Origin of the sequence: Staphylococcus hominis subsp. hominis, from assembly GCF_002901845.1 — a bacterium.
Taxonomy (GTDB): Bacteria; Bacillota; Bacilli; order Staphylococcales; family Staphylococcaceae; genus Staphylococcus; species Staphylococcus hominis.
The window spans coordinates 245,658-303,328 of sequence record NZ_PPQE01000025.1 but is presented as its reverse complement, the minus strand read 5'-3'; the positions used below and the strand labels follow the sequence as shown (position 1 = coordinate 303,328).

The 57,671-nt window shown below is 31.4% G+C and carries 49 protein-coding genes (1 of these 49 only partly in view); 14 read left to right on the top strand and 35 right to left on the bottom strand.

Annotated features, from left to right (window positions below):
* Positions 1 to 472, top strand: the final stretch of a protein-coding gene (locus CD034_RS03070) for a diglucosyl diacylglycerol synthase (RefSeq protein ID WP_002455524.1). It extends 707 nt beyond the left edge of the window; only the last 472 of its 1,179 coding nucleotides appear in the window; its start codon lies beyond the left edge, outside the window; the stop codon is at positions 470 to 472.
* Positions 447 to 1,643, top strand: coding sequence for a lipoteichoic acid biosynthesis MFS flippase LtaA (gene ltaA / locus CD034_RS03065; RefSeq protein WP_002455525.1), 1,197 nt, complete (start codon positions 447 to 449; stop codon positions 1,641 to 1,643). Before CD034_RS03070 ends, ltaA begins: the two co-directional genes overlap by 26 nt.
* 48 nt (positions 1,644 to 1,691) lie before the next feature.
* On the opposite strand, the gene CD034_RS03060 is transcribed toward ltaA, so the two are convergent.
* Together CD034_RS03060 and CD034_RS03055 are read right to left on the bottom strand one after the other, a co-directional pair.
* Positions 1,692 to 2,201: a 2'-5' RNA ligase family protein gene (locus CD034_RS03060; RefSeq protein ID WP_002448232.1), complete on the bottom strand. Its 510-nt coding sequence runs from the start codon at positions 2,199 to 2,201 to the stop codon at positions 1,692 to 1,694.
* Positions 2,202 to 2,306: 105 nt separating this feature from the next.
* The gene (locus CD034_RS03055; protein ID WP_077700406.1) at positions 2,307 to 3,062 is read right to left on the bottom strand and encodes an esterase family protein; all 756 of its coding nucleotides are present in this window, start codon (positions 3,060 to 3,062) and stop codon (positions 2,307 to 2,309) included.
* Positions 3,063 to 3,332: 270 nt separating this feature from the next.
* On the opposite strand from CD034_RS03055, the gene cozEa reads away from it, so the two are divergent.
* The gene (cozEa, locus tag CD034_RS03050) at positions 3,333 to 4,418 is read left to right on the top strand and encodes a lipoteichoic acid biosynthesis protein CozEa (protein ID WP_049437434.1); all 1,086 of its coding nucleotides are present in this window, start codon (positions 3,333 to 3,335) and stop codon (positions 4,416 to 4,418) included.
* 346 nt (positions 4,419 to 4,764) lie between these two features.
* Here the strand turns inward: cozEa and fabI are convergent, their stop codons facing one another.
* The 7 genes from fabI to CD034_RS03015 all read right to left on the bottom strand — a co-directional run bounded on the left by fabI (position 4,765) and on the right by CD034_RS03015 (position 11,679).
* Positions 4,765 to 5,535 (bottom strand): enoyl-ACP reductase FabI, encoded by a 771-nt coding sequence (gene fabI, locus CD034_RS03045; protein ID WP_064207289.1) that lies wholly within the window; start codon positions 5,533 to 5,535, stop codon positions 4,765 to 4,767.
* Positions 5,536 to 5,740: 205 nt separating this feature from the next.
* Positions 5,741 to 7,585, bottom strand: coding sequence for a monovalent cation:proton antiporter family protein (locus tag CD034_RS03040; protein ID WP_064207290.1), 1,845 nt, complete (start codon positions 7,583 to 7,585; stop codon positions 5,741 to 5,743).
* 9 nt (positions 7,586 to 7,594) lie between these two features.
* Positions 7,595 to 8,980 (bottom strand): magnesium transporter, encoded by a 1,386-nt coding sequence (mgtE, locus tag CD034_RS03035; RefSeq protein WP_064207291.1) that lies wholly within the window; start codon positions 8,978 to 8,980, stop codon positions 7,595 to 7,597.
* An 18-nt stretch (positions 8,981 to 8,998) separates the two neighbouring features.
* Positions 8,999 to 9,865 carry an RluA family pseudouridine synthase gene (locus CD034_RS03030; protein ID WP_049432147.1) on the bottom strand — a complete coding sequence of 289 codons (867 nt, stop codon included), beginning with the start codon at positions 9,863 to 9,865 and terminating at the stop codon, positions 8,999 to 9,001.
* Positions 9,865 to 10,671, bottom strand: a complete 807-nt coding sequence (locus tag CD034_RS03025) for an NAD kinase (protein WP_049432149.1) — start codon at positions 10,669 to 10,671, stop codon at positions 9,865 to 9,867. Before CD034_RS03025 ends, CD034_RS03030 begins: the two co-directional genes overlap by 1 nt.
* Before the next feature lie 14 nt (positions 10,672 to 10,685).
* Complete coding sequence (gene yjbM / locus CD034_RS03020) at positions 10,686 to 11,315, bottom strand: GTP diphosphokinase (RefSeq protein WP_002448222.1); 630 nt, start codon at positions 11,313 to 11,315, stop codon at positions 10,686 to 10,688.
* A gap of 16 nt (positions 11,316 to 11,331) precedes the next feature.
* On the bottom strand, positions 11,332 to 11,679 hold the full coding sequence (locus CD034_RS03015) for a UPF0738 family protein (RefSeq protein WP_002448177.1): 348 nt from the start codon (positions 11,677 to 11,679) through the stop codon (positions 11,332 to 11,334).
* Positions 11,680 to 11,888: 209 nt separating this feature from the next.
* On the opposite strand from CD034_RS03015, the gene CD034_RS03010 reads away from it, so the two are divergent.
* The 3 genes from CD034_RS03010 (at position 11,889) to yjbH (ending at position 13,744) form a co-directional block, all read left to right on the top strand.
* Complete coding sequence (locus tag CD034_RS03010; RefSeq protein WP_065581210.1) at positions 11,889 to 12,464, top strand: CYTH domain-containing protein; 576 nt, start codon at positions 11,889 to 11,891, stop codon at positions 12,462 to 12,464.
* A gap of 93 nt (positions 12,465 to 12,557) precedes the next feature.
* On the top strand, positions 12,558 to 12,923 hold the full coding sequence (locus CD034_RS03005; protein ID WP_064207295.1) for a truncated hemoglobin YjbI: 366 nt from the start codon (positions 12,558 to 12,560) through the stop codon (positions 12,921 to 12,923).
* Positions 12,924 to 12,946: 23 nt separating this feature from the next.
* Complete coding sequence (yjbH, locus tag CD034_RS03000; RefSeq protein ID WP_002448109.1) at positions 12,947 to 13,744, top strand: protease adaptor protein YjbH; 798 nt, start codon at positions 12,947 to 12,949, stop codon at positions 13,742 to 13,744.
* 267 nt (positions 13,745 to 14,011) lie between these two features.
* Here the strand turns inward: yjbH and pepF are convergent, their stop codons facing one another.
* From pepF to spxA, 4 genes are all read right to left on the bottom strand, one after another.
* Positions 14,012 to 15,820, bottom strand: a complete 1,809-nt coding sequence (gene pepF, locus CD034_RS02995) for an oligoendopeptidase F (RefSeq protein WP_077700405.1) — start codon at positions 15,818 to 15,820, stop codon at positions 14,012 to 14,014.
* A gap of 45 nt (positions 15,821 to 15,865) precedes the next feature.
* Positions 15,866 to 16,843 (bottom strand): competence protein CoiA, encoded by a 978-nt coding sequence (locus tag CD034_RS02990; protein ID WP_002488365.1) that lies wholly within the window; start codon positions 16,841 to 16,843, stop codon positions 15,866 to 15,868.
* A gap of 112 nt (positions 16,844 to 16,955) precedes the next feature.
* Positions 16,956 to 17,675 carry an adaptor protein MecA gene (gene mecA, locus CD034_RS02985; RefSeq protein ID WP_002455531.1) on the bottom strand — a complete coding sequence of 240 codons (720 nt, stop codon included), beginning with the start codon at positions 17,673 to 17,675 and terminating at the stop codon, positions 16,956 to 16,958.
* Between the two features lie 198 nt (positions 17,676 to 17,873).
* Positions 17,874 to 18,269, bottom strand: a complete 396-nt coding sequence (gene spxA / locus CD034_RS02980) for a transcriptional regulator SpxA (RefSeq protein ID WP_077699547.1) — start codon at positions 18,267 to 18,269, stop codon at positions 17,874 to 17,876.
* Positions 18,270 to 18,537: 268 nt separating this feature from the next.
* Here spxA and trpS point away from each other — a divergent pair, with 268 nt between their 5' ends.
* On the top strand, positions 18,538 to 19,527 hold the full coding sequence (gene trpS / locus CD034_RS02975; RefSeq protein ID WP_002448051.1) for a tryptophan--tRNA ligase: 990 nt from the start codon (positions 18,538 to 18,540) through the stop codon (positions 19,525 to 19,527).
* A gap of 50 nt (positions 19,528 to 19,577) precedes the next feature.
* Here the strand turns inward: trpS and CD034_RS02970 are convergent, their stop codons facing one another.
* Genes CD034_RS02970 through opp3b form a run of 5 tightly spaced genes read right to left on the bottom strand, consistent with a single transcriptional unit; the run spans position 19,578 to position 25,303 of the window.
* Positions 19,578 to 21,245: a peptide ABC transporter substrate-binding protein gene (locus CD034_RS02970; protein ID WP_002448256.1), complete on the bottom strand. Its 1,668-nt coding sequence runs from the start codon at positions 21,243 to 21,245 to the stop codon at positions 19,578 to 19,580.
* Positions 21,246 to 21,272: 27 nt separating this feature from the next.
* Positions 21,273 to 22,223, bottom strand: a complete 951-nt coding sequence (locus CD034_RS02965) for an ABC transporter ATP-binding protein (RefSeq protein WP_002448126.1) — start codon at positions 22,221 to 22,223, stop codon at positions 21,273 to 21,275.
* The gene (locus CD034_RS02960) at positions 22,210 to 23,295 is read right to left on the bottom strand and encodes an ABC transporter ATP-binding protein (RefSeq protein ID WP_002448182.1); all 1,086 of its coding nucleotides are present in this window, start codon (positions 23,293 to 23,295) and stop codon (positions 22,210 to 22,212) included. The genes CD034_RS02965 and CD034_RS02960 overlap by 14 nt, the downstream gene beginning before the upstream one ends.
* A gap of 17 nt (positions 23,296 to 23,312) precedes the next feature.
* Positions 23,313 to 24,377, bottom strand: a complete 1,065-nt coding sequence (gene opp3C / locus CD034_RS02955) for an oligopeptide ABC transporter permease (RefSeq protein WP_002448155.1) — start codon at positions 24,375 to 24,377, stop codon at positions 23,313 to 23,315.
* Entirely contained in the window at positions 24,377 to 25,303 is a 927-nt protein-coding gene (opp3b, locus tag CD034_RS02950) for an oligopeptide ABC transporter permease (protein ID WP_037554449.1), read from the bottom strand. Before opp3b ends, opp3C begins: the two co-directional genes overlap by 1 nt.
* A 231-nt stretch (positions 25,304 to 25,534) precedes the next feature.
* On the opposite strand from opp3b, the gene CD034_RS02945 reads away from it, so the two are divergent.
* On the top strand, positions 25,535 to 25,912 hold the full coding sequence (locus tag CD034_RS02945) for a DUF3899 domain-containing protein (RefSeq protein WP_103288107.1): 378 nt from the start codon (positions 25,535 to 25,537) through the stop codon (positions 25,910 to 25,912).
* 53 nt (positions 25,913 to 25,965) lie between these two features.
* Here CD034_RS02945 and fabF read toward each other — a convergent pair whose 3' ends face one another.
* Together fabF and CD034_RS02935 are read right to left on the bottom strand one after the other, a co-directional pair.
* Positions 25,966 to 27,210, bottom strand: coding sequence for a beta-ketoacyl-ACP synthase II (gene fabF / locus CD034_RS02940; protein WP_002488382.1), 1,245 nt, complete (start codon positions 27,208 to 27,210; stop codon positions 25,966 to 25,968).
* A 13-nt stretch (positions 27,211 to 27,223) separates the two neighbouring features.
* The gene (locus CD034_RS02935; protein WP_002455533.1) at positions 27,224 to 28,165 is read right to left on the bottom strand and encodes a beta-ketoacyl-ACP synthase III; all 942 of its coding nucleotides are present in this window, start codon (positions 28,163 to 28,165) and stop codon (positions 27,224 to 27,226) included.
* Positions 28,166 to 28,389: 224 nt separating this feature from the next.
* Between CD034_RS02935 and CD034_RS02930 the strand changes: the two genes are divergently transcribed.
* Entirely contained in the window at positions 28,390 to 28,590 is a 201-nt protein-coding gene (locus CD034_RS02930; RefSeq protein WP_002448243.1) for a DUF2929 family protein, read from the top strand.
* 101 nt (positions 28,591 to 28,691) lie between these two features.
* On the opposite strand, the gene clpB is transcribed toward CD034_RS02930, so the two are convergent.
* The 3 genes from clpB to CD034_RS02915 form a co-directional block, all read right to left on the bottom strand.
* Positions 28,692 to 31,301 (bottom strand): ATP-dependent chaperone ClpB, encoded by a 2,610-nt coding sequence (clpB, locus tag CD034_RS02925; protein ID WP_002448161.1) that lies wholly within the window; start codon positions 31,299 to 31,301, stop codon positions 28,692 to 28,694.
* A 292-nt stretch (positions 31,302 to 31,593) separates the two neighbouring features.
* Positions 31,594 to 33,408 carry an acyltransferase family protein gene (locus tag CD034_RS02920; protein WP_103288106.1) on the bottom strand — a complete coding sequence of 605 codons (1,815 nt, stop codon included), beginning with the start codon at positions 33,406 to 33,408 and terminating at the stop codon, positions 31,594 to 31,596.
* A gap of 484 nt (positions 33,409 to 33,892) precedes the next feature.
* Entirely contained in the window at positions 33,893 to 34,201 is a 309-nt protein-coding gene (locus CD034_RS02915) for a metal-sulfur cluster assembly factor (protein WP_002448080.1), read from the bottom strand.
* 119 nt (positions 34,202 to 34,320) lie between these two features.
* On the opposite strand from CD034_RS02915, the gene CD034_RS02910 reads away from it, so the two are divergent.
* Together CD034_RS02910 and CD034_RS02905 are read left to right on the top strand one after the other, a co-directional pair.
* Complete coding sequence (locus CD034_RS02910) at positions 34,321 to 35,142, top strand: Cof-type HAD-IIB family hydrolase (RefSeq protein ID WP_002455535.1); 822 nt, start codon at positions 34,321 to 34,323, stop codon at positions 35,140 to 35,142.
* 82 nt (positions 35,143 to 35,224) lie between these two features.
* Complete coding sequence (locus CD034_RS02905) at positions 35,225 to 36,547, top strand: CoA-disulfide reductase (protein WP_002448071.1); 1,323 nt, start codon at positions 35,225 to 35,227, stop codon at positions 36,545 to 36,547.
* Between the two features lie 41 nt (positions 36,548 to 36,588).
* Here CD034_RS02905 and CD034_RS02900 read toward each other — a convergent pair whose 3' ends face one another.
* From CD034_RS02900 to CD034_RS02865, 8 genes are all read right to left on the bottom strand, one after another.
* Positions 36,589 to 36,990 (bottom strand): YisL family protein, encoded by a 402-nt coding sequence (locus tag CD034_RS02900; RefSeq protein ID WP_002448252.1) that lies wholly within the window; start codon positions 36,988 to 36,990, stop codon positions 36,589 to 36,591.
* A gap of 126 nt (positions 36,991 to 37,116) precedes the next feature.
* The gene (locus tag CD034_RS02895; RefSeq protein WP_002448089.1) at positions 37,117 to 38,022 is read right to left on the bottom strand and encodes a fumarylacetoacetate hydrolase family protein; all 906 of its coding nucleotides are present in this window, start codon (positions 38,020 to 38,022) and stop codon (positions 37,117 to 37,119) included.
* Positions 38,023 to 38,148: 126 nt separating this feature from the next.
* Entirely contained in the window at positions 38,149 to 41,814 is a 3,666-nt protein-coding gene (gene addA / locus CD034_RS02890) for a helicase-exonuclease AddAB subunit AddA (RefSeq protein ID WP_103288105.1), read from the bottom strand.
* Positions 41,807 to 45,295: a helicase-exonuclease AddAB subunit AddB gene (gene addB / locus CD034_RS02885; protein ID WP_103288104.1), complete on the bottom strand. Its 3,489-nt coding sequence runs from the start codon at positions 45,293 to 45,295 to the stop codon at positions 41,807 to 41,809. The genes addA and addB overlap by 8 nt, the downstream gene beginning before the upstream one ends.
* Before the next feature lie 127 nt (positions 45,296 to 45,422).
* Positions 45,423 to 45,989, bottom strand: a complete 567-nt coding sequence (gene lepB / locus CD034_RS02880) for a signal peptidase I (protein ID WP_002448121.1) — start codon at positions 45,987 to 45,989, stop codon at positions 45,423 to 45,425.
* Between the two features lie 14 nt (positions 45,990 to 46,003).
* Complete coding sequence (gene lepB / locus CD034_RS02875) at positions 46,004 to 46,528, bottom strand: signal peptidase I (RefSeq protein WP_103288103.1); 525 nt, start codon at positions 46,526 to 46,528, stop codon at positions 46,004 to 46,006.
* Between the two features lie 4 nt (positions 46,529 to 46,532).
* A complete protein-coding gene (locus CD034_RS02870) occupies positions 46,533 to 47,108 on the bottom strand; it encodes a TVP38/TMEM64 family protein (RefSeq protein ID WP_037555865.1) in 576 nt (191 codons plus the stop codon).
* A 367-nt stretch (positions 47,109 to 47,475) separates the two neighbouring features.
* Positions 47,476 to 48,807, bottom strand: coding sequence for a glucose-6-phosphate isomerase (locus CD034_RS02865; RefSeq protein WP_049335137.1), 1,332 nt, complete (start codon positions 48,805 to 48,807; stop codon positions 47,476 to 47,478).
* Positions 48,808 to 49,132: 325 nt separating this feature from the next.
* On the opposite strand from CD034_RS02865, the gene CD034_RS02860 reads away from it, so the two are divergent.
* The 3 genes from CD034_RS02860 (at position 49,133) to CD034_RS02850 (ending at position 53,191) form a co-directional block, all read left to right on the top strand.
* Positions 49,133 to 50,335 (top strand): argininosuccinate synthase, encoded by a 1,203-nt coding sequence (locus CD034_RS02860; protein ID WP_002448038.1) that lies wholly within the window; start codon positions 49,133 to 49,135, stop codon positions 50,333 to 50,335.
* Positions 50,328 to 51,707 carry an argininosuccinate lyase gene (gene argH / locus CD034_RS02855; protein WP_064207494.1) on the top strand — a complete coding sequence of 460 codons (1,380 nt, stop codon included), beginning with the start codon at positions 50,328 to 50,330 and terminating at the stop codon, positions 51,705 to 51,707. Before CD034_RS02860 ends, argH begins: the two co-directional genes overlap by 8 nt.
* Positions 51,708 to 52,198: 491 nt before the next feature.
* A complete protein-coding gene (locus CD034_RS02850) occupies positions 52,199 to 53,191 on the top strand; it encodes a glycerophosphodiester phosphodiesterase (RefSeq protein ID WP_373364493.1) in 993 nt (330 codons plus the stop codon).
* 75 nt (positions 53,192 to 53,266) lie between these two features.
* Here the strand turns inward: CD034_RS02850 and CD034_RS02845 are convergent, their stop codons facing one another.
* The 4 genes from CD034_RS02845 to ygs all read right to left on the bottom strand — a co-directional run.
* Positions 53,267 to 54,511, bottom strand: a complete 1,245-nt coding sequence (locus CD034_RS02845) for a Glu/Leu/Phe/Val family dehydrogenase (protein WP_103288102.1) — start codon at positions 54,509 to 54,511, stop codon at positions 53,267 to 53,269.
* A 107-nt stretch (positions 54,512 to 54,618) separates the two neighbouring features.
* Positions 54,619 to 55,809 carry an ornithine--oxo-acid transaminase gene (locus CD034_RS02840; RefSeq protein ID WP_002455543.1) on the bottom strand — a complete coding sequence of 397 codons (1,191 nt, stop codon included), beginning with the start codon at positions 55,807 to 55,809 and terminating at the stop codon, positions 54,619 to 54,621.
* A 268-nt stretch (positions 55,810 to 56,077) separates the two neighbouring features.
* On the bottom strand, positions 56,078 to 57,205 hold the full coding sequence (locus tag CD034_RS02835) for an NADH-dependent flavin oxidoreductase (protein ID WP_002455544.1): 1,128 nt from the start codon (positions 57,203 to 57,205) through the stop codon (positions 56,078 to 56,080).
* A 174-nt stretch (positions 57,206 to 57,379) separates the two neighbouring features.
* On the bottom strand, positions 57,380 to 57,671 hold a 292-nt coding region (gene ygs / locus CD034_RS02830; protein ID WP_258026812.1), incomplete at its 5' end, for a S1 domain-containing post-transcriptional regulator Ygs.

The following is a 57,671-nucleotide window of genomic DNA, read 5'->3' as shown; positions in this document are numbered from 1 at the left end:
GATTTGTGGTAGAAGTAAAGGACTTAAACGTAATTTGGAAGCCAGATTTAAATCTTACGACAACGTTCTCATTTTAGGATATACAAAACATATGAATGAATGGATGGCTTCAAGTCAATTAATGATTACTAAACCAGGTGGGATTACGATATCCGAAGGTTTGACAAGAAGTATCCCAATGATTTTCTTAAATCCTGCTCCAGGACAAGAACTAGAAAATGCGTATTATTTCCAAGAAAAAGGGTATGGTAGAATTGCTAATACTCCTGAAGATGCAATTGATATTGTCTCTGAATTAACACATGATTCGAACAAATTAACTTTAATGATAAATACAATGCGTCAGGATAGAGTAGATTATTCAACTCATCGACTTTGTATCGATTTATTGAATATGCTCAATCATTCATCTCAACAGCAAGAAATTTATGGAAAGGTGCCATTATATGCTAAGTTCTTTGTCAAACAATAAAAGCATAAGTAAAAACTTTAAAATAATGCTCGTTATTTTATTTTTAATGGAATTTGCTAGGGGAATGTATGTATTAAGTTATGTTAACTATTTACCTACTGTAACCTCTATCGCTGTAGCTGTGACTTCAGCAGCGTTATCTATTCATTTTATTTCAGATGCAGCTACAAACTTTGTGATTGGTTTTTTATTAAAGAAATTTGGAACTAAAATTGTCCTTAATTTAGGTTTTTTATTAGCTTTTTTAAGCTTGTTTCTAATTATTTTCTTTCCAGCTAATCCTATCATTATCATTATTAGTGCAATTATGCTAGGAATTGCAGTCAGTCCAATATGGGTAATCATGTTATCTAGTGTGGAAGAAAGTCAACGTGGCAAACAAATGGGTTATGTATATTTTGCATGGTTATTAGGTTTGCTTGTAGGCTGGGCGTTTATGAATGTTCTAGTCAAAATACATCCAACGCGTTTTGCATTCACGATGTCTCTTGTCGTCATTATTGCATGGATACTTTATTATTTTGTAGATGTAAAACTCACAAATTACGATACTAAACCTGTAAAAGAACAATTAGGTCAAATCGTAGAAGTAATGAAGCGTCATATGATTTTATTCCCAGGTATTTTGTTGCAAGGTGCTTCAATATCAGCTTTGCTTCCAATATTGCCGACGTATGCTACAAAAGTTGTGGGGGTAACAACTATTGAATATACTGTTGCTATCGCTATTGGTGGTATTGGTTGTGCAATATCAATGTTATTTTTATCTAAAATAATCGATAAAAATAGCACTGGCTTTATGTATGCCGTTATTTTTGTAGGATTCATATTGTTTACGCTATTTATTTTTGGTCTCTCACTAGTTAACAATATTATTGTTGTATGGATAGTTGCCGCCTTTATAGGTTTAATGTATGGCATTTTATTACCTGCTTGGAATACTTTTATGGCTGGACATATCGATCCGTCTGAACAAGAAGAAACTTGGGGTGTATTTAATAGTGTCCAAGGCTTTGGTTCAATGATTGGTCCTCTTTTCGGAGGCCTTATCGCTCAATTCTCAAATGGATTAAATAATACATTCTATGTCTCAGCTTTCATTTTTCTATTACTCGCTATTTTTTATGGCATTTATTTTATCAAAAGTAAAAAGCATCAAAAATATTCTTAAAAAAAGAAGTCAAAACATTTTAGTTTTGACTTCTTTTTTATATACATATCATGCTAGTTTAAAACTATCAACAATGTTCCATCTATCTTCATCTTCATTGTAATGTAACAATGAAAGTTCATCGATGGTTTCTCTATGATCTACTCCTGCAAGCTTCACTTGACCAAATATATCTTCAAATTCTTGACTCGTTAAACCTTGAGCAATCGTAAAATGAGGAACGAATGGATGTTCAGCTTTACCATAAAATGATTCAGTATTAAATGTATTAAATAAATTTTCTAATTCTTCTGTTTTTTCAACTTTAAAATAAATAACATTATTTGTCGGTTTAAAGCTTGAAGCTTTTGTCACGTGGACCTCTACAGGTTTAAATCCATCTAATTTTTGTTTAACTTCGTCTTTAAATGAATCTAATTCTGTTTCTTTAAGTTCAAAGTGAGGTTTAATCGTAATATGTGGCATAATACGTGCATACTCCGTATCATAACGCTTACGATAGCCATCTACTTCATTTTGAAATGATTGTGCCGGAATAAGTGCTAATCCTATCTTCATTGAAATTCCTCCTTTGTTTAACATACTTCTATTATATCAAAATTCTATTTAATACGTTATTAGATACAACGTTTTTTGAAAAGGCTTTCAAAAAAGATATGTAGACTATTCATATGTACTATGATTATTATTTAAAAAATAATAGAGAATATCTCCGATCATAGGTTTCCATGATTTCCAATTATGACTACCATTAAATTCATTGTAGACGTAAGTGACACACTCATCTTGTTCAATAAGGTTTGATAGCTTTCTATTTGGAGTTAAAAAATCAGCTTGCTCACCAGTCGTTGGTAATTTAAAATCGACTTCATCTCTACCAATCGCATGCCAAATTGTTAATCGATTACGTTGCTTACATGTCTCAAATTTTTCAAGAACAGTATGATCTGAGTGCGGACTAAACATAGCTATTTGACTAAATATTGAAGGATAAGTCAATGAAGTAAGAAAGGCAATACTTCCAGCTAAACTATCTCCTATTAATAATCTAGAATTTCCCACTTTATATGTAGGAAACGTTTGATCAATGAAAGGTAAAAGTTCTTTAACTACTGACTGAATCGTCTTTTCACTACGACTACCTTGAGGATGAAACTCTTCTCTACGTTTCTCAACATCTTCATAATGAAATCCAACAATAATAGCACGTTCAATACGTTCTTCTTTTTTTAGACGTTCATATTCACGCTGAATCCTTCCAAATCGGAAAAAGTCCAATCCATCAAAACAAATAATCACCTGAGACTTAAATAATTCAGTAAAATCTTCTGGAAGATAAATCGACAATGTGATATCTCTTTCTAGAATTTTACTATTTAAAATATATTTATTAATTTTTCCAGCTTTAAATTCTTCCATATTATCCTCTCTCCTTCATATATATTCATATTGTATCAATTTTATTTATTAGTGACAGTGATATAAACGTTTATAATAAGCTTTTTTATTTTAGATTCTATATACTTTTTTAAGAGAATTAGGAATTGTTTAATTAAGCTCATATATTTTTATACAATTAAATATTATAATATAATTATTTTTTAGTTAATAAATTTTTCCTTTTTAACATCTCTTATTTAAGATATACTTATTACTAATGAATTGATTACTTTAGGAGGAAGTAAGTCTATGCTTAATAAAGTATGGTTTCGAACTGGAATTTTCTTAATCATCCTGTTCGTACTTATAAAGTTATTTATGGAAGTGCATAGTGTATTTACACCTATAGCAACTATTATAGGTTCAGTGTTTCTTCCATTCTTATTAAGTGGATTTTTATTTTATATCTGCTTACCTTTTCAAACACTTTTGGAAAAATGGGGTTTCCCACGTTGGGCAAGTATTTTAACTATCTTTATCGTATTAATCGCTATTATCGCTATCGTAGTAGCTTTCATTGCTCCTATTATTATTTCTAATGTTAATAATTTAATCAAAGCAACACCAACTTTACAACGTGATGCAGAACAAGTGGTTAATTTCTCATTAAATCAAATGGATAAATTACCAAGTGATGTAACAGCGAAAATTAATTCAGCAATGAAATCAATCAGTGATAGTTTAACTGGTATATTAGCAAATTCAATCACTTATATCACATCTCTTATTTCAACCATTTTCTTATTGATTATGGTACCGTTCTTCTTGATTTATATGTTAAAAGATCATGAAAAATTTATTCCAGCAATTGGTAAATTTTTCAAAGGAGAACGTAAAGTTTTTGTTGTTGATTTACTTAAAGATTTAAATTATACCTTAAAATCGTATATTCAAGGTCAAGTTACTGTTAGTTTCATCTTAGGTGTTATTCTTTATATTGGTTATAGCCTTATTGGGTTACCTTATACACCATTGCTTGTATTATTCGCTGGTGTAGCAAACTTAATCCCATTTTTAGGACCTTGGTTATCATTTGCGCCTGCTGCAATATTAGGGATTATCGATGGTCCATCAACATTTATTTGGGTCTGTGTTGTTACATTAATTGCACAACAACTTGAAGGTAATGTCATCACACCTAACGTCATGGGTAAATCACTAAGTATTCATCCACTTACAATCATTGTTGTTATCTTAGCAGCGGGTGATTTAGGAGGATTCACACTTATTTTAATTGCTGTTCCACTTTATGCAGTATTAAAAACAATAGCAAGAAATGTATTTAAGTATCGTCAACGTATCATTGATAAAGCAAATAGCGATGTTAAAGATTAAATTAATTATTAATGCTTTTTAATTACTTATTGCGGATAGAACATATTCTATTCGCAGTTTTTTTTATGTCATATCACATTGAATAATATAAAGCTAGAAGAGGGATAAAATTCATTTTTAAGTCGCTGTTCCACATCATCAATGCCTCCCCAATTTGCGTTGAACGTAGATGTTCTTATTGAAAGTTTCTATGTTCTAGCCTTGGAACTGAAATTGAATAAAGCTTGATACAAATGCATTTTCAATTCAGTCATCAACTGTCGATTTATAAAAAAAGTCTAAGACAACTCATTGTCTCAGACTCTTAGATTTATCATATATCTTATAACTATTTTTCAATTTAAACTTATTTAATTGCGTGGAAACCACTATCTACGTGGATATTTTCTCCAGTTACACCACTTGAAAAATCACTTAATAAATAAGCAGCAGTTTTACCCACTTCTTCTTGATCTACATTACGTCTTAACGGTGCACGTTCTTCAACTTCTTTAAGAATTAAATTCAATCCACCTACACCTTTAGCACTTAATGTACGAATTGGTCCAGCAGAAATTGCATTGACTCGAATATTATCTGGGCCTAAATCATATGCTAAATATTTAACATTTGCTTCAAGACTTGCTTTTGCTACACCCATCACATTATAGTTTTGAATTGCAAATTCTCCGCCTAAATAAGTTGTAGCTACAATACTACCACCATTCGGCATAATTTTTTTCGCTTCATGAGCTACAATTGTTAATGAATATGAACTAATATCTTGTGCAAGTAGGAATCCTTCACGAGATGTTTCAGAAAAACGACCACGTAAATCTTCCATATTAGCAAATGCAATTGAATGATAGACGCCATCAATATTTCCAACTTCTTCACCGATTTTCGCAAAGCCATTAATGACATCTTCATCTTTTTGAACATCTATTTGATAAAGATGATGCTCTTTTTGATTTAATTGATCTAATAATTTTTCTAATTCTTTTTTACTACGTTCTTTACGATATGTAAATACGAGATGCGCGCCTAATTCGTCTAATACTTTAGCTACGCCAAAACCAATACTACGTTTGTTAGCGATACCCATAATGACAAAGGTTTTATTTTCTAAATTAATCATATAAATTATCTCCTTATATTACTTTATATTAATCCGTTCATTATAAACGTTTTTAACATACATATTTTACCATTGTTAATAATATTTAATAAAGTAATAATAAATTTTCAAATCATCTCAATAAAAAGAGAGGTACACAAAGTAATGTATCTTTTTATGTTATTTTTCAAAGATACCCTTTATTTTGTCCTCTCTTTTAAATGGATTAATAATAAAATTCTAATTCAGATTTGAGTTCATCTACATATTCTTTAGAACCTGTTACAATTAAACGGTCTTTATATCTAAGTTGCGTATCTCCATGTGGTACAATGGATTCATTATTTCTAACAATACGTACAAATATGATATCCCCACCAAATGGGAAATGACGTAATAGAATATTTTCATATTTATAATTCAACATTTCAATTTCATATAGTGACGTTTCAACGTTACTTAAAATATTTAGCATATTTGGTGTTTCAATTAAACCTTTTAAGAAAATTTTATTACTAATAAAGTTACTAAATACTTCAATACCATCTGTTTTTAATTCTTCATCATCACCACTATTTTCTAGTCGACAAATAACTCTGTTTACACCATGAGATTTAGCTAATTTTGCTATCCTTTTATTTAAACCATCATCATTAGCAGAACACACGACAATATCTTGATTAAACAAGCCAAGTCTCTCTAATAAACTTTCTTCATATTCACTAATTTCAATGACAGTCACGTTGTCAGGTAAATTTCGCTTATCACTTAAATCTTTACGGTAAAACAACGTTATATTATATAACTGTGAAGTCAGATTTTGAACAATTGGAATAGTCAATTGATTTTTACCAATTAACGCAATATCAATTTTTCGGTTCACTTCATCTGGAATTGGGAATAATTTTTTAAATACAACAGGTACAAATACACATGTAATAATTGCACTTAATATTAATATCCCTGACATTTCAGAAGTAATTGCTTTTAATTCTTCAGCAATTTTTGCTGCAGCAATAACAAGCGAAAGTGTAGATGTTAATAAAAATGCTGATGCAATGGTTGTTTTAGTATCAAACCATCTTCGAATAAATAAGACAGGAATCAACTTAGAAACGATAAAGGACAATATAAGTATCGGAATTATAATAAGTAAAGAAGGTTCTTTAATTAAAGATGGTATATCTAAATCTACACCGACCATAATAAAGAATATCGGTATAAAGAATCCGTATCCAAATGAATCTAAAGTATGAATGATTTCTTCATCAGGTTTTAACAGTGATACAACTACACCAGCTAAAAAAGCACCTAATATATATTCAGCACCAACCCCCTCAGCAAGAGCAACGAGTAAAATGATTAATGCAAAAATGGCCCGTATGCCAATTTGTGTTGTACCACCCATTAAGCGTTGCATAAAATTTAACCGTTTAAATACAGAACCTAATAAATAAAATATTGCAGTAAACACGATTAAAATTGCAGATAGCCAAATTGACCCTCCGCCTTCACCATTGATTCCACCATAAATAGTTAATAAAACCATCGTAAATAAATCTGCTAATACTGCTACTAATAATATAAATTGTCCTATTGTTGTACGCATGATATTCATTTCTTTAAGTGTTGGCACGACTACACCCAATGAAATGGTTGAAATAATAATGACCATTAATAATACATCATCTACAAAGCCTAACCATTTAAATGCAAATGCTAAAATGATTGAAAGCACCATTATTAACGAAAAAACTGTAAGTGCTAATTGTAAATGACTGGGTAAATTCTTTTCATTTTTATTAATACCCTGTCTCTTTCTTGTGTCTTTTTTAAATGCGCTAAAATCAATTTCCAGTCCACTTAAAAACATTAAAAAGATAAAACCTAATGTTGAAAGAATGTTTAACATTTCATCTTTGTGGACAAGTCCTAAAAATGAGTTTCCTATAATAATTCCCATTAATATTTCAGCTACGACAACAGGTAAAAAAGTGACGTTTAATCGATTAACAATAATCGGTGTAAGAAATGCTGCGACGACGACTATGACCAAAGAAAAAAATCCCATTTCATCCCCCTATGTTAGATATGACATAAATGTTGTTGCAAGGCCAAAATAAATTAACATACTTACAATATCATTGATAGTTGTAATAAATGGTCCGCTTGCGACAGCAGGATCGATATGAATTTTATTCATTAAGATTGGAATCATTGAGCCTACTAACGTACCTACTGTCATGGCAATAGTTAAACTTGCACCTACAATCAGTGCCAAGAAGGGTTGACGATAAATAATGACAATAATTAAGAATAAAATCACTGCACACACAAAACCAGTGATTAACCCACTGCCTGCTTCTTTTAAAGCTATTTTAAGTTTACTTTTTTCTTTAATATCACCATTAGAAATATTACGAACAGACACTGCTAATGATTGCGTTCCTGAATTTCCTGACATCCCACTTATAATAGGGATAAATGCTGCTAATAATGCAACTTGCGACAATGTATCTTCAAAACCACCCAGAATCGTTGCTGTTATCATACCTAAAAATGTTAAAATAATCAGCCACGGTAATCTCTTCAATGCTTTCTTAAATACTGATTGATCAGTAGATTTAGTATCAGAAACCCCTGCTAAACGTGAATAATCTTCATCTGCTTCTTCATTTACGACATCTAAAATATCATCTATTGTGATAATCCCTACTAAATGATGTTGATAGTCGATAACAGGCATGGCAATAAAGTCATAATCTTTCATTTTTTGAGCAACACGTTCTTGATCCTCTTCTACATTTACACTTACAACACGTTGAATCATTACTTCTTCAACATGAGCATCAATATTTGCTACAATTAAATCTTTCAAAGATAGAACACCTACGAGTTGACCGGCAGTATCAACGACATAAATCACATATATCGTTTCTGCGTCAGGTGCTTGACTTTTAACTAGCATGAGTGCCTCTTTTACAGATGTACCAATGTCCAATGAAATATATTCAGTAGTCATGATACCGCCAGCAGTATCTTCTTCATAATGTAATAACTTTTTGATTTTATCTGTGACTCTGTTGTCCATCAAAGCTAATAAACTGGCAACTTTTGAGTTAGATAATTCATTTAGAATATCAACTGCGTTATCTGTAGACATATTTTCTAATACTTCACTTGCATAATGTGCATGCATTGAATCAAATAATATTTCATATTCTTTCCCTTCAATATCTAATTGATTAAAAAATCTACTCACTTCTTGAGGCGATAAAAATTCGAATATTCTTTGTCTATTCTGATTCGTTGTATTTTCAAAATATTCACTTTGTTCATATTGATGTAAAGTTAGAAATTCTTTTCTGAATTGATCTATATCATTGCGGTTTAAACTGTCATCTAACAGTTTTTGATTGTATACTTTATTATGTTGTATGTCAGTTGTTTCTGTATTTAATGACATCAAGTGTACCTCCTAATTTTAATTTACACTTTGATATATTTTTTCTAAGTTTTTATAATCTATAATAATCTCGATTTCTTTATTATATATTGGATGTATAAATTTTACTTTATAACACTGTAAAGATTGTGTTTGAATCCGAGGATGAAAACCATCATATAAGTCATCCCCAATAAGTGGATGACCAATGTGCTTAAAATGAACTCTAATTTGGTGTGTTCGTCCAGTATGTAATTTAACTTCACATAAACTTGCACTGTGATGACTACTCAACGTTTTATATTCAGTTTTTGCATATTTACCGGATGGCGTAATACACCGAGTAATAATACTATCTTTATTTCTACCAATAGGTGCCTCTATCATAGATTGTTCTTTAGTTTTACCGTAACACACACATATATATCGTTTATCTATTTCAAATGTCGACATAAGATGATGAATATGACCATGTTTAGTAAAGATAACGATGCCCGTCGTATTACGATCTAATCTTGTAACAATATGAGGTACTACATATTGTACTTTATTTGTAGAATGATTTAAATAATACATCACGCGCTCAATTAAACTATCATGAGGATGTTCTCTTGAAGGTGTACAATTTAAATGGACCGGTTTTGAAACGATAATTAAATATGTATCTTCATATAATATTTCAATATGTTTGTTTGAAGGACGAAGATATGTACTCGGAACTTCTTCCGGCAGTTTAACAATAAGGTGATCATCTTTTTTCAATATATATCTAACTGTCACAGGTTGCCTATTAATAATTAAAGCGCCATCACGTTTAATGGCGCTAATTGTTTTCTTTGAATAATTATGACGTTGTAAAAATGTCTTAAGCATTTCTTCGCTATGAATATGGTATACAAATTTCATCAATCATCTTCACTTTCAATAAACGAATCATGAACTCTTTTCCAAAAAGGAAATGGTCTAAATCTAGCAAAACGAACTTTTTCATTTGCGACTCTAAATTGAATGTCGCTCACATTTTTATGTTTTAGACTGACATGATCAATTGTTGTTCTAATTGTATTATGATTTACAGGTGTAATCAAACATGTATGATGCTTAGGTAATACTAAGGGTGAACCTACCGTTCTAAATACTCTATTATTAATAGATGCAATTTCAGTAATTTGTATGGCTTCAAGAGAAGGGTGAATCAGTGCACCGCCTAGCGCTTTATTATAAGCCGTCGACCCAGAAGGTGTGGAAATACATAGACCATCTCCTCTAAATCGTTCAAAATGTTTACCTCTAATTGCGACATCTGCTACTAATGTTGATCCATTTTCAGTTTTCATAGTTGCTTCATTGAGTGCTAGATAGTGTGTTTCATTCTTAGTGTTGTTATATTTAACAATAATTTCAAGTAATGGATATTCAATCACTTGAAATTCAGAATGATGAATTTCATCAATCAATTTTTCAACTTCATGAGGTAACCAGTCTGCGTAAAAACCTAAATGACCAGTATGTACTCCAACGAATGCCACATTTGATAACATATGACTATACTGATGAAATGCTTGCAAAAGTGTTCCATCTCCACCGACAGATATCACTATTTCTGGATTTTCTGTATCCTCTATCATATGAAAAGAATTCATTTGATTCATCATTTTATGTTTAAGCGTGTTTGATTTAGAGTCACCTTTAGATAAAATCGTATAACGCATGTATTGACACCTCATCAGTCATGTTTTTTTGCACGTTTTTGAGTATAATATTTTTGAGCTTCTTGTATTTCCTCTTTAATTTCAGACATCTCTTCATCTAATAAGTAAGCCGCTTCAGCTGCTCTTTCTAGACGATGTTGTATCTCAGCAGGATAATCTCCATCATATTTGTATCTTAATGTATGTTCGATTGTAGCCCAAAAATTCATTGCTAATGTGCGAATTTGAATTTCAGCTAATATCATTTTTTGACCACTTAATGTTTCAATTGGATACTCGATAATTACATGATATGAACGATAACCACTTTGTTTTGTATTGTTAATATAATCTCTTTCTTCGACAACTTTAAAATCTTGACGTTGTCTAAGCATATTAACAACTACATCAATATCATCAACGAATTGACACATCATCCTTAAACCAGCTATGTCGTACATTTCTTCACGTAATCGATCAAAAGGAATTCCCCTTTTATTCGCTTTATCAATGATACTTGTAATAGGCTTTACACGACCAGTTACAAATTCAATGGGTGAGGCGTTTTCTCCAACTTCATATTGCTTACGTAAGCCTTTTAATTTCACCTTTAATTCATCGACAGCTTGTTTATATGGTGTTAAAAATTGCTCCCATTGATTCATATGGTTCCACTCCGTTTCACTTTAGTTCGAAAGTTTCTTCAACTGCTGAAACAAACTCCTTACCATAGTTATTATTTCCTTCAACATTTTCTAGGATATAACTTAACTCATCTTGAAAATGTTCTAATTCTAATTCATCATTAATAATTACTTTTTTATCTCTATTATTATGTAACATTGACCACGTCTCTTGTACAAAAATCAAATATGAATACGACGAGCCATCATCTAATAAATAAGCAAAACTAAAATTATCACTATCTACAAGCATTTGTCCTACTTCATCTAATCCATCAGTTGGATCTTCTGAGTAGCAATAAATGCTATCATCTTTGATTTTAATTTCATTTACATATATACGCATGCTTGTTCCTCCTTATTATTCCTTATTAGTTTAACATAATTTAACTTTCAAACACACATTAGAGTACCATAGTTCAAGTATGCTCTAAACGATTAAATATTTAGCTCTATATATTTTATTTTTAGTATTGTTATTACTTTAATTTTTTACAAATGTCCGTCATAATGAACTACAATAATATACTAAAGATTTTCTAATGAGGTGTAATTATGAGTACTAATAATGAAATTGAATTTAAGCAATTAATTGATTTCAATACATATAACGCGATTAAAGCTTCTTATTTTAAACAACTCACACCATTCACTCAAATCAATTATTATATTGAAACACCTAGTTTTAAACTACGTGATCATCGTTCTGCTTTAAGAATACGTGTTAAACAAAACAGATTTGAAATCACACTAAAAGTACCAGCTAAAGTTGGCTTGATAGAATATAATCATCTAATCGATATGAAGCCTCATATTGGACAAACAATTGTCAAATCAACATTACCTAATGATATTCAAAACATTCTTACTGAATTTGATATTGGAGAAAACGAATTAAGTGTTTTAGGTGCATTGACAACTGAAAGACTAGAAGTTGAATTTCAAAATGAACTATTAGTATTAGATAAAAGTCAATACTTTGATAAAACAGACTATGAATTAGAATTTGAAGTCAATGATTATCAAATAGGCTTTGAAAAATTTCAAAATTTATTAAAACAATTTAACTTAGTTCACGAGCCACCTAAAAATAAAGTTCAACGATTTTTTGAATATCAAGCTCAATTATAATAGATGTGAGATAAACTTGTGAAAAGTCAAATTACTTTTAAATGTAAAAATTCATGTTATATTAGAAATATATTAATAGAAATGGGTGATACTATGACTACAACACCTTATGATGTAATAGGAGAAAAAGCTTTGTATGATATGATTGATTATTTCTACTTTCTTGTAGAGAATGATCAAAGAATCAACCATTTATTTCCTGGAGATTTTAAAGAAACAAGTAGAAAGCAAAAGCAATTTTTAACACAATTTCTAGGAGGTCCTGATTTATACACTCAAGAACATGGTCACCCAATGTTAAAAAAGAGACATATGGCATTTAGAATTACTACTTATGAAAGAGATGCATGGTTAGAAAATATGTATAAAGCAATCAATAAAGCTCAATTTCCAACAGGAGTTGGCGAATACTTGTATGAAAGATTGTGTTTAACTGCTAACCATATGGTGAATTCCTAAATATAATTGAAGGTGAGTTTAACATGGCTGAAGAACTTAAAATTGTAGATAATGCGAGTCGTGAAAGCACTAATCTGTCACCTGTAAATAAAATAGAAATTTATTCATTCTTTGATCCCTTTAATAAAGATTGTTTTAAATTATCCGCAATTATTTCTAAATTAAGAATTGAGTATAATCAATATATTCGAATCAGACATATTTTGAATCCTTCATTAAAGGTTTTGACTAAATGTCAAGCTCAAAGTACTTCAGATTTTGATAATATTGCTTTAGCATATAAAGCTGCTGAATTACAAGGTAGATTAAGAGCGGAACGTTTTATTCATTTAATGCAGAACGAAATTATACCAAAAAACGATATTATCACTGAAGAAATGATTTGTAATTGTATTAAAAATGCTGGTTTAGATTATGATGTTTTCAAAGAAGACTTACAAAAAAATAAACTTACCGAAAGTTTAAAAATAGATTTGCATATTGCAAGAGAAATGGAAATTGAACAAGCGCCTTCACTTGTATTTTTTAGTGAAGATGTGCATGAAGAAGGTTTGAAAGTCGAAGGTCTTTATCCTTACCATATTTATACTTATATTATTAATGAATTAATGGGATGCCCTATCGAAAAAGAATTACCTCCAAATCTCGAAACTTATATTCAATCCAAACAATTAGTAACGATGGAAGAACTGCTTACTATTTATGAGTGGCCGGAAAAGTTACTCGTAAAAGAATTAAAAAAATTAGCTTTACAACAAAAAGTTGAAAAACTAAATTATCCTGACGGCGAATTTTGGCAATCTAAAATGCCTAAGAAATAACAAAGAGCGATCACTTATATGAAGTGTATCGCTCTTTTTATATTAAATTGATTTAATAATTAAGCATAAAAAAAACGCCGTGTCTGATTACACGACGCTAAACAAAGGGGATGGGAGAAATTTTTCACTTCAAACAAAGGGGTATGTTTGTTATGTGATTAATTTCATGTATATAATATAACACGCTCAAAACGCCGTTTCAATATTAAACTACATTTCCATCCAAAATGTCACAAATTAGACACATTGAGAACGAATACACTATTTTTAGTGCTTCATTAATTTTTCAAATGCTTCTAATTTTTGTTCAAAAACTTCACACGCTTGCTCTATAGGTTCTGGTGTAGTCATATCTACACCTGCATTCTTAAGAATCTCAATTGGGTAATTAGAACTACCTTTTTTCAAGAATTCATTTATATATCTTTCAACAGCAGGTTGTCCTTCTGTTAAAATTTGATGACTTAAACTTTGAGCTGCACTGTATCCAGTTGCATATTGGTACACATAATAATTCATATAGAAGTGTGGAATACGAGACCACTCTTTACTAATATGATCATCTGTTTCTACCACATCACCAAAGTATTGTCTATTTAATTTAGCGTACTCTTCATTCATACGAGTTGATGTTAATGGCTCTCCCGCTTCCTCAATTTGATGAATTTTATGTTCAAATTCAGCAAACATAGTTTGACGGAATAATGTTGCTCTGAAACGCTCAAGTTCTTGGTTTAGTAATAATAGACGTCGATCATCATCTAAATGTTTATCCATATAATCACTTAGTAGAGCTTCATTACATGTTGAAGCAACTTCAGCTACAAAGATAGAATAATCACTAGAGTTTGATGGTTGATTTTTACGACTAAAGTAACTATGTGCAGAATGTCCAAATTCATGCACAAGTGTATATAAATCAGAGATTGTATCAGACCAATTTAATAAAATAAATGGATTAGTTAAATGTGCGCCTGAAGAATAACCACCTGAGCGTTTTCCTTTATTCTCATAAACATCTACCCAACGATGATTTAAACCTTCTTTAACTACATCTAAATATTCTTTTCCCATTGGTTCTAGCGCTTTTAGCATCCATTCTTTAGCTTTGTCATATGGCATTTCAAATTTAACATCTTTAACTAATGGAGTATAAATGTCATACATTTTCAAATCATCAATACCTAAAAGTTCTTTTCTCAATTGAGTGTATTTATGCAACAATGGAAGATATTTATGAACTGTTGCAACTAAATTATCATATACTTCTTCAGGAATATGGTTATTACTTAAAGCGCGTTCACGTGCCGTTTTATAGTTATGCGCACGAGCATTGAAAATATTTTTCTTAACTTCACCAGCTAAAGTTGAGCCTAATGTATTGTTATATGCACCATACGCTTCATATAAGTTGTTATAAGCTGACTGACGTAATTCACGATCATCTGATTCTAAATATTTAATAAATGTACCTTGTGTTAAAGGATGTTTTTTTCCATCTTTATCTACTGCATCTTTAAATTCTAAATCAGCATTACTAAACATGCCATAGACATTTTCTGGAGTTGATAATGCATCTTGCGCTTGGGTTAATAATTTTTCTTTATCAGCATCTAAAATATGTGGACGTTTTTCATTAATTAATTTCAAGTCAAATGCATAACGTTTTAAATCATCGTTACTCTTAATAAAAGATTCTAATTTCTCTTCATCAATTTGCAAAATCTCTGGAACTAAGAAACTCCATGCTGAGCTAATTTTTATGATGAGTTGATGCGCACGAGATTCAAAACCAGTATATTTATCGTTAGATGTATCTTGGTCTTGTTTTAAATGTGCATAAACATACACCTTTTCTAATTGTGTTCCAATCTCATCTTCTAAAGCTAAAGCATTATATAAAGTTTTAGCACTATCTCCTAGATGTCCTTTAAATTGTTCTTCTTTACCTAGGTAACTTTCTACCTCTTTTAATGCTTTTTCAAAAGCTTCATCGCTTTCAAAAATAGTTGTTAAATCCCAAGTTTCATTTGGATATTTTCGTTCTTGCTCTTCTCTAGTAAGTTGTTGACTCATACATGTACCTCCTAAATGAATTAATGTTATAATTTTCTCATTATTTTATTTATTTTGCACGTTTAAACTCCCACTTACTTGTTGAATATAATCATCTATTAACTTTAAAGTAATTTCTTCTTTATTAATATCCTGTAGATAAAATTGTCTGAATTTCAAATACGACATTAAATAATGCTTGGGAAGGTTATGTTTTAACAACAACTTAAGCTTGAGTTGCCATTGTACTGGATGATTTTCAATAAAAATTTGATACGAAAAAATATAACCTGTATCTCTACATACCTCATCGTCAGTTATTTGTAATTGATACATAGCACTTAAAGACGGTTCTAGCACCGAACGTTTTTTTCTACAATTAAAAATATAACGACTGATATGTCTATTTGACAATTTATAACAATATGACTCATTCTTTTTTTCATTGAATGATAATAATTCAGAAATTTGAATAATTCGTCTATGCGCAATAAATTTTCGGCCACCAATATGTTGTATATTGACATACTTTACTATCAGTTGTTTTTCATGCTCCCAACTATATAACGTTCTATCAATCGGATTAATGAAATAAGCTTGAAACGTGTTCAAGTATAAATAACCCTTACGATATTGTAATTGTTCGATAAGCCAAATAACTGCAACTCCAATTTGTTCAAATCCTCTTGATCGAGATTTAACCTCTTTTATACTTATTCTTGAAAATTGAACTTCTATAGCTACTTTAGCATCCACAAGAATATCAGGATACTGCATAATTTTAGAAAAATAAGGTTCTATTTCAACATTAAAGTGATATTGTTTTAAACGTTGAGCAATAAAAAATTTAACGTAGTAATGTTTTTCTGTTTCATTTTTCATGCATCTTTTTTTAATTTGAGAGACATGGGCAAAATGCGGAATCTTTTTTAACCCTTTTTTTAAAAGAAGTTTTTCTTTGCAATATGGACATCGGTATTCTTCAGTAATGATGGCTTGATGAGCATATACGGTTTCATTATTACGATTAATCGCTACTAACATGCATTCACCTCATACTATTAAACGTTTAAGATGATCCATTTACTTTTAAAAAAGAGAGTAGAAAAGAAATTTATTTTAAATTTCTTCTCTACTCTCGATTAATCGTTATATATTATTCTACTGAATCAGTAAAATAACGACGTACTTGTGAAGTAACATTATGACTCATAATAATTTTAGCGTAATCATTTAAATACACTTCTGTTTTATCACTAGGATAAGCGAATTCAAGTAATTGACTATAGCTATCATTAATTGTCTCTTGGCTAACAGTACTATCGAAGTGAATTGCATAGTAGTAATGTGAATCACTCATATACAATAAATCTTCAAACTCATCTGTAGATAGATTATGATGATAAGCGTAATGAATGACTTCTTCTAAGTCTTCGAATTTCACAATAATTGTTCTTAAACTAGAACGTTGTTGTGATGGTTTACGTTTAGATTTATGTGCTTGTTTTTGTTGTGCACGTTGTTCAAATAAATCTTCAATACTTTCTTCTTGTTCTAATGTGTTAGCTAGCAATTCATTCACTTGTTCCTCAAATTGCTCATTTGCATGATCATCTGACATGTTCATTGCTTCTTCATTTTTAGATTTAGAGATTGTGACTTCCACACCTTTTTCAAATGCATGTACTTGAATCCAAAGAGGTCCTTCAACCACAAAATCTTCTTCTTCATTAATCTCGTCCATCATTGACCAAAAGAATTCTTCACCACGCTTACGATTTGTCCATAAATCTTCACGACTAAATCCTCTTGCTTCAATATCACCATAAGTGATAAATAATTTCACAGTTGTGTCGTCAACGCGTTCTATTCTCATATCATCTCACTCCTTACAGTCGATGAATAGTAACCATATTGTATTAGAACGTAAGTTAAATTACAATTTATTTGTTTGATTAAATTTCACTATTTTAAATAGGACACTATATCATATTATATTCCCTTTTTTTATTATAAAAAACAGCACTATAGCTAAGCCAGTGCTGTTAAATAATAGGTTTTTAAATTTTAAATATTAGTCGACTAAACGTTGCGCTTCTTGTAATTGGAAAGTACGAACCTTTCTAGGTAAGAAACGTCTGATTTCATCTTCGTTATATCCAACTTGCAAGCGTTTTTCGTCTAAAATAATTGGACGACGTAATAGTCCAGGATTATCTTGAATAATCATATATAAATCTTGTAGTGGTAAAGAATCAATATCTACGTTTAATTTTTGATAAGTTTTAGAACGAGTTGAAATAATTTCATCTGTTCCATCTTCAGTCATTTTTAAAATTTGTTTAATTTCATCAATTGTTAAATGTTCAGAAAAAATGTTACGCTCCGTATACGGAATATCATGTTCTTGTAACCATGCTTTCGCTTTACGGCAAGATGTGCAACTTGGTGATGTAAATAATGTTACCATACATCTCACTCTCCTATTGAATAAATATTATTCATTATATTAATAATTATACTAATTTGTCTTAAGCTTATATTATAAGTATAATATGTTAACATTAAAATTAAATGAGAAAATCCTAATTTTTCTGAGAAATTTCAAATTTTCTAAAAATTCCTATACAAAATCTAATCTCTCATATATACCTCTATTATAACATAACTTACAATTTAAAAAAATACTGTTATAATCTAGTTAAAATGAATTATTTTTAAAGAAAGTAGGCATCTATATGGAGACATTATTTTCAGGAATACAGCCAAGTGGGATACCTACATTAGGTAACTATATTGGTGCATTAAAACAATTTGCAGAAGTACAAAACGATTACAACTGTTACTTTTGTATTGTAGACCAACATGCGATTACCGTCCCACAAGATAAAATCAAATTACGTAAACAAATTCGTCAGTTAGCAGCAATTTATTTAGCTTCAGGTATTGATCCAGATAAATCAACATTATTTATTCAATCAGAAGTTCCAGCACATGTTCAAGCCGGTTGGATGTTAACGACTATTTCAAGTGTTGGTGAGCTTGAACGTATGACGCAATATAAAGATAAAGCACAAAAACGTACAGATGGTATTCCAGCTGGTTTATTAACTTATCCACCTTTAATGGCAGCTGATATTGTTATTTATAATACAAATATTGTGCCCGTAGGTGAAGACCAAAAACAACATATGGAACTTACTAGAAATTTAGTAGAACGTTTTAATAGTCGTTATAACGATATATTAGTTAAACCAGAAATTCGCATGCCAAAAGTTGGTGGACGTGTAATGAGTTTACAGGACCCAACAAAGAAAATGAGTAAAAGTGATGATAATCAAAAAAACTTTATCTCATTACTAGACGAACCAAATGTTGCAGCGAAAAAAATTAAAAGTGCTGTAACTGATTCAGATGGTATTATCAAATTTGATAAAGACAATAAACCAGGAATTTCTAATTTATTGACTATTTATTCAAGTTTAACTGATAAATCAATTAAAGATCTTGAAACACAGTATGAGAATGAAGGATATGGAAAGTTCAAAACGGATTTATCAGAAGTTGTTAAAGACTTTTTAGTACATTTCCAAGAAAAATATAGCGAATTTTATAATTCAGATAAATTAGATGACATCTTAGATCAGGGACGTGACAAAGCTCAAAAAGCTTCTTTTAAAACATTGAAAAAAATGGAACGTGCAATGGGCTTAGGACGTAAGAGATAAATCATTATAAAAAAGACCACGAGTATAAGTAAATTACTCGTGGTCTTATTTTAGTTATCTTTCTTTTTTCCTGTTTCACGATCAATTGATTTATCGATATATACATGTTTAAGTGAATAATCTCCACCTATTTGATGATATTCTATACCTTTTACTTGTGGATTTCTTAATGTAGCTGTTCCTTTTTGATAAATTGGAGCTACGGGTGCATCGTTTAAAAATAGCTCTTCAGCTTGTCTCATCGTCGCAAAACGTTCTTTAGGTTTTTGCAATAATTCTCCATTCGCTTTTTCTAATAAATTATCGTACTCTTTACTTCCCCATCCAGTATTATTTTGAGCATTGCCAGTAGTCATTGTATCTAAAAATGTAGTTGGATCTGGATAGTCAGGACCCCAACCTGATAATGACATTGAATAATTCATTGATAATTCTGCTTCTACTCTTTGTTTGAATGGTAATTGTTTAATTTTAACTGTTACACCTGGTAAATTAGATTCAATTTGAGATTTAATAAATTCTGCAGAAATTTTTGAATCTGGTGTATCTTCAGTATTTAAAGTAAAAGTGAATTTATCTTTTCCTAAAGCTTTTTTCGCCTTATTCAGATGTTGTTTGGCTTCTTTAGGATTAAATTTTAAAGGTGATTTAACAGTACTTGCATAATCTTTTCCTTCAGGTGTTTTAACAGTATCTCGTGCAGTGAAACCATCAAAAGGTTTAGCACCTGTTCCTAGAACTTCATTAACATAATCTTTTTTATTTACAGATTGTGCGATTGCTAAACGCATATCTTTATTTTTGAACTCTGGTTGCTGTTTTTCATTCATTTTCAAGAAGAAAGTAGATGCTATTAAACGTTTGAATAGACCTGGATTATCTTTATATTTATCGACTTGTTCAGACGTGATACCTGCACTATCTACCGAATTAGTATCATATAGTGATGCCCCAGCCTGAGTATCTTTCAAAATTTTATAATTTACTCTATCTAATTTAACAGACTTTTTATCCCAATAGTTATCATTTTTGGTCAGCACAATTTTATCTTCTACTGCCCATTTACTCACTTTAAACGGACCATTATATACTACTTTTTCAGCAGTTGTTCCATATTTATCACCGTATTTTTTAACTGCTTTTTCATTTTGTGGCATAAATGTACCAAATGCTAGCATTTGTTTAAAATATGGAATAGGTTTAGTAAGATCAATTTTTAATGTGTAATCATCTAAGGCTTTAATACCTAAATCCTTTGGTTTTTTTCCATGTTTACCTAAATTAATATCTTCTGCATTTTTAATATCATACATTATGTATGCATATTCTGAAGCCGTTTTTGGATCTACAGCTTTTCTCCAAGCAAATACAAAATCATGTGCCGTAACTGGATCTCCATTTGACCATTTTGCATTTTTACGTAATTTAATCGTTAATGTTTTTCCATTATTAGATTCTTTTGGATCACCTTTAGCTATTCCTGGAATTGCTTCATCTTTTCCATTTAATGTATATAATCCTTCGAAAACTTGATTATAAATTGTAAAAGAAACGGTATCAGTTGCCAAAACGGTATCCAGAGTATTCATATCTGATGACGTTGCTACTCGATAAGTCTGACCGCTATCATCATATAATCCGCCACTTTTCCCACATGCACTAAGTAGCAAAGTTGTCACGATTAATCCTAAAATCACTTTAAAATTTATCTTTTTCATCTTAATGTTGTCCTCCCTTCCTCAGACTTAATTATGTTGAAGATGAGTTTGATCTTGTTCTTTTAAACGTACTGCTTCTTCATCTGTTACAAAAACGTAATGATTAGGTCTAATTTCTTGCAGTCTACGTTCTGCATTTTTAGATTCATCTTCTTCATACACAATTCGTTTTCTTGTTCTTTCACTATCAGGATCAGGTTGAGGGATAGCAGATAACAGTGATTTAGTATAATCATGTAAAGGATGATAATAAATTTCGTCAGACGTTCCTAATTCTACAATTTTTCCAAAATGCATTACTGCTATACGATCAGAAATATATTTAACCATTGATAAATCATGGGCAATAAATAGGAAAGTAATACCTCGTTCTTTTTGCAATTTCAGCATTAAATTCACTACTTGAGCTTGAATAGACACATCCAATGCAGAAATAGGCTCATCTGCAATAATAAACTCAGGCTCTACAGCTAACGCACGAGCAATTCCTATACGTTGACGTTGTCCACCAGAGAACTCGTGAGGATAACGATTCGCATGTTCCTTACTTAAACCTACTGTTTCTAGCAAATCATATACACGACGTTTACGATCTTTTTTATTACTTGCTAACTTATGAATATCAATACCTTCTGCTACAATATCCATGACCTTTAGACGTGGGTTTAAAGATGCATATGGATCTTGAAAAATCATTTGAATTTTCTTATTGAAATTTAATAACTCTTTTCTTTTAGTAATCTTCTGGATGTCCTGTCCTTCGTAAAGAATTTCACCATCTGTAATATCATTTAGTTTAATAATTGCTTTTCCAGTTGTAGATTTCCCACATCCAGATTCTCCTACTAATCCCAATGTTTCTCCCTTATAAATATTAAATGAAATATTTTCTATTGCTCTAACTTCATTACGTTTGCCTTCATTAAAATACTGCTTCAAATTTTTTATTTCTAATAATACTTTTTTACTCTTCTCCATTGAACGACACCCTTTCTACTCGACGTGGTTTGTCGTAATTATTAGGCATTTGACGTTGTCTCTTTTTCACCATTTCCAGTGGTTCAACTTTTGGGGCGCGTTCGTCTAACAACCATGATTTCACATAATGAGTAGGCGATACTTTAAACCATGGTGGTGCTTCCTTAAAGTCAATGTCTAGTGCATATTGACTACGTCTTGCAAATGCATCACCTTTTGGTGGATGTAATAAATCAGGCGGGGTACCTGGAATTGCAATTAACTCTGTCTCGTTACTTGTCGTTAAATCAGGCATTGAAGATAATAATCCCCATGTATATGGATGTTTTGGATCATAGAAGATTTCATCGACATGTCCAGTCTCAATCATTTGCCCACCATACATAACAGCCACTCTATCAGCCACATTTGCTACTACCCCTAAGTCATGTGTAATAAAAATAATAGATGTTTCAATTTTTTGTTGTAATTCTTTCATTAAATCTAAAATCTGTGCTTGCATTGTTACATCAAGTGCTGTCGTTGGTTCATCTGCAATTAAAATTTTAGGTTCGCATGCCAAGGCAGTTGCAATAACAATTCTTTGACGTTGTCCCCCAGAGAATTGATGGGGATATGCTTTAAATCTTTTTTCTGCATTAGGCAGTCCTACTAAATTTAAAATTTCAAGTGCACGTTTCTTTGCTTCAGATTTACTATAATGACGATGTTTTATTAAAGGTTCCATGACTTGCTTACCAATTTGCATCGTAGGATTTAATGACGTCATAGGGTCTTGAAATATCATAGAAATATCTTTACCACGAAGTTTGTTTAATTCTTTTTCAGATTTAATTGCTAAATCTTCCCCTAAAAAATTAATTGTTCCTTTTTTAATTCTCCCTGTATCACCCTGGAACAATTTTGTAATTGCTTTTGTTGTTACAGATTTGCCAGAACCTGATTCTCCGACAATCGCTAATGTTTCCCCTTTATTTAAAAAGAAATCTACTCCTCTAACCGCTTGCACTTCCCCGGCAGTAATATCAAAGGAAACATGCAAGTTGTTCACTTCTAACACTCTTTCTGACATAGATTTTGCCTCCTTTGTTATTTACGCATTTTTGGATCAAATGCATCGCGTAATCCGTCACTAAATAAGTAAAAGAATAAGATTAATAAACTTAATACTGTAGCTGGAATAAATAATTCATGTGGGTGTATTAACAACATTGCTCGTCCATCATTTACGAGTGAACCAAGTGATGTTTTCGGTGCAGGTACCCCTATACCAATAAAGCTTAAAAATGCTTCGAAGAAAATTGCACTTGGTACAGTAAACATAGATGTTACTACAATGGCACCTAGTGTATTTGGTAAAATATGTTTAAAAATTAATTTAAATTTTGAAGCTCCCAATGTTCTTGAAGCCATTACAAATTCTTGACTTTTTAGTTTTAAAAATTCACCACGCACTACTCTACTCATACCTAACCATCCGGTGATAGACATAGCTAAAATAATCGTCCAAATAGATGGTTCAAATATCAATACAAATAAAATAACAATAATAAGATTAGGAATAGATGCTATAATTTCTAAAATACGTTGCATCACATTGTCAACACGTCCCCCAAAAAAACCTGAAATAGCGCCATAAACGACCCCTATAAAGATATCTAGTGCAGCAGCTACAATGCCAATAAATAATGAAATTTGAGCACCTTTCCATGTTCTAGTCCAAAGATCACGACCTAATTGATCTGTACCAAACCAAAAGTTTTCTTTCACGCCCGCTTCTTTATAAGCGCTCTTACCATCTGCTCCTGTTCCATCAAAAGGTAAAAAGTGTACTTGATCTAGTACTGGAATTTTAGCAGGTAAATTTCGTCTAGTAACATCTTGTTCGGCATAATCATGTTTACTAAATGCTGGTCCTACAAATGCAAGAATGACAATTAAAATGAGTCCAATCAAACCGACAATAGCTAGTTTATTTCTTTTCAACTGTGTCCAAGCATCTTGCCAGAAGTTTTTACTTTCACGTTGTATTTCTGGTTCTTTATTTAAATCGAGTTCTCTAATAACAAAATCCGTCCCAACCGCTCCCTCAGAGGTATGTGACATCGCTGCATTTGAATGGTCATCAAATGGTTTATTAAAATTTTCAGGCATTATTTTTTACCTCCTTGTACACGGATTCTTGGATCAATTACACCATAAAGAATATCTACGATAAAAATTGAAACGATAAATAATGTACTAAATAAAATTGTAGTAGCCATAATAACTGAGAAATCATTTGTTGTAATCGATCTAACGAATTGGTCCCCTAAACCGGGTACACCAAAGATATTTTCAATAGTCAAAGTCCCTGTTAAAATACCGGCTAACATTGGAACAATAATTGTAATAATAGGAATTAATGCATTTCTTAATGCATGCCCAAAAAGGACTCTTATCGGCGAGTTACCTTTAGCTCTTGCTAATAATATGTAATCAGAACTTAGTACCTCTATCATTTCAGCTCGAATGTAACGAGCTACTGTGGCCATTACACTTGCTGATAATGCTAAGGAAGGCAACACTGCAGTTGAAAATCCTTCCCATCCTGCCACTGGAAACCATCTTAAACGTACTGCAAAAACGTATTGTAATAGTACTGCTAAGACGAATGAAGGTACTGATACTGCTATAACTGAAATAACAGTAGTTGTATAGTCTACCCAAGTGTTTTGTTTCGTAGCAGCTGCTACGCCTAAAATTAAACCTAAAATCACTCCAATAATCATTGCAGTAATACCCATTTCCATAGAAGGAATCAATCTCGGTCTAATTAATGACCAAACTGGTTGATTATGATATTGGAACGAATAGCCAAAATCCCCAGTTACTACATTTTTTAAATAATGAAGATATTGCACTGCTACTGGATCGTTTAATCCATATTTTTCGTTTAAAATTGCTTTTTGCTCAGCGCTTAATTTAGCATCATTAAATGGTGATCCAGGCATCATTTTCATTAAGAAAAATGTAATTGTGATGATAATAAATAACGATAAAACCATATATCCCAAACGTTTTAATATATATCGCGTCATCATATAGTCCCCCTTTACTAAATATTCAAAATTAACATTCCCTTCAAAATTTTCAGAAATATTTATACACATTATATATACTTTTTACATAAAATTGCAATATAATTTTACATTTTCTTAATATAAGTGTAATTTTTATATATATTATTTAAAAGAATATATATTTTAGATTTTATTTATAGTAAGTTTACAGTAAATTAGACTATATAGATAAGAAGGTTGGAGGTATACATGAACAATATTAAAACTTGGTTTATATGGCTCTTTTTGCCACTCATATCTACTTTTTTACTTTGGATGTTCGTAACTCAACATTCCTTTATCTCATTTGTTGATATCTTATTTTATATATCACTTGTATTATTTATATTGCTATTTTTACTTCTCCTTGTACAAGAAGGTATATTTGATGCTACAAGTTTTGGTTTTAGACGCATGCGTTATCAACTCGCTTCTCGCTCTAAGAAAAAAACTTTAGAGAACGATGACTTTTTCAATCCAAAACAAGTAAAAAAAGAGCATTATACCATTTCAATATGGTTACTACCTGCTCTAATACTATGTGCATTTTACTTCATTTTGACTATTCTTATTTCAATTTTTCTATAAACATAAAAAAACCATGCATATTATTGCATGGTTTTCTACTCTTAACTTAATTTTTAATCTTTAAACTTTTTAAATACTAATACTGCGTTATGTCCACCGAAACCTAGACTATTACTCATTGCATATTCAATTTCTAAATCTTGTGCTTCATTAGGAACAATATCTAAGTCACATTCTGGATCTGGTGAATCTGCATGAATCGTCGGTGCAACTTTAGAGTCACGAATAGATAATGCAGAGAAAATTGCTTCAATTCCCCCAGTAGCACCTAATAAATGTCCTGTCATCGATTTAGTTGAACTAATTTTTAAGTTTTTAGCTGCATCTCCAAATGTATTTTTAATCGCTTTAATTTCATACAAGTCACCTACTGGCGTACTTGTACCATGTGCATTTAAGTATTGAATATCTTTAGCTTCAATACCTGCATCATCTAAAGCCGCTTGCATTGCACGAGAACCACCTTCGCCTTCAGGTGCTGGTGCAGTAATGTGATAAGCATCTCCAGTTGAACCATATCCTACAATTTCAGCGTAAATTTGTGCGCCACGTGTTTGTGCTGATTCTAATGATTCAATGACTAAGATACCAGCGCCTTCACCCATGATAAATCCATCACGTCCTTCTTGGAAAGGACGACAAGCTGTTTCTTTATCATCGTTTGTTGATAATGCACGACTTGCACTGAATCCTGCAAGTGCCATATGCGTAATAGGTGCTTCAGTACCCCCAGTAATCATAGCATCAGCAGCACCTCTTTGAATGATTTTAAATGCTTCACCGATAGAATTTGTACCTGTGGCGCAAGCAGTAACAGTTGAACCATTAGGTCCTTTTGCACCTAAATCAATTGAAACTTGGCCAGTAGCCATGTCAGGAATAAGCATTGGAACAAAGAAAGGACTAACTCTTCTTGGTCCCTTATTCTTCAGTATTGTATGTGCAACTTCAAATGTTTCCATTCCACCAATACCTGAACCAATCCATACACCGATACGATTAGCATTATCGTCATTGATAGTTAAATTAGCATCTTCTACAGCTTGTCTTGCCGCTACTACTGCATATTGTGTAAAACGATCCATGCGACGCGCATCTTTTTTCGAAATATGATCTTCAATATTAAAGTCTTTTAATTCACCTGCTAAGTGAACGTTATATTCTTCAGTATCAACGCGTGTAATTGTATCAATTCCATTGACACCTTTTAAGGCATTTTCCCAATTTGTTTGGGCATCGTTTCCAATAGGTGATAATGCACCCATGCCTGTAATTACCACTCTTTTGTTTTCAGTCATACATTAAATCCTCCTATTTACCCCATTTGATTACCATAGCGCCCCATGTTAGGCCGCCACCGAAACCTACGAGTACTAAAGTGTCATCATCTTTAATTCTTCCATTTTCTAACTCTTGTTGAATACTTAAAGGAATCGAAGCAGCTGACGTGTTTCCAAAACGGTTAACTGAAACACTCATTTTTTCTCTTTCAATACCCAATCTTTCACGTGCTGATTCCATAATTCTGATATTTGCTTGATGTGGTATAAACATATCAATATTATCAGATTCTAAACCAGCTTTTTCAACTACACGTGTAGACGCTTCGCCCATAATTCTTACAGCGAATTTAAAAACTTCGCGTCCATTCATTACTAGTTTACCAGTCTCTTTATTTAAATATAAGTATTTTCCACCTGACCCATCTGAGCCCATTTCATAGCTAATAATACCTCGTCCTTCTGAGACTTCACCAATTACTACTGCACCTGCACCGTCTCCAAATAATACAGCGGTTGAACGATCAGTTAAGTCAGTGATTTTGGATAATTTATCCGCACCCACTACTAGAATATTTTTATAGTCTCCAGATTGAACATATTGTTTTGCAGTAATCATTGAATACATGAAACCTGAGCATGCAGCAAGTTGATCCATAGTAGGCACTTTACCAGTACCTAATTTTTCTTGTAGTATATTAGCTACAGATGGAAATGGCATATCTCCAGTTGCTGTAGCTACAATAATCATATCTATATCATTCGGTTTAATACCAGCATCTTCAATTGCTTTCTTACTTGCTTCATATGCTAAGTCTGACGTATCTTGATCGTCACGAGACCAACGTCTTTCTTTAATACCAGTCATTTTTGAAATCCATTCATCAGACGTATCTAAAAAACCTTCAAAATAGGCGTTATCGACTACTCTCTCAGGCGCATAAGCACCAAAACCTTTTATACCTACGTTCATGAACGTACACCTTCTCACTTCATTTTTTAATACCAGGTATTAATTTAACATACTTTTTAAATCTAACTCAAGTAGTTAAACTTTATTAAACGATTTTGTTAAACAGTCACGAGTCAATAACTCATATAAAAATTGTACAAATTTTTATACATTCTCTACTAATACTATACAAATAATTCACTTTACTTTAAAATGATAATATATATAAATTGGAGGTCATATATATGAAATACCTCGTAACTTTTATTTGGGCGTTAATCTTAACACAAATGGTTAACTTTGTACTTAATAGTTTAAATGGTGGCGGTAGTTTAGATGTGATTAAACCAATTATTATTGCAATCATCATTACCATTGCTATTGCCATTTTAAGTGCTATGATTAAACCTAATGATTTCGCTCGTAAAGGGAATAGAGACGTCTAAATGGTATTGCATTACGTGTTTGGAGTAATATAATGCTCTTAACAAGTTTAATAATAAGAAAAGGCATTGGAAAGCTTTGCTTTCCAATGCCTTTTTATATACTATTCAGCTAAAGGTTTTTGTACATCAAATGTTAATTCTTGACTATCGTTAAGATCAACATTTACTTTTGTACCTTCTGGCATATTTTCTTTAATCATCATACGAGCGAGTGGTGTTTCAATTTGACGTTGTACAAAACGTTTAAGTGGTCTAGCACCAAATTGTGGTTCGTATGCTTCTTCACCTAACCATTTTTTAGCTTCGTCTGATACTTCAATTGAAATACGTTGATCCATTAATCGAATATTTAATTGAGTTAAAATTTTATCTACAATCATACTCATATCATTTATAGATAATGGTTTAAATAATACAATATCATCCATACGGTTTAAGATTTCTGGTTTAAAGAATGCATGTAAACTATCCATAACTGCTTTTTCAGTGCTTTCAGTAATTTCACCAGAATCTTTAACATTTTCTAATAATATTTGTGAACCGATATTACTTGTCATGATAATAATTGTATTTTTGAAATCTACGCTACGACCTTTAGAATCAGTTAAACGCCCTTCATCTAAAATTTGAAGTAACACGTTGAATACATCACTATGCGCTTTTTCAACTTCGTCGAGTAGAATAACTGAATATGGGTTACGTCTTACCGCTTCAGTTAATTGACCACCTTCATCATGGCCTACATAACCAGGAGGCGCACCAATTAATCTAGAAACAGAATGTTTTTCCATATATTCACTCATGTCAATACGAATCATATGTTTTTCAGAATCGAATAGTGATGAAGCGAGTGATTTAGCTAATTCTGTTTTACCTACACCAGTTGGACCTAAGAATAAGAAACTACCTATTGGACGATTAGGATCTTTTATACCTGCACGTGCTCTCACTACAGCATCTGACACAAGATCTACCGCTTTATCTTGCCCTACGACACGTTCATGTAAGATATCACTTAAGTTTAATAATTTTTCTCTTTCTGTTTCGACTAATTTAGAAACTGGAATACCTGTCCATTGGCTTACAATATCTCCAATTTCCTCATCAGAAACAACTTCGCGAATCATGCGTTCATTATCGCCTTGTTCATCATGGAAAGCTTCTTCGTATTCTTTTAATTCTTTTTCTAATTGTGGAATCGTACCATATTGTAATTCTGCCGCTTTTTCATAATTACTTTCTGTTTGCGCATCTTCTAAAGCTTGACGACTACGATCTAATTCAGCACGTTTTTCTTGAACTTTCGCGATTTTTTCTTTTTCTTGTTCTACACGAGATTGTAATGACGTTTGTTTTTCTTTTTCATTTGAAAGTTCTTCTTGTAATTCTTCTAATCGATGTTTACTTGCATTATCTGATTCATTTTTCAATGCACTTTCTTCAATTTCTAATTGCATAACACGGCGATTAACTTGGTCTAATTCAGTTGGATTTGATCCCATTTCTGTTCGGATAGTGGCACATGCTTGGTCGACTAAATCAATTGCTTTATCTGGTAAGAATCGATCAGTAATATAACGATCTGATAATTCTGCTGCTGCTACTAAAGCACGGTCTTGAATACGCACACCATGATAAACTTCATAGCGTTCTTTTAAACCACGTAAGATTGAAATTGTATCTTCTACGTCAGGTTCACTTACACCTACTTTTTGGAATCGACGTTCTAAGGCTGAATCTTTTTCAATATATTCTCGATATTCATTCAATGTTGTAGCACCAATACAATGCAATTCACCACGAGCTAACATTGGTTTTAACATATTACCAGCATCCATTGCACCATCTGTTTTACCAGCACCAACTAACATGTGAATTTCATCAATAAATAGGATAATACGTCCATCTGATTCTTTCACTTCTTTAAGTACTGCTTTAAGACGTTCTTCAAATTCACCTCTAAATTTTGCACCTGCAACTAATGCACTTAAATCTAATTCGAAAATAGTTTTATCTAGCAATGATTCTGGCACATCTTTACGCACAATACGTTGTGCTAATCCTTCTACAATTGCAGTTTTACCTACACCAGGCTCTCCAATTAATACTGGGTTATTTTTAGTTTTACGGCTTAAAATTCGAATGGTATTACGGATTTCTTCATCTCTACCAATAACTGGATCCATTTTGCCTTGGCGAACTTCTTCTACTAAATCTCTACCATATTTCTCTAAAGCTTCATAATTTACTTCTGGATTTTGTGAAGTCACATGATTTCCCCCTCTAACTTTAGTAATAATTTCTTTGACTACTTCTTCTTTATTTCCTACAAATTGTTGTGTTGTTTCATCAATATCCATAGCAGCACGTAAAATATGTTCCATTGAGATATAATCATCTTCATATTCTTTCATATATGACTCAGCTTTATTTAATAATTCGTTTGCTTTTGAGCCAATATATTGTCCATATTGCACATTATCTCCTTGTACTGATGGATAGTGTTTCAATTTTTCACTATACGCTTGATTTAATTGATCAGTGTCTATATTTGCACGTTCTAAAATACTTTTAAACAAGCTTTCGTCTTCTTCTAAAGTTCCTTTTAGTATTGCTTCAATTTCAATATTTTGTAATTCATTTTCTTTACTTAATTCAATTGCTTTTTGCAAAGCTTCTTGTACTTTATAAGTCATTTGATTGATATCCAAATTTATTCACCCCTACTTTTTGTATAAGAGTATGGTCAAATACTTCTTTGTTTGACTTTGACTTTCTTTGACCTTAATTACATTATAGACCTTCTTTGCTAATTAATCAACACTTTTACTCATCTTTTTAACAATTCAATAAATCCTATCATATCAAGCAATTTATTTACGTTTCACTCATTATTTATCATATCACCTTACTATTTAAACATTGTTACCTTAATTTTTTCATAAATATTAAAAAAGGATTAACTTTGTGAGCATCCTCAACTAGTTAATCCTTTTTAATTATTTATTTTTTAGTCATATTTTTTAGTATTTCGTCCGACAATGCTTGTACCCCACTATGTTCTAAGTGCACACCATCAGATGCAAAATATTCAGTATGACCGGCAGAACGTTTATACCAGTCTACTAAAACAACATTTTTATGTCGTTTAGCTGCGTCTGAAAGTTGTTTATTTACATTATCTTGCCAGCTTCTCGGTACCCTTGTATTAACTAAATATATTTTGGCTTTACCAAATTTACTAATAAGTTGGTCAAGCTCATCTTGAGTAAAATCTCCATTTGTACCAAGTTCTAATACAACTTGATTTGATGGTTTATTATAATTAGTATAATTATTTGCAACTATCAAAGCTTCTTGTAAATGGCGACCTACTTTACCATCTATAGTTGCTTTAGGAACTTGAGACTTAAATTCTTCACCAATATCTACCATAACTGAATCGCCAATAAGTAATGGGCTGATATTAGTGTAAAATTTATCTTTATTCTCACTCTTACTTGTTTGTCCATTTAACTTAATATTTTCACCGGGCATCATTTTAACTAAATATTTATCAGCAGTACTTGTATTAAAACTGTTTGCTTTATTTGCAATTTCATCTTTTCCAAATCGATCAAATGCACCCATAAATATTAATAGCAATGGAATCACAGCTATGATAGTAACTATTGTTCTTATAAATTTAGGTCTACGTAATCGGTCAAAAGAAAATGCGCTTAACCCTTCACGTCTAAATGGTGTTTCAATATAACGATAAGATAATTCCGCAAACACCACAGTTAATAGTATATCTAAGATATATACATATATTGGTAATTGACCATCAACAAAATGTATATGTAGAAAACTAATGACGGCGAAATGCCATAAGTATAAACTATATGAACGTTTTCCGATATACACTAACAAAGGATGTCCTAGAAATTTAGCAATCATTGTAGATGGGTGAACGACACTTGCAATAACAAATAATGTCACTAAAGATATCAAATAAAACCCACCATTGTATATCCAATCACTATCGTCGTTAACAGTAAAGAATAAAATAATTAAGATAAGTAGGCTACCTATACCAATTCCATCTATTGCACGACGTAATCGTTGTGGTGGATTAGCTTTTAATTTAAATGGTGGCCAAACAAACGCCAATATGACGCCTAATAATAATGTTTGTAAACGAGTATCTGTACCAAAATAAACACGCGAATATCCCACATTTGGTTGTGATATAATGACCATTTCTAATAAAGAGGCCAATGATACTATCCAAAATATAAGTGTCACATTACGATATTTTTTAATCGTAAGTAATAATATCACTAAAATGAATGGGAAAAATAAATAAAATTGTTCTTCGATAGCAAGAGACCATAAATGTTTAAGAGGCATGAATGAAAATTGTTCAAAATAGTTAACGTCTTTAGCGATATACCACCAATTTGAAACATAAAATAGCGCTGCAATAATATCATGTTTAACTCTAATAATTTGTTGAGGTTCAAATAATAAGGTTGCAATACCTACTGTTATTAATAAAGCTATCACCGCTGGCAGTAGACGTTTTATGCGTCTAATCCAAAATTGTTTAAGATTAATAATTCCTTTTTCTTCATACTCTCTCAAAAGTAAACTTGTAATTAAATATCCTGAAATAACGAAGAAAGTATCTACACCAATAAAACCTCCAGTTAGCCACTTTCTATTCAAATGATATATAACGATGCCTAATACGGCAATTGCTCTTAGACCATCTAAACCAGGCATATAGCGCATTTTTGTTTTATCATGCACGCCCTTTTCTAAATTTTGTTTCATTGTTCACATTCTTTCCCTATTAAATAATAAATTTTCAATAAATTCATTAGATATAAAAGCACTAAAATCAGAATAACAATAAAGTTAATTATAGAAGTTTATATGTATGATTGGTCATTCTATAGTCTATGAATTTAATACACTGTATAATATGATTCTGTGTTTTATACTAAGTTGACTGAAAACTTGATATACAATTAAATAAAATATAAATTCATTTTCATTGATTAATTCTTAATTGTTGAAAATTATACTTTTCCTAAGATATAAGTCTTATGTATTGTAGTATAACCTAGAAGTAAATTCAATTTATATTACAATTGTGTCATTTCTTTTTTACTCATTTAAAAATAAAATTGTCACATTCTTATATATTAAAAAAGAGAGTAGAAGAAAAATTCATCCCCTACTCTCTATTAAATATTGTATCTAGCGCTTCATAATAAATAGCTTCATACATTAATGCTATCGAGCTCGCTTAAATTTATCCAACGCCTAATGCGATTTTTGCATATCTAGACATCATATCTTTATTCCATGGCGGATTCCAAACAATATTAACTTCTGTATCTTGAATCTCTGGAATTTCGGCTAATACTGTCTTAATTTGATCGATGATTTGTGGTCCAAGTGGACAGCCCATAGATGTAAGTGTCATTTCTACAGTACATAATCCTTCATCATCAACGTTTACTTTATATACTAAACCTAAATTAACAATGTCTATACCTAATTCAGGGTCAATTACCATTTCCAAAGCGCCAAGGATACTATCTTTTAATGCTTCTTCCATTAGTATCACCTCTCCATAATTATCTTTACACTAATATATCAAATATCCGACAAAACGCCAATAAAATGCTATGATACAAATAAACTAATATTTATGAACCGTAATGCAAGGAGATATTTATGAAACCTTATTTAATTTGTTTAGATTTAGATGGAACATTATTAAATGATAATAAAGAAATTAGTGATTATACAAAAAAAGTTTTAACTTCTTTACAAAAACAAGGTCATTACTTAATGATTGCAACTGGACGTCCTTATCGTGCAAGCCAAATATATTATCATGAACTTAATATGAATACACCTATTGTTAATTTTAATGGTGCCTACGTTCATCATCCAAAAGCAGATGACTTTGAAACCAAACATGAGGTATTAGATGTAGATATCGCTAGAAGTATTATAGAGGCACTTCAAAAAGCTAATGTTACAAATATTATTGCTGAAGTTAGAGACAGTGTCTTTATCAATAATCATGATCCTCGATTATTTGAAGGTTTTTCAATGGGTAATCCTAAAATTCAAACAGGCAATTTATTAGAAAAACTTGATGAATCTCCAACTTCCATATTAGTGGAAGCTGAAGAAGTGAATATCACACGTATTAAACAAATGTTAACTCGTTTTTATGCTGAAAATATTGAACATCGTCGTTGGGGTGCACCCTTTCCTGTTATTGAAATCGTAAAACGAGGTATTAGTAAAGCTCGTGGCATTGACTATGTTAAATCATATTTAAATATAGATTCTTCTAATATTATTGCATTTGGAGATGAAGATAATGATTTAGAAATGATTAAATATGCTCAATACGGAATTGCTATGGACAATGGTTTAGATGATTTAAAACATATCGCTAATCATATTACTTATTCTAATAACGAAGATGGAATTGGGCGTTACCTAAATGAATTTTTCAAACTAGAAATACCTTATCAATAATAAAAATGAGAGTACTTAAAGTAAGATTCTAAAGATTATAATTGTATCTCACTTGTTTACTTCTTAGTTATGGAGGATATGTATGACTAAAATTATTATAGTTGGTGCTGTTGCTGGGGGCGCAACATGTGCAAGTCAAATTCGTCGCTTAGATAAAGAAAGTGACATTATCATTTTTGAAAAAGATCGAGATATGAGTTTTGCTAATTGTGGTTTACCTTACTATATTGGACATCTCGTTTCTGATCGTCATCAAATATTGCCTATTACACCAGACGTTTTTAAAGAGAAGAAAAATATTGTAGTTAAAACACATCATGAAGTAATTGGAGTCAACGATCAACAACATGTTGTACGTGTATTGAATCATCAAACAGGCGAAACATTCGATGAAACTTATGACAAATTAATTTTAAGTCCTGGTGCTAGTGCGAATACTCTTGGATTTACCAATGACTTTACTTTCACTCTAAGAAATGCAGAAGATATGGACCAAATTGATCAATATATTACTCGTCATAAAGCTAAACGAGCATTAGTTGTCGGTGCTGGTTACATTTCATTAGAAGTATTAGAAAATCTTTATCAACGTGGTCTTGATGTGACATGGATTCATCGTTCAGATAAAGTCAATAAATTAATGGACCAAGATATGAATGTAGCCATTTTTAGCGAAATTGATCAAAGAAACATTTCATATAGATTAAATGAAGAAATTGAATCAATTCAAGCGCATACTGTTTATTTTAAATCTGGTATACGTGAAGATTTTGATATTATTATTGAAGGAATAGGAACTCATCCTAATTCATCATTTTTACGTTCATCAAATATTCATATAGATAAAAAAGGGTTTATTCCTGTTGATGATTGCTTTAAAACAAATATACCTGATATTTATGCTCTAGGTGATGTCATCACCTCACATTATCGCCATGTAAATATGAATGCTCAAGTACCTTTAGCTTGGGGCGCTCATCGTGCAGCAAATATTATAGCAGAACAACTCTCAGGTAATAAAAATATTACATTTAAAGGTTTTCTTGGTTCAAATATTGTAAAATTTTTTGACTACACTTTTGCGAGCGTAGGAATAAAACCTGAAGAATTAAGTCTATTTAATTATGAGATGGTTGAGATTAAGTCTGGTGCACACGCAGAATATTACCCAGGTAATACACCTCTACACTTACGTGTCTATTTTAATAAAGACAATAGACGATTATTACGCGCCGCAGCAGTTGGAAAACAAGGCGCCGATAAACGCATTGATATTTTATCAATGGCTATGATGAATCAACTTACAGTAGATGAATTGGTTGAATTTGAAGTTGCCTATGCGCCTCCTTATAGTCATCCTAAAGATTTAATCAATATGATTGGTTACAAAGCACGCAATATATAAAAAAGAATCGTTTGAGTAGACACTCAAACGATTCTTTTTACTTAACTTAAACCGAACATTTTAGATAATGGGCCCCATGGTAAGATAATTCCAAGAGCCATAGTAATAATAATTAAAATAATTGTTGCCCAAAATAAGCCATGACTAGGTGCATGTTTTTTTCTTTTAGCTAATGATACTTCCATTAAAGCAACAACACCTAAGCCACATAACATTTTTAAAGTAAGAAGCATGTGGTTGCCACCCTCACCATGACTCGCTGCCATAAACTCTTCAATTAATTCCCAGAATCCTGAGAATAATGTAAGGAGCATAAAGACTCTAAGCCCCATATGTAATGATTTAAAAGTTGGTGTTGGTCCTTGTGATTTTGAAATGTGTAAAAATGCAATAATGTATAACACAATGGTTAAAACCCAACTTACAATATGCATATGTAACAAAACTTGATTCCCTCCAATATTTATAATCATTTTCTTTCAATTATCATAACACATTTTCACTTTTTAAGTATTAAAATTAAAAAAGAAGAGAAGCCTTAGCTTCTCTCGCTTTAAACATAACTAGCATTATTGTTTGGCAATATAAGTTGTCAAAGTACCAATGTTATCAATAGTGACTTTAACTTCATCACCTGGTTGTAAGAATTTTGGTGGTTGTAATCCAGCTCCTACACCCGCTGGGGTACCGGTTGCAATGATATCGCCTGGATGTAAAGCAACATATTTAGAAATTTCTTGAATTAAGTCATCAATTTTATTAATCATTTGACTAGTATTTCCATCTTGGCGAATTTCATTATTTACTTTAGTGACAATATTAACATTTTCTGGAGTAGGTAATTCATCTTTAGTAACAATATATGGTCCCATTGGGCAACCACCTGTTAAACTTTTAGATAAGAATGCTTGATCTTGTGCATTTTGAGCAGTGCGGTCTGTAATATCGTTAATAATGGTATAGCCATAAACATAATCTAGTGCTAAGCCTTTAGGAATCTTTTCGCCATGTTTACCGATAACAATACCTAATTCACCTTCGTAATCTAACTGATCTGTAATATCTTTATGATTTGGAATTGTTGCGTTATCACCAGTTAAAGAAGAAGCTGCTTTAGTGAACACATATAAACGTTGCACTTCATGATTTAACTCAGAAGCATGATCTTTATAGTTACGGCCAAAAGCAATAACATTGTTCGGTGGTGTTACAGGAGGTAAAAATTCAATATCATTAAATGAGAATTTATACTGATCTGCTTTTCCACTATTTTCAACAGCTACTACTGCTTTACGTACTTGTTCTTGGAAATCGAGTGTTTGATTTTGTTGTAAACCTTCAAGTAACGTTTGTGGATGGAAGTCTCCTTCACCAAATTCAGCAAAAATTTGTTTTAAATCCCATACAGCGTCTTCACGCTTTACTTTAACGCCATATGATTCAGCGTTATTGTATTTGAATGATAAAAATTTCATTCATTATCAACTCCTCATCTATATCTTATTTCATATTATAACTTTAATTATTAATAAATAACAAATATATATGTCTGAAATTTTAGAAATTTGGCGCATCTTTTCTAAAATAAAATAAGATTGATATTATAAACCATCTTCAATGCTCATTTCACCGAATTGGAAGAAATATAAATAGCCGTTCACTCTTTTATTTAGTATTGTTTCTAAGGTGTTTTTGTAATATTTCATTTGAATTTTATACTTATCACGTAATTGTATTCCAATTTCTTGATCCGTCATCCCTCTTCTTCGATTAAAAGCGTCTGTTTTGTAATCTACAAAATAATATTGGTTATCTTTAATAAAAATCAAATCAATCATACCTTGGATAATGGAGACATCTTCATCTAAATCTGGTATTTCATCTACACGTGCTTGGTTAACTACAAATGGTAACTCTCTGTATACTTCATCAGCTTGTGCAATTTTCATATATAAGTCACTACGAATAAATTCCATAATTCTTTCAAATTGGATATCTTTTTTAGCGTCTTCTTCAATAATGTGTTGATCAATTAACATATGAATATAGTCATCTAACTCTGTTTCAGTTAATCGTTGTTCTCTAAATGGAAGATGCTGCATAACGGTATGCATCAATGTACCAATTTCATTAGCTTTACGTTTTCTTTCTTGTCTTAAGAATTTAGGACGTTCATAAGTATAAGCACCAATGCGATATTGTCTTACTCTATCGTAACTTGTTCCATCTTCTTTAGTTTCTAATTGACGTTTTAATTCAGATACAGATTGTTTTGATGGCTTTTGAGTATTTTTTATAAATGGATACTTAAACGTTAATTGATGAATCATTTGTTGTTCGTTTTCTTTATTATTCGGAGCCTCTTCTTCAATATCATTGATAGTTCGATGTAATGTCTCATTTGAATCGCTTATTAAAGATAATTCATCGAAATGAATAATTTTCAAATCTACATATGGTTTCAAACTGTCATCTAATTGATTGATAGATGTCTCAAATTGATAATCAGATGTGATAGATTGAGATAAGTGTTTCGCTAAAATACTATATACCAGATTAAAAGGTCGTTCTACTGATAATCTTTTATGAAGTGCAATGAGTTGATTTGAAATAGGCAAACGTTCATACTTTCTTAACTTTTCTTCTTTATCTACCGTTCCGATTAGAATGAGCTGTTCTTTTGCACGAGTTAATGCCACATACATTAAACGCATCTCTTCAGAAATCAATTCTTTTTCTGTTAATGATTTAACAACTACAGATGAAAGTGATGGATAAGAAATATTGTCTGTTAAATCATAGTACTCCATTCCTAAACCATATTTTTGATTTAATACTAAAGGTTTCCGAATATCTTCTTTATTAAAATTCTTAGAAAGACCAGAATAAATAACATATGGAAACTCTAAACCTTTACTACTATGAATTGTCATCATTCGAACTACATTATCATTAGGTCCTATCACATTTTCTTCACCAAAATCTTTTTTACGCTCTATCAATTCATCGATAAATCTTATAAATTGATAAAGTCCTCTAAACGTAGAATTTTCAAATTCTATTGCTTTATTAAACAATCCAAAAAGATTAGCGCGTCTGCCTTTACCACCAATCAGTCCACTAAAATATTGAATGACATAATGATCATTATAGAACTTATCAATTAACTGATACACAGGATGTGTTTGCCCATAATCTTGATATAAATGTATATCTTCAATAAAACGACGTAATTTATTAACTAATTGTGCGTTAGCTTGATCATATTTTATATAGTGTAAAATTGATTGATAAAAGTAATCATCGTTTGAACTGACTACTCGAATTTCAGCAAGTTCATCTTCAGTAAATTGATAAATGACAGAGCGCATTAACCCAACTAGATAAATATCTTGCAATGGGTTATCAATCGTTCTAAGAAACGATAGTACTAGTCGTACTTCCGTTTGTTCAAAATAACCTTCCTTACTATTAACATGGAACGGAATATTATTATCTTTAAATACTTTTTGCAAACGTCTAGCATTACTCATTCCACGTTCTAAAATAACAATATCTTTATAAGTTGCTTTACGATAGGCATTGTTTTTCGCATCGTAAACGAGTTTATTGTCAAGGATATGTTTTACTTGTTCAACTACATAATATGCTTCTTGTTCCTGTCTATCTAAATCTATGTCCTCATTTTCAGATTTAATAAGTGCATGTAATTCGAGTGGCATTGCTTTTTCTGGATAATAATGAGCTCCGAAATATAAACGTGCATCGGCATCATAATTAATTTCTCCAACCGATTCATCCATCATATGATCAAAAAGATAATTAGTCGTTGAAAGTACTTCCTTTCTTGAGCGGAAGTTATTAGATAAGTCAATTCGAAGTCCTGTTTGTTGCCCTTCTTTAGTGAATCGATGATATTTACTCATAAACAATGTAGGATCCGCTTGTCTAAACTTATAAATAGATTGCTTTACATCTCCCACCATAAATAAGTTGCCATCTAATTCATCACCACGTTTGATAGTAGATATAATTGCCTCTTGTACCTGATTGGTATCTTGATATTCATCAATAAGTATTTCTTCAAATTGATGACGATACTCTTTAGCGATAGTAGAAGGCGTCCCGTTTTCATCTGTTAATATTTGTAAGGCAAAATGTTCATAATCTGCAAAATCTAGTACATTTCTACTACGTTTTTTCTTAGCAAAATCATTAATGATATCTTTAATGATTTGAACTAAATATTTTATCCGAGGCGCTAACTGTTTCATATCGTCTTTAAGTTCATCTACTGAACGCATTAAATATTTATTTTTTACATTTTGAATGGTTTCATTATATTCTTTATAGAAAGATTTAATATCTTCAAGTGTCTCTAAATCTTCATTTTCTTTTTTTATTTTTGATGACATTTGTGGAAACTTTTCAGGTGTATGATTAAGAAGTGCATCTCTATTCAAAACACCATCTTCTAATATTCTTTGGCATATCATTTTCTCTCTTTGGACAACTTCTAAATGTTTTTCAACAGCATTACAATGGGATAAAAGATTTTCTGCTTCAAGAAGTGAGTCAAATGCTGCTTTCATATATATTTCTGCTAGTATTTTTAATTCTTTAAGGTAGTCTTGTTGCTTCTCATCATTCTCGTAAGGATCGACTAATGAATCTAACCATTTAAATGGTGAAGGATTAGCTATACTAAAATAATAAAATCGTTTTAAAATTTCTCTAAATCTATCGTCATTTCTATCATTTGATAGTTGTTCGACTAAAGTCAAAAATTCAATATCAGGATCTTCATAATGATGTTCTAGTACTTCATCAATTGATTGCTCTAATAAAAGTACATTTTCAACTTCACTAATCGTTCTAAAATTAGGGTCTAGTTGGATAACATCATAATGTTGTTGAATCACTTTTAAACAAAAACTATGCAGTGTAGAAATTTGAGCTTGATGTATTTTTATACGTTGACTTTTTAAGTGTTCATTCTTAGGATCCTCTAATGAAGCTTGTTGAATACGTTGTTCTACACGATGTTTCATCTCTCTAGCACTTAAGTTCGTAAATGTCACTACAAGTAATTTATCAACATCTACTTCATCTTTTAAGATTTTTTGAATAATACGTTCAACTAGAACAGCTGTTTTTCCTGAGCCAGCAGCTGCTGCAACTAGTATATCTTGCCCTTTTGCATATATACTGTTCCATTGTGCATCCGTCCATTGTGCATCTTTAGGTTTTACTGGAATATTATTCATTGTCCTCACCGCTTTCTAATTCGACCTCTTGAATTGCTTGAATTGGATTAATCGATTCATCTACATGGCGATAATGTTTACTATCAATAAGACTATCTACGTGACATACTGACTGGAAACTACAAAATTCACATGGTAATTTGTCTTCAAATTTAAGTGGAGCTACTTCTGTGTGACCATCCATAATATTTGAAGCAGTCTCAATAAAATTATTTTTATTGTGTTGAATAAATTTATGAATCGTTGTTTCATCAGCAACTTGGCTTCCCCGTGCACTAATACCTCCATCTTTTTTTAATGTCACGGGTACAATATCTGATTTAGATATCTCGTTAAGTCTTATATCCATAGCATCTATAACTTCAGCATCACTATTGATTAATCCTTTTAATTTATATTCTTTTAGAATAGCTTGATTAATATTTTCCTTATTCAATGCCTCTTCAGTTAAATCGCCCCATTTTTCAAATTTCAAACGTTCATCATGAATGTGGAAATATAACAATCCACCTGGTTTAACCTCTGAACTTAAACCAAGCCGCTCTGAATTTTGTAATACGATATCCATATACGTCATCATTTGCATCTGTTTACCATAATAAACTTTTTTCAAATTTAAATTGGCGCTATGATTAGATGATTTATAATCTATAATATTTACAAAACTTGTATTATTTTTTGTATAAGCATCGATACGATCAATTTGTCCACGAATATGAATCGGTATCCCTTGTGTCGTCATTAAGGGATGTGCAATCAACTCTTCTTCCGTTCTTGGTTTCTTTCTAAAAGCAGTTTCAAAACGTTTTGGTCTAAATTTTGTATTCTCATTTTGATAACGAAGTGCCTTTAACGTACTTTCAACAATGACACCTATACGTTTAGATACATAACGATAATATGCATTGGAATCCATTAAATTAAATTGCACTTGTGGTAAGACATGTTGTAGAGCTTCTTCAGTAAGTGCATGGATTTTCTGATTATCCAATTGACTAAATTCTCCATTTACTTTATCCGAAATATATTTTAAAGCATTATGAAAAATATTACCTAAATCAAAACTTTCAAGTTGATATTTGGTACGTTCATTTAGACGAAGGCCGTAAGTAGCATAATGTTGGAATGGGCAATCATTATAACCTTCAAATCGTGAAACACTAGCATTAATAGACGTTCCATATAATGCTTCTGACAATTGTGGTGTGAGTTGAATGGTTTCATTATCATATGTTAAAGCTGTTGATAAATAGTTTATACTGTCATTTAATTCTTCATTTTCACTTATAACTTTATAAGCATCAAGCCACGTATCTGCTACCGCTTCTTCTTCCAACCACGATTTCAATGCTTCAAATAAATGAATTTTAGTTTGATGTGGATGTTCCATTAATGTAAGAGGATAAGCATGATGAAGATAATGAATATTTTTGATATCCAAATTACTGAACAGTGCTTGAATCTGATTTAAAAATGGACTTTTCTCTTTTTCATCTCCTTGCATCCCCATAAGACTATATGAAAAAGTCATTTGTTCACATGCACGTGTCATAGCAATGTAGCATACAAATGCTTCATCCATTTGTAAGATATCAGAGGTTGGACTTAATTCAACACTTCCCCGTTCCTCTAACAAACGTTTTTCTTCATCAGTGATTAAGCTTGAAGATGACAAGGGCTGTGGCATCACTCCATCATTCATCCCAACCATATAAACATGTTTTTTATTATCAACTTTTGCTAAATCCATAGTCCCTATGCTAACTTGATCCAATGTTTGAGGAATCATTACAAATTCAAGTTGCTCAAGTCCAATGTCAAATACTTCTAAGAATCGATTTAAACTCATTTCTTCTTCTTCAAATACTGTGACTAAATCATCTAATATTTGTATTAATCCATTCCATAATTGGTCAATTTCTTCTGCTTTCTCATGGTCTCCTTTTAAGTCTAGTTCATCACGGTGGGCCATTAAATATTTAGGCAAATCAAAAGCTTCCATTGTTTCATAAAATGCAGTTGCATAATCTCTAACATTTTTAGAGTGAAGCATGGCTTTCTCAAAACGAAGTATTTTATTTACAACATCATCCTTTAAGCGTACGACGTCTTCAAATGCTTCTTTTTCTTCTTCAGTTAATTGATGCGCTTTACGTCCCATTTTTGTAAAATTATCGATATTAAACAATTTATCATCTAACCATTTTTTACCGTAAATACCTCGTTCAATGACAAAGTTTTCTAATAGATCAATTAAGTAACTACTATTTTTAAATTGATTAGATAAAATATTGGTTTTAAATAGTCTCATCATTGGACTAAGTCCCATATTACTTTGGATAACTTCTAATAAAGAACGTATCATTTCCATTATAGGATGATGTGTCATCGATTTTTTAGTATCAATATTATAAGGAATATCATATTGTGGCAAAATAGATTCAAATAGATAGGCATATGTTTCATCTCTATATAAAATTGCAATATCTTGATATCTAAAGTGTTTATCACGTGTATCTTTAATAATACGTCGTGCTATTTCATTAACTTCTTCTCTCATATTCGATGACTCAAGTAAATCAATATAACCATGGGATTGAGTTGGATTAACTTGAAGTGCGTCAAATTGTTGTTCTAATTGTAATAAATCCTTATTTTTGAAACGATATGGTGTTGTAAAATAATGTTCATTTAAAGGTATATGTAATTCATTTGCAATTTCTTTTAAGTGAATAAGTACGTCAGAAGGTTTTCTAAACATACTAAAGTGATCTTCATTACCATTTGTAGTTAATAATATAGTAACTTGTTTAGCATTTTGTACTAATGCTTTAATAATTTGATATTCAAGCGTTGAAAAGTTATAAAATCCATCTATATAAATATCAGCATGCTTAATCCACTCAGATTTGTGCATTATTTCAATAAAATAATTAAGACTGTCTTCAGCGGTAATAAATTCTCCATTTAATCGTTCTTCAAAATAATGATAAATAAGCGAAATATCTTCTAGTTTATGTCGGGTTCTTGTTTGTAATTCATTATCTTCTAAAAATAAATCAAGTTGATGAGGTGTTACAGAATATTTCTTAAAATCTTGGATTTGTTCACTTAATTTTTCACTAAAACCATAATAATCTGCTTGAGATTGATATAATTTCATTTCTGATTTGTGTTGTTGAACGATATTGAATATCATCATTTCAATAGCTGCTTTAGTTAAACGTGTTTCAGTTAATCCTCCGAGTTCTTGAAAGATTCTATAGCTCAAACGCTCAAAATGTAAAACTTCCGTTCTTAAACTCCCATTTAACTCTCGATCATTTACGAAAGATTGCTCCAATTGAAACGTACTTTGGGTAGGTGCAATTAAAATGATAGGATCTCCAAGAGGATTTTCTTTCATTTGTTGTTTAATATTTTTAATCATATGATACGATTTACCGGTACCAGCTCTTCCAAGATATGTATTTAATTCCATTATCTACACGCTCCTTTAAACTCATTTTACCACGGAACATACGTTCTTAAAAAGTAAAGTAGATAAAATAAAAGTAGAATGCGAATTCACCTGAATTGACATTCTACTTTTATTTTAAATTGATATCCTACTTATCTGGATTAAAATTAAATTTAAAATTATTTAATGGCCAAAATCTAAATGATACTTTACCGACGATTTGTTGTTTATCTATTAATCCAAACGCTCTACTATCTTTACTAACTTCACGGTTATCTCCTAATACTAAGTATTTATTTTTAGGAATAACGTTAGAGTTAGGATGAGCATTAAGAAGATCCTTAGTTTCAAAAGATCCTGTAATGTACTCTCCTTGTTTATGTTTTTCATTATAGTCTAAGTAAGGCTCATTTACCTTTTTCCCATTAATATATAGCTGATCTTTTTTATATGTCACACTATCTCCTGGTACGCCTATTACTCTTTTAACATAGTCATCAGATTGATTAGCATGGAAGACAATAACATTTCCTTTTTTTATGTTTCCTACCTTATAACCTAAAATGTTAACCATCACATGTTGCCCATCTTTTAATGTTGGATCCATTGAGTCACCTTTTATTGTATAGGATTTGGCAACAAAAGTGACTACAAGCCATACGAGCAATAAACCTACAGCTATCGCAACAATCCATTCTGTTATTTCTTTTTTCAAATATAACACCTCATCTATTTATTAAACTCATAGTTGAATGATCTAAAAGGATAATATCTTAGACATACATTTCCTATAACATCACTTTTTTTAATTAATCCATATCTTCTCGAATCAGTTAATGTATTACTATGATCATTCAACACTAAAAATGAGTCAGGTGGAATAATATCCCCATCAGTATTTTCTAAATCTCGTAATGCGAAATCATTAATATCTCTATTTTTAGCATAATATTTATTCACTTGTCTATCATCTTTATATAATTTACCATGCCTTATTTCTATCGATTCGCCTGCTTTCCCAATAATACGGCTAAAATGAATTTGATTATGATGCCGATACATAATAATATCCCCTTCATTTAATAAATTAAATGTCACTTTCAATTTATTAATCATTATATAATCATTTTTATTTAGAGTGGGGGCCATTTCATTAGTATGAACAATTGCGCTTCTTAGTAAAAAAATTTGAATAAACATCACGAAAATAATTGCTAAAATAATGGATATACTTGTACTTATAATTTGACGCAAAATGTCACTCCTCATGTGTTCCCATAAAATGTTTTTCAACTCTTTTTCCAATAAACCATATGACTATAGTAACAATAATTAAAATAATTGCTCTTATAGGATGAGTTAAAAATGTAGTCACTTCTCTACCCATCACCGCTAAAAATGATATGGAAATAAGCTTTGAAAATAATAAAATAATAAAATAATTCTTCATTTTAATATGAGAAAAACTAGCTACAAAGTTCACTACTGTATTAGGTGTAAATGGAAAACACATTAATATAAAAATAGGAACAAGTCCTTGTTTATCTATAAAATGTGTGAGTTTTTTCACACCTTTTTTTGCTTTAACTCTTTGCATAAAAGATGTATCAACGAATTTCCTACAAAAATAAAATACAGTAAATGTTCCAGCGACGATCCCTAACCAACTAATAATAGTTCCTGTAATAAAACCATAAATATGAACATTTAAGATGACATAGAGAGTTAAAGGAAAAACAGGAATTATAGCTCTTAAATAGAGAATAATAAAACCTGCAAAGTATCCTAATTGTTGTAACACATTAAACCAATGTTCAATTTGATGAAACACTATATCATCAAATCCTTTCTTGAAATTTCATCATTCTCTATTGAGTATAAAATTATTTTACACTCTTTTCTTAAAAAAACTATTAATTCACTAAGAAATCAGTCACAAGTACTAGATAACAGATTTAACATTAGTCATATTAATCTTTTAAAAAAGAATGAGACTGAATTCACAACGAATTCAATCCTTTTCTCTTGACCCCATCTTACGTTAAACAAAAACTTCTTTTTATGAAAGTCTATATGCTAAAAAAGATTGATATAAGTATATATTCAATTGAGTCATTGACTGCCAATATATTAAAAATGCCTAAGACAGCTCATCGTGTCCTAGGCTTTAAATGATTATTTTATTTAAATTTATGTTGATATTATAAACGTTCTTCTAATTCTTTTTTCTTATCCTCATAACCTGGTTTACCAAGTAAAGCAAACATATTTTGTTTATAAGCTTCTACGCCAGGTTGGTTAAATGGATTAACACCTAATTGATAGCCACTCATCGCACAAGCTAATTCAAAGAAGTAAACGACATAACCGAATGTTTCTTCATCTAAACGTGGGATATTCACAACGATATTAGGAACGCCACCATCAGTATGAGCTAATAATGTACCTTCAAATGCTTTTGTATTAACTTCATCGATTGTTTTTCCAGCTAAATAATTTAAGCCATCTAAATCGTCATCATCTTTTTCAATTGTAATATCATGTTTAGGTTGATTTACTTTTACAACAGTTTCAAATAAGAAACGGCGTCCTTCTTGAACATACTGACCTAATGAATGTAAATCAGTAGTATAGTTTGCGCTTGAAGGATAAATACCTTTAAAGTCTTTACCTTCAGATTCACCGTATAACTGTTTCCACCATTCATTAAAGTACTGCATAGATGGTTCGTAGTTAATTAACATCTCAGTTGTATAACCTTTACTATAAAGAACATTTCGAATTGTTGCATATTGATATGCAATATTCTCTTCTAAATTTTCAGATGATAGTTCTTTACGAGCTTTATTTGCTCCATTCATAATTGCTTCAATATCAATACCTGCAGTTGCAATTGGTAATAATCCTACCGCAGTTAATACTGAATAACGACCACCTACATCATCAGGTACAACAAATGTTTCATAACTTTCATTATCTGCTAATTGTTTCAATGCACCTTTTGCTTTATCAGTTGTAGCAAAGATACGTTTTTTTGCTTCGTCTTTACCATATTTTTCTTCAACTAATTGTTTAAACAATCTAAATGCTACAGCAGGCTCAGTCGTTGTGCCTGATTTAGAAATCACATTTACTGAAAAGTCTTTATCAGACAAGTAATTCACTAATTCTTGTGTATAACTTGAAGATAAGTGATTTCCTACAAATACAATTTCAGGATATTCTGTATTGTTACGGAAAGATGAAGTAAGCATTTCAATTGCAGCACGTGCACCTAAATATGAACCGCCAATTCCGATAACTACCAATACATCTGAATTCGATTGAATATGTTTCGCTGCTTTTTGAATTCTAGAAAACTCTTCTTTATCGTAATCTTCAGGTAAATTTACCCAACCTAAAAAGTCGCTTCCAGCACCCGTTCCTTCATGAATCGTTTTATGAATTGTTTTTACAATATCTTTTTGTTGATCAAGTTCATGTTGACCAAAAAATTCTAACGTTTTGCCATAATCTAATTGAATATGAGTCATTTATAGATCCTCCAATGTTTATGAATTAGTTTCATTTTACTAACTTTAAGTTATCTATTCAATGAACAAGTTCAATTATTCAAAAAATAGTCTGTTTTTTTTTAGAATCATTGAATTACTTTACCTTGTAATGAATACACAATTGAAATAGCAATCAACTCTTTAGTTGTAGTAATATTCAATGAATATAGAAATAACAATAGATGATTAATAATATTTCAATTATCTTTATTTTGTATAAATATGTAAAAAAATGGTTTTATTTTCATAATAAATCTGTTAGTATAGAATTATATCAATTTTCAGAAAACTTAGAGGTGACAATATGAAAGATAAAATTGTTTTAGCTTATTCAGGTGGATTAGATACTAGTGTAGCTGTTAAATGGCTTATAGATAAAGGGTATGACGTAGTGGCAGTATGTTTAGATGTTGGCGAAGGTAAAGATTTAGATGTTGTTTATTCTAAAGCATTAGACATGGGCGCCGTCGAATGTCATATTATTGATGCAACTAAGGAATTTAGTGAAGATTATGTAAGTTATGCAATAAAAGGAAATTTAATGTATGAAAATAGTTATCCTTTAGTATCTGCGCTTTCAAGACCCTTAATAGCGAAGAAATTAGTAGAAATTGCTGAACAAACAAAGTCAATCGGTATTGCACATGGTTGTACTGGTAAAGGTAATGATCAAGTACGTTTTGAAGTAGCAATTAAAGCACTTAACCCTAATTTGAAAACATTTGCTCCTGTTAGAGAGTGGGGCTGGAGTCGTGAAGAAGAAATCGACTATGCAATCAAACATGGTATTCCTGTAAGTATTAATCATGATTCACCTTATTCAATCGATCAAAATTTATGGGGTCGTGCAAATGAATGTGGTATTTTAGAAGATCCCTATGCTGCTCCACCGAAAGATGCATATGATTTAACTGCTGAATTAGAGGATACACCAGATACACCAGATGAAATTATCTTATCATTTAAAAATGGTGTTCCTGTTCAACTTAACCATAAAGACTATGATTTAGATCAGCTAATTCTAACATTAAATGATTTAGCTGGTAAACATGGTATCGGACGTATCGATCACGTAGAGAATCGTTTAGTTGGTATAAAATCACGTGAAGTATATGAAACACCAGGTGCTGAAGTTATATTAAAAGCTCATAAATCTTTAGAAACATTAACATTAACTAAAGATGTGGCGCATTTTAAACCAGTCATTGAAAAACAATTTGCTGAACAAACATATAATGGTTTATGGTTCTCACCTTTAACAGACAGTCTAAAGCAATTTATCGATAGCACTCAACACTATGTTGAAGGAGATGTCAGAGTTAAATTATTTAAAGGTAATGCTATTGTTAATGGTAGAAAATCGCCTTATACACTTTATGATGAAAAGTTAGCAACTTATACTAAAGAAGATGCTTTTGATCAATCAGCTGCAGTCGGCTTTATTGATATTTATGGACTGCCAACACAAGTAAATGCTTATTTACATGGAGGTTATAGTAATGAGTAATAAAGCATGGGGAGGTCGTTTTCAACAACAACCTGAAGAGTGGGTAGATGCGTTTAATGCTTCTATTGACTTTGACCAAACGCTTTTAGATGAGGATATTCAAGGTAGTATTGCACATGCAACAATGCTTGCACACCAAAACATTATTTCTGAAGAAGAAAAAAATGCCATCGTAAAAGGTTTGAAAGATATACAGGCAGATTTTCATAACCATAATATTGAATTTAAACATGCTTTAGAAGATATACATTTAAATATCGAACACGAACTGATACAACGCATTGGAGATCCAGGTGGCAAGTTACACACAGGTCGTAGCAGAAATGATCAAGTAGCAACAGACTTACATCTCTATGTAAAAAAACAGGTCATTGAGATTCAAGCACTTATTCGTTCATTCCAAGAGTCTATTTTAACTCTAGCAAAATCTCACGTAGAAACGATTATGCCAGGTTATACGCACTTACAACGTGCTCAACCTATTTCTTTCGCTCATCACATTATGACATATTTTTGGATGTTGGAAAGAGACTATACACGTTTTGCAGATAGTTTAAAACGTATTGATATATCTCCTCTTGGCGCTGCAGCATTGAGTGGCACTACACATCCTATCGATAGACATGAAACTCAAGAATTACTTGGTTTTGAATATATTTATGAAAATAGTCTTGATGCAGTGAGTGATCGTGATTACATTATTGAAACATTGCATAATATATCATTAACAATGACTCACCTATCACGTTTTGCAGAAGAAATTATTTTTTGGTCTACGGATGAAGCGAAATTTATTACACTATCTGATGCATTTTCTACTGGTTCATCTATTATGCCTCAAAAGAAAAATCCAGATATGGCTGAACTCATTCGTGGTAAAGTTGGACGTACGACAGGACATTTAATGAGTATGCTTGTCACATTGAAAGGCTTGCCTCTTGCATATAATAAAGACTTACAAGAGGATAAAGAAGGTTTATTTGATTCTGTTCGTACGATTAAAGGTTCTTTACGTATTTTTGAGGGCATGCTTAATACGTTAACGGTTAATACAAATCGTTTAAATGAAACAGTGCATCAAGATTTCTCTAACGCAACAGAACTTGCAGATTATTTAGTAGATAAAAATGTACCGTTTAGAACAGCACATGAAATTGTAGGAAAAATTGTCTTTGAATGTATTCAACAAGGCATCTATTTATTAGATGTACCATTTGAACGTTATCAAGAATTAAATGATAAAATCGAAGAAGATGTATATGATTACTTAAAACCAGAAAATTGTTTAAATAGAAGAAAAAGTTATGGTTCTACAGGCCAAGATGCTGTGCGTCATCAATTGAACGTTGCAGAAAATATTTTAAAACAATAATGAATACTATTATTAAATGACTATGAATCGAATAAATAAAGATTCTAATAAAGCATCTACTTGAGGATTAACTCTAAATCGCTTAATCGTTTTATAAGAAGGGGTTTGATTTTGTGAAGATCACATCATTTGTGAGAATAAGTACTGAAGTTTCCTTTCGTAGAGTCAGTTAAGTCATGTTAGAATTTTTATACATAAGGTACTTCGTTAATTTAGTTTAGTGTTGTTTATTAAATTATACGAAAGTGCCTTATTTTTTTAAATATTTCACTGTAAAATTACATATACATACAAAGTAATTGGGCGAGACTCATTTTTAGTTAAATTTAATTTAATTATTTTAACTTTCTCTATATTTATTGTTAATAAATTAATAGTTTTGCTAAAATTTTGAAAAAATTATTCTAAAAATTTCTTCTCTTTGCTAAAGTTTTAATGTATTTTTAAATTGAATTGAGAGGATGAGTTTTTTGAAGGTTTCTAAAAAAGCAATGATATCTAGTTTAGCAATAGCCACTATCGGTTTAGTAACATTATATAATCCAGTAGAAGCAAATAATAATCATAACAACCATAGCAATGCTTCTAATTCTGCTACAGCACATCAACAGTTTAATCAATCACAAAATAAATATACGTCAGTAGCGATTAGTAAACATCGTAATCAAGATCATTCGAATTGGATGACCAACTTAACTGGCGAACGTTTTACGACTATCGCTCATAGAGGTGCAAGTGGCTATGCACCGGAACATACGTTGTATGCATATGATAAAAGTCATAATGAGTTAGAGGCGTCGTATATTGAATTAGACTTACAACGTACGAAAGATGGACAACTTGTAGCAATGCATGACGAAACCGTTGATCGTACAACAACCGGTACAGGTCGTGTCGAAGACTATACACTCGCACAACTTAAACAACTAGATGCTGGGTCATGGTTTAACAATGCTCACCCTGAATATGCGAAACCAGAATATAAAAATGCTAAAGTCCCTACTCTAGATGAAATTTTATCTCGATACGGTACAAAGGCTAATTATTATATTGAAACTAAAAATCCTAATGTATATCCAGGTATGGAAGAACAACTACTTGAAACGTTAAAAAAACATCACATGTTAACTGGTAACTCTTTAAATCATGGACATATATTAATTCAATCTTTCTCAGAAGAAAGTTTACAAAAAATGCACCAATTAGATTCAAGCGTACCATTGATTCAATTACTTGATAAAAATGAATTGCAACAACAAAGTGAAGCGGATTTACAACATATTCACTCATATGCCATAGGTGTCGGCCCAGATTATACTAGTTTAAACGCTGAAAACACTAAGCATTTAAAAGATTTAGGTTTCCTAATTCATCCTTATACAGTAGATAAAACTACAGATATGCAACGTTTAAACCAATATGGTGTTGACGGTCTATTTACAAATTTTGCTGATAAATATAAAGCTACTATCCCAAACGAGTAATTTTATTACTTAAAAACCTCTCAATGACGAGTATATATTTCTCATCATTGAGAGGTTCATTTTTAATAGTTATATTTACGCCCATCCACGATAACGTGCTGCTTCAGCGGTACGTTTAATTCCTACGATATAAGCTGCCAATCTCATATCAATTTTTCTATTTTGTGCTAATTCATAAATAGTATCAAAAGCCTCGATTAATTTTTCCCGTAATTTTTTATTTACTTCATCTTCTGACCAGTAATAACCTTGGTTGTTTTGTACCCATTCAAAATAAGACACTGTCACGCCACCTGCACTTGCTAATACATCTGGTACAAGTAAAATATCACGTTCAGTTAAAATACGTGTAGCTTCTGGAGTAGTTGGTCCATTTGCCGCTTCCACAACAATATCAGCTTTAATATCGTGTGCATTATCTTCTGTGATTTGATTTGAAATTGCAGCCGGTACTAAAATATCACAATCAAGTTCGAATAATTCTTTATTTGAAATTGTATCTTCAAATAAGTTAGTTACAGTACCAAAGCTATCACGACGATCTAGTAAGTAATCGATATCTAAGCCATTAGGATCATGTAATGCACCATACGCGTCTGAAATTCCAACTACTTTAGCGCCTATATCATTTAAAAATTTAGCTAAGAAACTTCCAGCGTTCCCAAAGCCTTGAATCACAATACGTGACCCTTTAATTTCTTTTCCTCTACGCTTAGCAGCTTGTTCAATAGCAATCACTACGCCAAGAGCAGTAGAACGATCACGTCCTTGTGAGCCACCTAAGACAATTGGCTTACCAGTAATAAAACCTGGAGAATTAAACTTATCTAAAGCACTATATTCATCCATCATCCAAGCCATAATTTGAGAATTTGTAAACACATCTGGAGCAGGAATATCTTTAGTTGGTCCTACAAATTGAGAAATCGCACGTACATATCCTCGTGATAAACGTTCTACTTCATGAATACTCATTTGACGTGGATCACATACAATACCACCTTTACCTCCACCATAAGGTAAGTTGACAATGCCACATTTTAAGGTCATCCACATTGATAAAGCTTTGACTTCTTCTTCATCTACATCAGGATGGAAACGAACGCCACCTTTAGTAGGTCCTACAGCGTCATTATGTTGTGCACGATATCCAGTAAATGTTTTAACTGTACCATCGTCCATACGTACTGGAATACGTACTTGCAAGAATCTTAATGGTTCTTTAATTAAATCATACATACCATCATCAAATCCCAATTTATGCAATGCTTCTTTAATGATGCTTTGTGTAGAAGTCACTAAATTATTATTCTCAGTCATAATCACTTTCGCCTCTTTTTTTCACAAATGTTTTCGCTTTCATAAGTATTGTAACACGCCTATACTTTTTAAAGAAATTAAATCATGCCATATTACGTCATATCTATTTACTTAAATACACTTCTAATTCGATTTAATGCTTCATCTAATTCTTCTTTAGTAATAACCAAAGGTGGTGCAAAACGAATTACTGTATCATGGGTTTCTTTACATAATAAACCTTTTTCTTTCAACGCTTCACAAAATGGTCTTGCACTTTCGTGTAATTCCATACCAATGAATAACCCGCGTCCACGAACTTCTTTAATTGCAGGGTGATTAATCTTTTGTAATTCTGATTTAAAATATTCACCTAGTTCATTTGAATGTTCTGGTAAATTTTCATCGATAATGACATCTAAAGCCGCAATTGACACTGCACAAGCAAGCGGATTGCCACCAAAAGTAGAACCATGAGAACCAGGTGTAAATACATCAAGCACCTCGTTATCTGCTAATACAACTGAAATTGGTAAGACGCCTCCACCAAGTGCTTTACCCAAAATATATACATCTGGTTTAACATTATCCCAATCACATGCAAATAATTTTCCAGATCGTCCTAATCCAGCTTGAATTTCATCGGCGATAAACAAAATATTATGTTCATTACATAAATCTCTAATGGTTTTCAAATAACCTTCTGGAGGAATATTAATACCTGCTTCGCCTTGAATAGGTTCAACTAAAACAGCTGCTGTATTTTCATTAATTGCTTCTTTTAATTGTGCTTCATTACCAAAGTCAACTTTACGAAAACCCTCTAGTAAAGGACCATATCCACGTTGATATTCAGCTTCGGATGATAAAGACACAGGGGCCATTGTACGACCATGGAAGTTCCCATTAAATGCAATAATCTCAGCTTGATTTGGTTCAATACCTTTAACGTCATAGGCCCAACGACGCGCAGCTTTTAATGCTGTTTCAACTGCTTCAGCACCTGTATTCATTGGTAGTGCTTTATCTTTACCAGCTAATTTACAAATTTTTTCGTACCATTCCCCTAAGTTATCACTATGAAAAGCACGAGAGACAAGTGTCACTCTATCAGCTTGATGTTTTAATGCTTGAATAATTTTTGGATGACGATGACCTTGGTTAACTGCTGAATATGCCGATAACATATCTATATATTTATTACCTTCTGGATCAGTAACCCAAATTCCCTCTGCTTCTGAAACAACAATTGGTAGCGGCACATAGTTATGAGCACCGTAATGGTTTGTTAGTTCAATAATTTTTTCAGATTTAGTCATAATATCTCCCCTTTGCTTATTGTTATATTAAAACTAATCACTATATTTACTGGCTTTCGAAACTCTATTTTAAAATATTAAATTCTCTCTAACTCCATAAATGAAAGCCCTTACAAACATAATGACATATCCCCTTGACATTTTACAAGTAAATTATTTCTATTATCTAAAATTTTGATATAAACTTTTTTCTCTTAATAAAAAAAGGTAGTGGACAAAATTCATAATGAATTCTGTCTCACTACCAAACTATTTCATATTTTATTAATTATTTATCTTTACGAGGTAACGGATAAAATCCTTTATTAAATTGTTCCCATAAATTTGGTGGTAACGCATGTTTATCTTCACGATTTGGATCAAAGTATGAGATGATTTCCTCTTCTTTACCCTCTTCAATTTTATTGACAAAGTTATAATCTAGAAGAATGCCACGACCTAATGCTACGAGTTCAATACCTGTCGATTCTACTGCATCTAAAGCATCATCAGCACTAAATACAGAACCTATACCAATGACTGGTATACGTCCATCTACCCATTGATGGATAAGTTTTAGACGTTCTTCTCCTTCATATTTACCCTCACGTGTTTGTGAATGAATATCCATAATTGAAATATGAACATAATCAATCGCTTTTTTCGTAATTGTTTTAATTAATTTTTCTGTGTGTTCCATTGAAATACCAGGCGATTCTGCTTCTTCTGGTGATAATCTATAACCTACAATAAAATCTTTATTTGCATAAGTTTCCTTAACTTTTAATACTTCATCAATCACTGCAAGTGGGAATTTTAAATGGTCTCCCCATTCATCTTCACGACGATTATAGTATGGAGAGAAGAATTGATGAATTAAGTAATGGTTCGCTCCATGTATTTCTACGCCGTCAAACCCAGCTTCAATGGCACGGCGTGTAGCTTCACCGAAATCTTTAATTGTTTGTTCGATTTCTTCAGTAGTGATTTCTCTCGCATGATGTTCCTGTTGTTGACCAAAACTTTTCATTGAAACGGGACTTGGTGCCACAACATCTCCATTAGGAGTCAATTCAGGTAAAGCTTGTGCACCACCATGATGAATTTGGACTAATGCTTTTGCGCCATTTTTCTTCATTGCTGTCGCTAAGCGTTTTAAACCTTGGATATCTGAATCGTGTGCGACAGAGGGTTGGCCTGGGAAGGCTTTACCAATATCATTTACATTACTTGCAGCATTAATTGCAAGACCTACATCTTTGGCACGTTTCTCAATGTAAGAAATTTCGACATCTGAAATGGTACCATCATCATTTGATGATGTATGTGTTAAAGGTGCAAGTACAAAGCGATTTCTTAATGATACACCGTTTGGTAATGTAACAGCTTCAAATAATTTTTTATATTTATTATTCATAAGTAATTCCTTTCTAAATCTTTTAGTTTTATTATTTTCAAACTATAACATGAACATTTTTACGTCTCTACTTTTATGCTTATATGCATTAATCATCTTTTTATATTTGGTAATATATTAACATAATAAAAAACGTTACTTAAAAAAGTAACGTTTTAACGTGTTAACAGTCATTCAATTATTATTACGAATTGCACGTTTAGACTGCTTAATCCAGACCGGTAGGCGTTCTTCAAGCGTTTGAAACCCATACTTTTCTGTCTCTTTAATTTCATCTAATACAGACTGTTTTTCTTTTTTTCGTTCATAATTCTTAAAGTAATCATTATCTTTAAGTGACAAATTAAGCTTTCCTTCATCGTCTATAGAAAGAATTTTAGCTTTTACAATTTGACCTTCTGATAGAAATTTTTTTAGATTATGGACGTAATCATCCATAATCTCTGAAATATGAATAAGTCCTTCA

What these genes read in the sequence shown, in the direction of transcription:
- CD034_RS02850 (WP_373364493.1), top strand. Translation starts at nt 52,199, where the DNA reads ATGATATCTAGTTTAGCAATAGCCACTATCGGTTTAGTAACATTATAT.
- CD034_RS02835 (WP_002455544.1), bottom strand. Translation starts at nt 57,205, where the DNA reads ATGAATAATAAATATAAAAAATTATTTGAAGCTGTTACATTACCAAAC.
- CD034_RS02915 (WP_002448080.1), bottom strand. Translation starts at nt 34,201, where the DNA reads ATGGAAGAAGCATTAAAAGATAGTATCCTTGGCGCTTTGGAAATGGTA.
- CD034_RS02935 (WP_002455533.1), bottom strand. Translation starts at nt 28,165, where the DNA reads ATGAACGTAGGTATAAAAGGTTTTGGTGCTTATGCGCCTGAGAGAGTA.
- addB (WP_103288104.1), bottom strand. Translation starts at nt 45,295, where the DNA reads ATGGAATTAAATACATATCTTGGAAGAGCTGGTACCGGTAAATCGTAT.
- CD034_RS03040 (WP_064207290.1), bottom strand. Translation starts at nt 7,585, where the DNA reads ATGGGATTTTTTTCTTTGGTCATAGTCGTCGTCGCAGCATTTCTTACA.
- mecA (WP_002455531.1), bottom strand. Translation starts at nt 17,675, where the DNA reads ATGAGAATAGAACGCGTTGACGACACAACTGTGAAATTATTTATCACT.
- addA (WP_103288105.1), bottom strand. Translation starts at nt 41,814, where the DNA reads ATGAATAATATTCCAGTAAAACCTAAAGATGCACAATGGACGGATGCA.
- CD034_RS02845 (WP_103288102.1), bottom strand. Translation starts at nt 54,511, where the DNA reads ATGACTGAGAATAATAATTTAGTGACTTCTACACAAAGCATCATTAAA.
- CD034_RS02860 (WP_002448038.1), top strand. Translation starts at nt 49,133, where the DNA reads ATGAAAGATAAAATTGTTTTAGCTTATTCAGGTGGATTAGATACTAGT.
- yjbH (WP_002448109.1), top strand. Translation starts at nt 12,947, where the DNA reads ATGGCTGAAGAACTTAAAATTGTAGATAATGCGAGTCGTGAAAGCACT.
- yjbM (WP_002448222.1), bottom strand. Translation starts at nt 11,315, where the DNA reads ATGAATCAATGGGAGCAATTTTTAACACCATATAAACAAGCTGTCGAT.
- opp3C (WP_002448155.1), bottom strand. Translation starts at nt 24,377, where the DNA reads ATGCCTGAAAATTTTAATAAACCATTTGATGACCATTCAAATGCAGCG.
- trpS (WP_002448051.1), top strand. Translation starts at nt 18,538, where the DNA reads ATGGAGACATTATTTTCAGGAATACAGCCAAGTGGGATACCTACATTA.
- CD034_RS02945 (WP_103288107.1), top strand. Translation starts at nt 25,535, where the DNA reads ATGAACAATATTAAAACTTGGTTTATATGGCTCTTTTTGCCACTCATA.
- CD034_RS02895 (WP_002448089.1), bottom strand. Translation starts at nt 38,022, where the DNA reads ATGAAATTTTTATCATTCAAATACAATAACGCTGAATCATATGGCGTT.
- CD034_RS03055 (WP_077700406.1), bottom strand. Translation starts at nt 3,062, where the DNA reads ATGGAAGAATTTAAAGCTGGAAAAATTAATAAATATATTTTAAATAGT.
- CD034_RS02960 (WP_002448182.1), bottom strand. Translation starts at nt 23,295, where the DNA reads ATGTCAGAAAGAGTGTTAGAAGTGAACAACTTGCATGTTTCCTTTGAT.
- fabF (WP_002488382.1), bottom strand. Translation starts at nt 27,210, where the DNA reads ATGACTGAAAACAAAAGAGTGGTAATTACAGGCATGGGTGCATTATCA.
- opp3b (WP_037554449.1), bottom strand. Translation starts at nt 25,303, where the DNA reads ATGACGCGATATATATTAAAACGTTTGGGATATATGGTTTTATCGTTA.
- spxA (WP_077699547.1), bottom strand. Translation starts at nt 18,269, where the DNA reads ATGGTAACATTATTTACATCACCAAGTTGCACATCTTGCCGTAAAGCG.
- mgtE (WP_064207291.1), bottom strand. Translation starts at nt 8,980, where the DNA reads ATGTCATTAAATACAGAAACAACTGACATACAACATAATAAAGTATAC.
- pepF (WP_077700405.1), bottom strand. Translation starts at nt 15,820, where the DNA reads ATGAGTCAACAACTTACTAGAGAAGAGCAAGAACGAAAATATCCAAAT.
- fabI (WP_064207289.1), bottom strand. Translation starts at nt 5,535, where the DNA reads ATGATTAATTTAGAAAATAAAACCTTTGTCATTATGGGTATCGCTAAC.
- cozEa (WP_049437434.1), top strand. Translation starts at nt 3,333, where the DNA reads ATGCTTAATAAAGTATGGTTTCGAACTGGAATTTTCTTAATCATCCTG.
- CD034_RS02970 (WP_002448256.1), bottom strand. Translation starts at nt 21,245, where the DNA reads ATGAAAAAGATAAATTTTAAAGTGATTTTAGGATTAATCGTGACAACT.
- ltaA (WP_002455525.1), top strand. Translation starts at nt 447, where the DNA reads ATGCTAAGTTCTTTGTCAAACAATAAAAGCATAAGTAAAAACTTTAAA.
- CD034_RS02865 (WP_049335137.1), bottom strand. Translation starts at nt 48,807, where the DNA reads ATGACTCATATTCAATTAGATTATGGCAAAACGTTAGAATTTTTTGGT.
- CD034_RS03015 (WP_002448177.1), bottom strand. Translation starts at nt 11,679, where the DNA reads ATGCGTATATATGTAAATGAAATTAAAATCAAAGATGATAGCATTTAT.
- CD034_RS02930 (WP_002448243.1), top strand. Translation starts at nt 28,390, where the DNA reads ATGAAATACCTCGTAACTTTTATTTGGGCGTTAATCTTAACACAAATG.
- CD034_RS02910 (WP_002455535.1), top strand. Translation starts at nt 34,321, where the DNA reads ATGAAACCTTATTTAATTTGTTTAGATTTAGATGGAACATTATTAAAT.
- CD034_RS02965 (WP_002448126.1), bottom strand. Translation starts at nt 22,223, where the DNA reads ATGGAGAAGAGTAAAAAAGTATTATTAGAAATAAAAAATTTGAAGCAG.
- CD034_RS02920 (WP_103288106.1), bottom strand. Translation starts at nt 33,408, where the DNA reads ATGAAACAAAATTTAGAAAAGGGCGTGCATGATAAAACAAAAATGCGC.
- CD034_RS03025 (WP_049432149.1), bottom strand. Translation starts at nt 10,671, where the DNA reads ATGCGTTATACGATTTTATCTAAAGGTGACTCTAAATCAAACACGCTT.
- CD034_RS03060 (WP_002448232.1), bottom strand. Translation starts at nt 2,201, where the DNA reads ATGAAGATAGGATTAGCACTTATTCCGGCACAATCATTTCAAAATGAA.
- argH (WP_064207494.1), top strand. Translation starts at nt 50,328, where the DNA reads ATGAGTAATAAAGCATGGGGAGGTCGTTTTCAACAACAACCTGAAGAG.
- CD034_RS02840 (WP_002455543.1), bottom strand. Translation starts at nt 55,809, where the DNA reads ATGACTAAATCTGAAAAAATTATTGAACTAACAAACCATTACGGTGCT.
- CD034_RS03030 (WP_049432147.1), bottom strand. Translation starts at nt 9,865, where the DNA reads ATGAAATTTGTATACCATATTCATAGCGAAGAAATGCTTAAGACATTT.
- CD034_RS02905 (WP_002448071.1), top strand. Translation starts at nt 35,225, where the DNA reads ATGACTAAAATTATTATAGTTGGTGCTGTTGCTGGGGGCGCAACATGT.
- CD034_RS03005 (WP_064207295.1), top strand. Translation starts at nt 12,558, where the DNA reads ATGACTACAACACCTTATGATGTAATAGGAGAAAAAGCTTTGTATGAT.
- CD034_RS02990 (WP_002488365.1), bottom strand. Translation starts at nt 16,843, where the DNA reads ATGTTAGTAGCGATTAATCGTAATAATGAAACCGTATATGCTCATCAA.
- CD034_RS03010 (WP_065581210.1), top strand. Translation starts at nt 11,889, where the DNA reads ATGAGTACTAATAATGAAATTGAATTTAAGCAATTAATTGATTTCAAT.